Source organism: Paraburkholderia metrosideri (assembly GCF_904848625.1).
In the GTDB taxonomy this organism is placed as follows: Bacteria; Pseudomonadota; Gammaproteobacteria; order Burkholderiales; family Burkholderiaceae; genus Paraburkholderia; species Paraburkholderia metrosideri.
In genome coordinates this window covers 1-57,671 of sequence record NZ_CAJHCP010000008.1, presented here as the reverse complement: position 1 = coordinate 57,671, position 57,671 = coordinate 1, and the positions used below count along the sequence as shown (strand labels likewise).

General features: G+C 61.8%; 51 protein-coding genes (1 of these 51 running past the window's edge). 22 read left to right on the top strand and 29 right to left on the bottom strand.

Annotated features, from left to right (window positions below):
• From ispE to LMG28727_RS18635, 3 genes are all read right to left on the bottom strand, one after another.
• Positions 1-66: the 5' portion of a 4-(cytidine 5'-diphospho)-2-C-methyl-D-erythritol kinase gene (ispE, locus tag LMG28727_RS18645; RefSeq protein ID WP_201643790.1), read on the bottom strand. Its footprint begins 816 nt before the window's first position; only the first 66 of its 882 coding nucleotides appear in the window; its start codon is at positions 64-66; its stop codon lies beyond the left edge, outside the window.
• A gap of 64 nt (positions 67-130) precedes the next feature.
• Positions 131-763, bottom strand: a complete 633-nt coding sequence (lolB, locus tag LMG28727_RS18640; protein ID WP_201643789.1) for a lipoprotein insertase outer membrane protein LolB — start codon at positions 761-763, stop codon at positions 131-133.
• On the bottom strand, positions 763-2,604 hold the full coding sequence (locus tag LMG28727_RS18635) for a tetratricopeptide repeat protein (protein ID WP_201643788.1): 1,842 nt from the start codon (positions 2,602-2,604) through the stop codon (positions 763-765). Before LMG28727_RS18635 ends, lolB begins: the two co-directional genes overlap by 1 nt.
• An 87-nt stretch (positions 2,605-2,691) precedes the next feature.
• Between LMG28727_RS18635 and mutM the strand changes: the two genes are divergently transcribed.
• Together mutM and mutY are read left to right on the top strand one after the other, a co-directional pair.
• Positions 2,692-3,522: a bifunctional DNA-formamidopyrimidine glycosylase/DNA-(apurinic or apyrimidinic site) lyase gene (gene mutM / locus LMG28727_RS18630; protein ID WP_201643787.1), complete on the top strand. Its 831-nt coding sequence runs from the start codon at positions 2,692-2,694 to the stop codon at positions 3,520-3,522.
• A 10-nt stretch (positions 3,523-3,532) separates the two neighbouring features.
• Positions 3,533-4,672, top strand: coding sequence for an A/G-specific adenine glycosylase (gene mutY, locus LMG28727_RS18625; protein ID WP_201643786.1), 1,140 nt, complete (start codon positions 3,533-3,535; stop codon positions 4,670-4,672).
• Positions 4,673-4,729: 57 nt separating this feature from the next.
• Here the strand turns inward: mutY and LMG28727_RS18620 are convergent, their stop codons facing one another.
• The 11 genes from LMG28727_RS18620 to kdsD all read right to left on the bottom strand — a co-directional run bounded on the left by LMG28727_RS18620 (position 4,730) and on the right by kdsD (position 14,162).
• Positions 4,730-5,365, bottom strand: a complete 636-nt coding sequence (locus LMG28727_RS18620; protein WP_201643785.1) for an LON peptidase substrate-binding domain-containing protein — start codon at positions 5,363-5,365, stop codon at positions 4,730-4,732.
• A 39-nt stretch (positions 5,366-5,404) separates the two neighbouring features.
• Positions 5,405-6,298 carry an RNase adapter RapZ gene (rapZ, locus tag LMG28727_RS18615; protein WP_201643784.1) on the bottom strand — a complete coding sequence of 298 codons (894 nt, stop codon included), beginning with the start codon at positions 6,296-6,298 and terminating at the stop codon, positions 5,405-5,407.
• Positions 6,299-6,395: 97 nt separating this feature from the next.
• Positions 6,396-7,364, bottom strand: a complete 969-nt coding sequence (gene hprK / locus LMG28727_RS18610; protein ID WP_074762928.1) for an HPr(Ser) kinase/phosphatase — start codon at positions 7,362-7,364, stop codon at positions 6,396-6,398.
• A 142-nt stretch (positions 7,365-7,506) separates the two neighbouring features.
• A complete protein-coding gene (gene ptsN, locus LMG28727_RS18605) occupies positions 7,507-8,022 on the bottom strand; it encodes a PTS IIA-like nitrogen regulatory protein PtsN (RefSeq protein WP_074762929.1) in 516 nt (171 codons plus the stop codon).
• Positions 8,023-8,297: 275 nt separating this feature from the next.
• Positions 8,298-8,654, bottom strand: coding sequence for a ribosome hibernation-promoting factor, HPF/YfiA family (hpf, locus tag LMG28727_RS18600; protein ID WP_042328814.1), 357 nt, complete (start codon positions 8,652-8,654; stop codon positions 8,298-8,300).
• Positions 8,655-8,824: 170 nt separating this feature from the next.
• The gene (locus tag LMG28727_RS18595; RefSeq protein ID WP_201643783.1) at positions 8,825-10,342 is read right to left on the bottom strand and encodes an RNA polymerase factor sigma-54; all 1,518 of its coding nucleotides are present in this window, start codon (positions 10,340-10,342) and stop codon (positions 8,825-8,827) included.
• 197 nt (positions 10,343-10,539) lie between these two features.
• The gene (lptB, locus tag LMG28727_RS18590; protein WP_201643782.1) at positions 10,540-11,325 is read right to left on the bottom strand and encodes an LPS export ABC transporter ATP-binding protein; all 786 of its coding nucleotides are present in this window, start codon (positions 11,323-11,325) and stop codon (positions 10,540-10,542) included.
• On the bottom strand, positions 11,322-11,993 hold the full coding sequence (gene lptA / locus LMG28727_RS18585) for a lipopolysaccharide transport periplasmic protein LptA (RefSeq protein WP_201643781.1): 672 nt from the start codon (positions 11,991-11,993) through the stop codon (positions 11,322-11,324). The genes lptB and lptA overlap by 4 nt, the downstream gene beginning before the upstream one ends.
• Before the next feature lie 29 nt (positions 11,994-12,022).
• Positions 12,023-12,622, bottom strand: coding sequence for an LPS export ABC transporter periplasmic protein LptC (gene lptC, locus LMG28727_RS18580; protein ID WP_201643780.1), 600 nt, complete (start codon positions 12,620-12,622; stop codon positions 12,023-12,025).
• The gene (locus LMG28727_RS18575; protein WP_201643779.1) at positions 12,619-13,179 is read right to left on the bottom strand and encodes a KdsC family phosphatase; all 561 of its coding nucleotides are present in this window, start codon (positions 13,177-13,179) and stop codon (positions 12,619-12,621) included. Before LMG28727_RS18575 ends, lptC begins: the two co-directional genes overlap by 4 nt.
• Entirely contained in the window at positions 13,179-14,162 is a 984-nt protein-coding gene (gene kdsD / locus LMG28727_RS18570) for an arabinose 5-phosphate isomerase KdsD (RefSeq protein ID WP_201643778.1), read from the bottom strand. Before kdsD ends, LMG28727_RS18575 begins: the two co-directional genes overlap by 1 nt.
• 160 nt (positions 14,163-14,322) lie before the next feature.
• Here kdsD and LMG28727_RS18565 point away from each other — a divergent pair, with 160 nt between their 5' ends.
• From LMG28727_RS18565 to purU, 5 genes are all read left to right on the top strand, one after another.
• On the top strand, positions 14,323-16,326 hold the full coding sequence (locus LMG28727_RS18565; RefSeq protein ID WP_201644121.1) for a monovalent cation:proton antiporter family protein: 2,004 nt from the start codon (positions 14,323-14,325) through the stop codon (positions 16,324-16,326).
• 157 nt (positions 16,327-16,483) lie between these two features.
• Positions 16,484-17,050 (top strand): adenine phosphoribosyltransferase, encoded by a 567-nt coding sequence (locus LMG28727_RS18560; protein WP_201643777.1) that lies wholly within the window; start codon positions 16,484-16,486, stop codon positions 17,048-17,050.
• A 39-nt stretch (positions 17,051-17,089) separates the two neighbouring features.
• The gene (locus LMG28727_RS18555; RefSeq protein WP_201643776.1) at positions 17,090-17,704 is read left to right on the top strand and encodes a LysE family translocator; all 615 of its coding nucleotides are present in this window, start codon (positions 17,090-17,092) and stop codon (positions 17,702-17,704) included.
• A gap of 98 nt (positions 17,705-17,802) precedes the next feature.
• Positions 17,803-18,654 carry an NUDIX hydrolase gene (locus LMG28727_RS18550; protein ID WP_201643775.1) on the top strand — a complete coding sequence of 284 codons (852 nt, stop codon included), beginning with the start codon at positions 17,803-17,805 and terminating at the stop codon, positions 18,652-18,654.
• Positions 18,655-18,761: 107 nt separating this feature from the next.
• On the top strand, positions 18,762-19,631 hold the full coding sequence (purU, locus tag LMG28727_RS18545; RefSeq protein ID WP_201644120.1) for a formyltetrahydrofolate deformylase: 870 nt from the start codon (positions 18,762-18,764) through the stop codon (positions 19,629-19,631).
• 215 nt (positions 19,632-19,846) lie between these two features.
• Here the strand turns inward: purU and LMG28727_RS18540 are convergent, their stop codons facing one another.
• From LMG28727_RS18540 to uvrA, 3 genes are all read right to left on the bottom strand, one after another.
• Complete coding sequence (locus LMG28727_RS18540; RefSeq protein WP_201643774.1) at positions 19,847-21,073, bottom strand: PepSY-associated TM helix domain-containing protein; 1,227 nt, start codon at positions 21,071-21,073, stop codon at positions 19,847-19,849.
• A gap of 232 nt (positions 21,074-21,305) precedes the next feature.
• Entirely contained in the window at positions 21,306-22,391 is a 1,086-nt protein-coding gene (locus tag LMG28727_RS18535; protein ID WP_201643773.1) for an AI-2E family transporter, read from the bottom strand.
• A 34-nt stretch (positions 22,392-22,425) separates the two neighbouring features.
• Positions 22,426-25,299, bottom strand: coding sequence for an excinuclease ABC subunit UvrA (gene uvrA / locus LMG28727_RS18530; RefSeq protein ID WP_201643772.1), 2,874 nt, complete (start codon positions 25,297-25,299; stop codon positions 22,426-22,428).
• Between the two features lie 351 nt (positions 25,300-25,650).
• Between uvrA and LMG28727_RS18525 the strand changes: the two genes are divergently transcribed.
• Together LMG28727_RS18525 and LMG28727_RS18520 are read left to right on the top strand one after the other, a co-directional pair.
• Positions 25,651-26,844, top strand: a complete 1,194-nt coding sequence (locus LMG28727_RS18525; protein WP_201643771.1) for an MFS transporter — start codon at positions 25,651-25,653, stop codon at positions 26,842-26,844.
• Positions 26,845-27,022: 178 nt separating this feature from the next.
• Positions 27,023-27,562 (top strand): single-stranded DNA-binding protein, encoded by a 540-nt coding sequence (locus LMG28727_RS18520; protein ID WP_201643770.1) that lies wholly within the window; start codon positions 27,023-27,025, stop codon positions 27,560-27,562.
• A gap of 249 nt (positions 27,563-27,811) precedes the next feature.
• On the opposite strand, the gene LMG28727_RS18515 is transcribed toward LMG28727_RS18520, so the two are convergent.
• A complete protein-coding gene (locus LMG28727_RS18515; RefSeq protein ID WP_201644119.1) occupies positions 27,812-28,618 on the bottom strand; it encodes a bestrophin-like domain in 807 nt (268 codons plus the stop codon).
• A gap of 304 nt (positions 28,619-28,922) precedes the next feature.
• Between LMG28727_RS18515 and LMG28727_RS18510 the strand changes: the two genes are divergently transcribed.
• A complete protein-coding gene (locus LMG28727_RS18510) occupies positions 28,923-30,575 on the top strand; it encodes a methyl-accepting chemotaxis protein (protein ID WP_201643769.1) in 1,653 nt (550 codons plus the stop codon).
• A 119-nt stretch (positions 30,576-30,694) separates the two neighbouring features.
• Here LMG28727_RS18510 and LMG28727_RS18505 read toward each other — a convergent pair whose 3' ends face one another.
• The 7 genes from LMG28727_RS18505 to LMG28727_RS18475 all read right to left on the bottom strand — a co-directional run bounded on the left by LMG28727_RS18505 (position 30,695) and on the right by LMG28727_RS18475 (position 37,306).
• A complete protein-coding gene (locus tag LMG28727_RS18505; protein WP_201643768.1) occupies positions 30,695-31,504 on the bottom strand; it encodes a c-type cytochrome in 810 nt (269 codons plus the stop codon).
• Positions 31,501-33,126, bottom strand: a complete 1,626-nt coding sequence (locus tag LMG28727_RS18500; protein ID WP_201643767.1) for a b(o/a)3-type cytochrome-c oxidase subunit 1 — start codon at positions 33,124-33,126, stop codon at positions 31,501-31,503. Before LMG28727_RS18500 ends, LMG28727_RS18505 begins: the two co-directional genes overlap by 4 nt.
• Complete coding sequence (locus LMG28727_RS18495; RefSeq protein ID WP_074762950.1) at positions 33,113-33,685, bottom strand: cupredoxin domain-containing protein; 573 nt, start codon at positions 33,683-33,685, stop codon at positions 33,113-33,115. Before LMG28727_RS18495 ends, LMG28727_RS18500 begins: the two co-directional genes overlap by 14 nt.
• A 2-nt stretch (positions 33,686-33,687) precedes the next feature.
• Positions 33,688-33,861: a hypothetical protein gene (locus tag LMG28727_RS18490; protein WP_201643766.1), complete on the bottom strand. Its 174-nt coding sequence runs from the start codon at positions 33,859-33,861 to the stop codon at positions 33,688-33,690.
• A 55-nt stretch (positions 33,862-33,916) separates the two neighbouring features.
• On the bottom strand, positions 33,917-35,230 hold the full coding sequence (locus tag LMG28727_RS18485; RefSeq protein WP_201643765.1) for a c-type cytochrome: 1,314 nt from the start codon (positions 35,228-35,230) through the stop codon (positions 33,917-33,919).
• On the bottom strand, positions 35,227-35,943 hold the full coding sequence (locus tag LMG28727_RS18480) for a c-type cytochrome (RefSeq protein WP_201643764.1): 717 nt from the start codon (positions 35,941-35,943) through the stop codon (positions 35,227-35,229). The genes LMG28727_RS18485 and LMG28727_RS18480 overlap by 4 nt, the downstream gene beginning before the upstream one ends.
• 475 nt (positions 35,944-36,418) lie before the next feature.
• Complete coding sequence (locus LMG28727_RS18475) at positions 36,419-37,306, bottom strand: LysR family transcriptional regulator (RefSeq protein WP_201643763.1); 888 nt, start codon at positions 37,304-37,306, stop codon at positions 36,419-36,421.
• Positions 37,307-37,404: 98 nt separating this feature from the next.
• Between LMG28727_RS18475 and LMG28727_RS18470 the strand changes: the two genes are divergently transcribed.
• The 7 genes from LMG28727_RS18470 (at position 37,405) to LMG28727_RS18440 (ending at position 48,263) form a co-directional block, all read left to right on the top strand.
• Positions 37,405-38,739 (top strand): MFS transporter, encoded by a 1,335-nt coding sequence (locus LMG28727_RS18470; RefSeq protein ID WP_201643762.1) that lies wholly within the window; start codon positions 37,405-37,407, stop codon positions 38,737-38,739.
• Between the two features lie 376 nt (positions 38,740-39,115).
• Complete coding sequence (locus tag LMG28727_RS18465) at positions 39,116-39,805, top strand: response regulator transcription factor (RefSeq protein ID WP_201644118.1); 690 nt, start codon at positions 39,116-39,118, stop codon at positions 39,803-39,805.
• 104 nt (positions 39,806-39,909) lie between these two features.
• A complete protein-coding gene (locus LMG28727_RS18460; protein ID WP_201644117.1) occupies positions 39,910-40,554 on the top strand; it encodes a response regulator transcription factor in 645 nt (214 codons plus the stop codon).
• Between the two features lie 244 nt (positions 40,555-40,798).
• The gene (gene aqpZ / locus LMG28727_RS18455; RefSeq protein WP_201643761.1) at positions 40,799-41,545 is read left to right on the top strand and encodes an aquaporin Z; all 747 of its coding nucleotides are present in this window, start codon (positions 40,799-40,801) and stop codon (positions 41,543-41,545) included.
• A gap of 27 nt (positions 41,546-41,572) precedes the next feature.
• A complete protein-coding gene (locus tag LMG28727_RS18450) occupies positions 41,573-46,054 on the top strand; it encodes a transporter substrate-binding domain-containing protein (RefSeq protein WP_201643760.1) in 4,482 nt (1,493 codons plus the stop codon).
• Between the two features lie 688 nt (positions 46,055-46,742).
• A complete protein-coding gene (locus tag LMG28727_RS18445) occupies positions 46,743-47,177 on the top strand; it encodes a CHRD domain-containing protein (protein ID WP_201643759.1) in 435 nt (144 codons plus the stop codon).
• A 117-nt stretch (positions 47,178-47,294) separates the two neighbouring features.
• Positions 47,295-48,263 (top strand): alpha/beta hydrolase, encoded by a 969-nt coding sequence (locus LMG28727_RS18440; protein WP_201643758.1) that lies wholly within the window; start codon positions 47,295-47,297, stop codon positions 48,261-48,263.
• On the opposite strand, the gene LMG28727_RS18435 is transcribed toward LMG28727_RS18440, so the two are convergent.
• Entirely contained in the window at positions 48,233-49,072 is an 840-nt protein-coding gene (locus LMG28727_RS18435) for an EcsC family protein (protein ID WP_201643757.1), read from the bottom strand. The genes LMG28727_RS18440 and LMG28727_RS18435 overlap by 31 nt on opposite strands.
• Positions 49,073-49,211: 139 nt before the next feature.
• Here LMG28727_RS18435 and LMG28727_RS18430 point away from each other — a divergent pair, with 139 nt between their 5' ends.
• Positions 49,212-50,807, top strand: a complete 1,596-nt coding sequence (locus tag LMG28727_RS18430; protein WP_201643756.1) for an MDR family MFS transporter — start codon at positions 49,212-49,214, stop codon at positions 50,805-50,807.
• A gap of 30 nt (positions 50,808-50,837) precedes the next feature.
• A complete protein-coding gene (locus tag LMG28727_RS18425; RefSeq protein WP_201643755.1) occupies positions 50,838-51,296 on the top strand; it encodes a MarR family winged helix-turn-helix transcriptional regulator in 459 nt (152 codons plus the stop codon).
• A 139-nt stretch (positions 51,297-51,435) separates the two neighbouring features.
• On the opposite strand, the gene LMG28727_RS18420 is transcribed toward LMG28727_RS18425, so the two are convergent.
• A complete protein-coding gene (locus LMG28727_RS18420; RefSeq protein ID WP_201643754.1) occupies positions 51,436-52,713 on the bottom strand; it encodes an amino acid deaminase in 1,278 nt (425 codons plus the stop codon).
• 158 nt (positions 52,714-52,871) lie between these two features.
• Here LMG28727_RS18420 and LMG28727_RS18415 point away from each other — a divergent pair, with 158 nt between their 5' ends.
• The 3 genes from LMG28727_RS18415 (at position 52,872) to LMG28727_RS18405 (ending at position 55,710) form a co-directional block, all read left to right on the top strand.
• Positions 52,872-53,762 (top strand): MurR/RpiR family transcriptional regulator, encoded by an 891-nt coding sequence (locus tag LMG28727_RS18415; RefSeq protein WP_201643753.1) that lies wholly within the window; start codon positions 52,872-52,874, stop codon positions 53,760-53,762.
• A 3-nt stretch (positions 53,763-53,765) separates the two neighbouring features.
• Positions 53,766-55,247: an N-acyl-D-amino-acid deacylase family protein gene (locus LMG28727_RS18410; protein WP_201643752.1), complete on the top strand. Its 1,482-nt coding sequence runs from the start codon at positions 53,766-53,768 to the stop codon at positions 55,245-55,247.
• 76 nt (positions 55,248-55,323) lie between these two features.
• Positions 55,324-55,710 carry a RidA family protein gene (locus tag LMG28727_RS18405; protein WP_064265547.1) on the top strand — a complete coding sequence of 129 codons (387 nt, stop codon included), beginning with the start codon at positions 55,324-55,326 and terminating at the stop codon, positions 55,708-55,710.
• Between the two features lie 54 nt (positions 55,711-55,764).
• Here LMG28727_RS18405 and queF read toward each other — a convergent pair whose 3' ends face one another.
• Together queF and LMG28727_RS18395 are read right to left on the bottom strand one after the other, a co-directional pair.
• The gene (queF, locus tag LMG28727_RS18400) at positions 55,765-56,589 is read right to left on the bottom strand and encodes an NADPH-dependent 7-cyano-7-deazaguanine reductase QueF (RefSeq protein ID WP_201643751.1); all 825 of its coding nucleotides are present in this window, start codon (positions 56,587-56,589) and stop codon (positions 55,765-55,767) included.
• Positions 56,586-57,488, bottom strand: a complete 903-nt coding sequence (locus LMG28727_RS18395; protein ID WP_201643750.1) for a 5'-nucleotidase — start codon at positions 57,486-57,488, stop codon at positions 56,586-56,588. Before LMG28727_RS18395 ends, queF begins: the two co-directional genes overlap by 4 nt.
• Between the last annotated feature and the right edge of the window lie 183 nt (positions 57,489-57,671).

Genomic DNA, 57,671 nt, shown 5'->3' with positions numbered 1-57,671 from the left:
GTGCAGGAAGAGGTTGATTTTCGCTGGCGCGAGGCAATCGCGCAGCGAGTCGGTCGTTTCAATCATGAGTCGAGGCTACATGCGCCGGGTGGCGTCGAAGAAGCGGCACGGTTGCGCCAATGAACGTAGGTTACTGATCCAGCACGAGCTTGATATCGAGCGGCGGCTCGGCGCGGCTCAGATTCAGACGCTTCACGCCAGTGGCGGGTGCGTCGGCGTAGGCAAGGTAGTCGATGGTCCAGCCGTCCTGCGTGATCTGCTTCAGACGCGACGGCTGGTCCGGGTCATTCTCGGTCTTCGCGCGCGACGTAGGCGCCGGCGAAGGCTGCAGCCAGTAACGCAGCCCTTCGACCGGCAGCGCGAAACCGAGGGTGTTCTGCATCAGCGTGGAGACGTTATCCGCGGTGAACGGTTGACGGTTCGGCAATTCCAGTGTGGCCGAAGCGGGCGATGAAGTGACAATCGCCAAGGTCTGGCCAAGCGGGTTGCGCAACTGGATGGTGACGGTGTCGCCCGTTTCCTGCCACGAGAAATTGCCGTAAACATTGCGCTGCGTGCCGTACTTATCGTTGTACTGGATCGAAAAACGGCCCTGATAAGAACGGCTGGTTTGCGCCGTGACCGAGGTCGCCGCATTCGACGTGGACGGTCCTTGAGGTTTCACCGACGCACAACCGGCCAGCGCCACGACTGCTGCCGCCACGAAGCCGAGTGCCGCACCGCGCGGCGCCCGGGGAAAGGAAATCAAACGGGAAAGATGCATCAAAGATCGTTCACCTGAAGACGTTGCAACGTTTTAACCAGCGTGTCGTTATCCGGTTCGAGCTTGCGCGCCTCGCGGAAAGCCGCACGTGCCTGATCCTGATCGCCGCTCTTCCACAGTACTTCGCCGAGGTGCGCGCCGATTTCGGCGTTCGGCTGCATGTCGTACGCCTTGCGCAGCAGCTTGATCGCGTCCGTCGTGTCGCCCATCCGGTATTTGACCCAGCCGACGCTGTCCATGATGAATGCGTCGTTAGGTGCGAGCGACGATGCCTTCTCGACCAGTTTGTCCGCTTCCGGCAGGCGTTGGTTGCGGTCTGCGAGCGAGTAGCCCAACGCGTTGTACGCCTGCGGATTGTCCGGCTGCGTCTGGATCAGCTTGCGCAACTGCGCTTCCATGACGTCGTAATGGCCGTTCTTTTCCGCGGCCATCGCGTAGTCGTACGCGAGATCGGGGTCGTCGGGGAATGCTGCCGTGGCTTGCTGCAGGCGCGCCTCCGCTTCCGGGTAACGCTTCGCGTCGAACAGGATCGCCGCGTCGGTGCGGGCGACCAGCGCCAGGTCGCGCGCGTCGGGCGTTTGCAATTCGGCGAGCAGCTTGCGCGCGTCGTCGGTCTTGCCCTGTTTGGCGAGCAGTTGCGCGCGCGTGATCTGTGCCGGCACGTATTGCTGGCTCGATGGTGCGATCTTGTTCAGCCAGTCGCTCGCCGCCGCTTCGTTCTTCTGTTCGAGCGACAACTGCGCAAGATAGATGTACGCCTGACCCGCATCGGCGCCCGGCGTTTTCTCAGCCTGCTGCGCGTATTGCGTCAGATAAGTCTGCGCGGTGTTGAAATCCTTCTGCTGAATCTTGATCAGCGCGAGCGCCATCAACGGTGTGAGGTCGTTCGCGTTGGCCTTGTGCATGATCTCGAACTGCTTCTGCGCGTCGTCCAGACGGTCGCTGGCGAGATACATCTGCGCCAGCGCAAGACGCGCGTCGTGCGATTTCGGGTTCTGCTGCACGTACTTTTCGAGTGACGCGATGCCTTCCTTGCGCTCTTCCGGGCCCATCTGCGACAGCGTGAGCGCCGCCGGCAGGTAGTCGGGCTTCAGCGTAAGCGCCTGTTCGAGCGACTTGCGCGCGCCCGGTGCGTCGTCGGAAAGAATCTGCTGACGGGCGATAGCCAATTGCGCTTCCGGCCGGTCCATGTCGTTTTTCAGCAGATCTTGCAGCACGTGCAGCCCACCAATCCGGTTCGGACCGCGCGACAGCAGAATCTGCAACGCGAGGATCGCGCTGCCACGATTGTCAGCGGGTACTCGCGCGAGTTCGCGGGCAAGGATCGGCTCTGCGTCGTCAGGCTTGCCGGACAACACGAGCAGCGACGCGTCGAGTTGCGCGGCGCGCTCCGAACTCGGCGCATACTGCTGCCACAATTGCGCGGCGGTCAACGCGTCGGACGGGCTTTGCGCAGCCAGCGCGATTTCGGTGGCACGCTGAGCCATGCGCGGATCGTGCGTGTCGCGCGCAAGGGCGAGGTAAGTTTGATAGGCGGGCGCCGGCTGGTCGCGTTGCAAAGCAACTTCGGCGGCGAGCACCTGGAATACGATCTGGCTCGACAACGGCACGTCGGGCAGGGATTTCTGATCTTCCGCCGAAGCCGGCCCCAGCGGGTCGGGCAACGTGACCGTGGTGTCGTCCGAGTCGGGTGACGGGTCCTGCGCGTGCGCGGGTACGGCAGCCAGCGCCCAGACAGCAAGCGCTGCTGCACCGAGCAGGCGGCGAGCGGACACGGCGTGCGGTACGCGGGATGCGCTAGCCGGGCGCTTCGAAAACAGCTTCACGAAGGACAAGTTCATGGAAATCCGTTCAATGTTTCGGACGATTGTAACGCGCTCGCTACAATAAGCGCACCACCACTCACGCAAGTTGCAGACCAGTCAGACATGCCAGAGTTGCCAGAAGTTGAGGTTACCCGAAGGGGAATCGAACCGTATGTGTCCGGGCGCAAGGTAGAACGCGTCGATGTGCGTACGCCCGCGTTGCGTTGGCCGATTCCGACCGACCTTGCGAACACCTTGCGCGGCCACGTGGTGCGTAAAGTGGAGCGGCGCGGCAAGTATCTGCTGTTCGAGCTCGACGCTGGCTGGTTCATTGTGCATCTTGGCATGACTGGAACGCTGCGAGTGCTACGTCACGTTCCGCATCCGCCAGCGGCGGCAAAACACGATCACGTCGACTGGATCTTCGACGACTTCATTTTGCGCTACCGCGATCCCCGGCGCTTTGGCGCGGTGTTGTGGCATCCGCGGGAAGCTGGCGACATCCTTGAGCATCCGCTGCTCGCGGGACTCGGCGTCGAACCGTTCTCGCCCGCTTTTTCCGGCGCGTTGATGCATCGGCTTACACGTGGACGCAAGGTATCGGTGAAACAGGCGTTGCTGGCCGGTGAGATCGTCGTGGGCGTGGGCAATATTTATGCGTCGGAGAGCCTGTTTCGCGCGGGTATCCGACCGACCACCGCAGCCGGCCGTGTCTCACTGGTGCGCTACGATCTGCTGGCGGACGCCGTGCGGGTGACGCTTGCCGCCGCGATCGAGAAGGGCGGCAGCACGCTGCGCGATTTCGTGGGCAGCGATGGCGAGAGCGGTTACTTCCAGCTCGACTATTTCGTCTATGATCGCGCGGGGCTGCCGTGCCGCGTGTGTGAAACGCCGATCAAACAGATCGTGCAGGGGCAGCGTTCCACGTATTTCTGTCCCACCTGTCAGCGCTAGAAAATCCTCAATGCCTTCTCGCTTAACACCGCGTGCATCTTCGCGTTCCGGTTCGTCCGCCGGGTCGGAGATGCCAGTTTTTCCCGCCATGCCCGATTTTTCCGCGCGACTGATTGCGTGGCAGCGCATGCATGGCCGTCACGATTTGCCGTGGCAGAACACACGCGACCCGTATCGCATCTGGCTGTCGGAGATCATGCTTCAGCAGACGCAGGTGTCGACGGTGATTCCGTACTACGCAAAATTTCTCGCGCGTTTTCCCGATGTCGCCGCGCTCGCCGCCGCGCCCTCCGATGACGTCATGGCGCTGTGGGCCGGCCTCGGGTACTACACCCGGGCTCGCAACCTGCACCGCTGCGCGCAGGTCGTGGTCGAACAGCATGGCGGCGCGTTTCCTGCATCGGTTGAAGAACTTGCGGAGTTGCCGGGCATTGGCCGGTCTACTGCGGCCGCCATCGCGTCGTTCGCGTTCGGCGCGCGTGCAACGATTCTCGACGGCAACGTGAAGCGGGTGCTCGCGCGCGTGTTCGGAGTCGAAGGGTTTCCGGGCGAAAAGAAAGTTGAAAACGCGATGTGGACGCTCGCGGAATCGCTGCTGCCGTCGAATGCATCGGACGACGAAGTCAGTTCCTATACGCAAGGTTTGATGGACCTGGGCGCAACGTTGTGCGTGCGCGGCAAGCCGGACTGTCTGCGTTGCCCGTTCGCGCCGGATTGCGTGGCCAATGTCACGGGACGCCAGCGCGTATTGCCGACATCGCGTCCGAAGAAACTTGTGCCGACCCGTCGTACATGGATGCTGGTGCTGCGCGACGGCAACGCGGTAATGCTGGAAAAGCGCCCGCCGTCAGGCATCTGGGGCGGCTTGTGGAGCCTGCCCGAAGCGACCGACGAAGCCTCGCTCGCCGAGCGCGCGCGCAGTTTCGGCGGCGACGGTGTGATCGCGGCGCTTGCTCCGTTCACCCACGTGTTCACGCATTTCAAGCTGGATATCGAGCCACGGCTCGCAGAACTGGATGCCGGCGTTGGCGGGTTGGCTGCATTGGGCGACGCGGACACAGCATGGGTCGGGCTTGGCGATCTGGACTCGTTCGGCGTGCCCGCGCCAGTCCGCAAGCTACTGGACAGTTTGCAGGGTTCGTTGATCTGACGAATCTGCCGAAGATGACGAATCGGCTTTAAATCCGGCCCGCGCGTATCGCCGGATTCAAAGCAGTTGATGCTGCTGCATATAGTGATGAACCACGTCGATCCGCGCGCCGGCGTCCAGTAGCTCCATCAGCTTCTGTCTGGCGCGCAATGCAATCGGCAGCACTTCGGCCAGCCGGTTCGATACCCACGACGGATCCTCAAGCCTGAACGGCTCCGCGAATGGCAAGCTGTCAGGGTCCCGTTCGCGGATCGTCGCGATGATCCGCTCAAGCACCTCCGCACACGCACCGAATTTTGCCAGCAGCTCATTGCCTTCGAGCGGTGCGTCCTCACCAAGCGGCTCCGCCATCCCGACCAGCAAACCGCTACTTTCCACGCGATGCGACAGCAGCCGGAAACGCTTCGTGCCTCGGGCGCGAATCAGCAGCATGCCGAACGCTTCGACATCGCACTCTTCGATTTCAGCCAGACAACCGATCGCTTCGGGTACCGAAGGCTCCTCTTCGCGCGCCACTTCCGCGCCGCTTTTCAGCATGCAGACACCAAACGGTGTCTTTTCACGCAGACATTCGCGCGCCATGTCGAGATAGCGTGCTTCGAAGATTTTCAGTGGCAGGAGCCCATCGGGGAATAGCACCGTATGCAGCGGGAACAGCGGCACATCAGCAAGCACAGTAGAAGTAGAAGACATGGCGCAACGCTTCGAGTTGAGGCCGCGCAATGCGGCCGGTTAAGCCACTAACTTCGATGATTCGTCGGCGTCAACCGGCGCATCGCGGTGCCGCACAATCACATTTGCCGATGCTGCGAGACGCGCGGCAAGCGTCTCCGCTATGAACACAGAACGATGCTGGCCACCCGTGCAACCGATCGCGACGGTCAGGTAACTGCGGTTGTCGTCGCGAAAATGCGGCAACCATTTGGCGAGAAAATTCTCGATGTCGTCGATCATTTCATGCACGACCGGCAACGCATCGAGAAAATCCATCACCGGTTTGTCGAGGCCTGTGAGTGGCCGCAATTCATGATCGTAGTACGGGTTGGGCAGCGTGCGTACATCGAAAACGAAATCGGCATCGAGCGGCACGCCACGTTTGAATCCGAACGATTCGAACATCAGCACGAGCCCCGCATCTTCCTGCTCGATGAAGCGTTTGACCCACGCGCGCAACACGTTCGCGCGCAGATTACTGGTGTCGATCTGATGGCCGAATTCGGCGAGGCCCGCGACGAGTTCGCGTTCACGCTCGATGGCTTCCGCGAGCGACGTAAGCAGGCCGACATCCGCGTCGTGCGCAGTGGAGCCGGACAATGGATGACGGCGGCGTGTTTCGGAGAAACGTTGAATCAGCGACTGCGTGCTCGCGCTCAGGAAGAGCACCCGCACGTCGTGGGAGCGCGACAGGTCGCGGATCATCGCGGGCATTTCGTCGAGCGATGCGCTGGATCGTGCGTCGATCGCGACCGCCAGACGTTCCTGCTTGTCTTCGGCGAGGTAGGTGGCGAGTTGCGGCAGAAAACGCGGCGGCAGATTGTCGACGCAGTAATAGCCTGCGTCTTCAAGCGCGTTCAGGGCAACTGACTTGCCGGAGCCGGATATACCGGTGATCAGGATTATGCGCATGGCGTCGTCGAAACAGTACGTTTCATCATAGCATCTGGTCCCCGTGCACGTCCCTGCGGGCAGAGCTTCGCCGCAGGCGTTTCACGGGGTAGCGAACTCAGATCAGTTTGCCGGGAAACTGGCTGTCGGGGTCTTGCATCGCAAGGCGCTGGCGATCCATGAAATCGCGCAGTGTATCGATGCCGCGCAGTTGCAGGATCGTATTGCGCACGGCCGCTTCAACCAGCACTGCGAGGTTGCGGCCCGCGGCCACCTGAATCGTGACCTTGCTGATGGGCAGGCCGAGCACGTCGACGGTCTGGCTTTCCAGCGGCAACCGCTGGAATTCGCCGTCAGGACGGCGTACCAGTTGCACGATCAGCTTCAGCTTCATTTTGCGACGAACGGCCGTTTCACCGAAAATCGTCTTGATGTCGAGCAGGCCCAGACCACGCACTTCGAGCAGGTTTTGCAGCAGCGGCGGGCAGCGTCCTTCGACGAAGTCGGGACCGAGGCGCACGAAATCCACTGCGTCGTCGGCCACGAGACCGTGACCGCGGCTGATCAACTCGAGACCCAACTCGCTTTTGCCGAGGCCCGAGTCGCCGGTGAGCAGCACACCCATGCCGAGGATGTCGAGAAACACACCGTGCAGCGTGGCGCGCGGCGCGAGAATGCGCGACATGTAAAGACGCAGGCTGTCGATCACCGCTGCCGCGGACATTGGCGTGGTGAACAGCGGGGTGGACGAGCGCGTGCAACGCAGCACCAGTTCCGGCGGCGCCGCGACGCCGCCCGCCACTACCAGGAACGGTGGTTCCAGCGCGATCAGTTCGGCCATGTGGCGCGAGCGGTCGTCGTCGGCCTGGCGTGTGTAGTAGTCGATTTCGGCGTCGCCGAGCACCTGGATCCGGTTGGGGTGGATCAGATTCAAGTGGCCGACAAGGTCGGCGCTCGACGTGGCATTGGCGACCGATTCCGAAGAAAAGCCGCGCTCCCAGCCTTCATGCCCCGTCAGCCAGCTGAGTTTCAGCATGGCGGCGTTGTCGTCGAAAATGCTCTGGGCGTTGATGCTGGACGTATCCATGAGTCAGTGACTCCAGTGTGGGCCGCTTGCCGGACAAAGACGCGGCCGCGCTAACGCGCGCCGCGTATCTTGTCAGGCGACACCCGCATGCGGACGGACATCGCGCATGCGAAGAATCGGCGTGCGGATAACCGCCGATGCATCAAGGTTGCCACTGAGTAAGCAGGCGATGCAATGCTTCGCGGTCTTCTTCCGTGTGCAGGCGCTCGCGGGCATCGCGATCGGACAGCAACTGGGCGATTTCCGAAAGAATTTCGAGGTGCTGCTGAGTGGCCTGTTCAGGCACGAGCAGGAAGATCAGCAGCGAGACGGGCTGGCCGTCGGGCGACTCGAAGGGGATGGGTTCGGCAAGACGGACGAACGCGGCGAGCGGCTGCTTCAAGCCTTTGATCCGGCCATGCGGAATCGCGACGCCTTCGCCGAGCCCCGTCGATCCGAGGCGCTCGCGCGCGAACAGATTGTCAGTGACCGTGCTACGGGCGATGCCGTTCTGGTTCTCGAAGATCAGGCCCGCTTGCTCGAACACGCGTTTCTTGCTGGTGACCGATAGTCCGACGACGACGTTCTCGAGGGGAAGAAATTTGGCTAAACGATTCATGTTGACAGGCGAAAACGTGGCCTGGGTTCTCCTCGCTGGGGCGTTTGAGTGGCGTTCCATTCGTTCGATGCTCGCGACGACGTACGGGGGAGTCTGAAAGCGCCTGACTCCGGCAGACCGACTTCCGTATGAGCTAGCCTGACCCCGATGGTAACCGGAACATTATAGAACAGGGTAGCTACGGATGGTGCGGCGCGCCATGTATGCTTGATGGGTTTTTAACGGTTTAGTCCAAAAGACTCGCTGCCGCGCAGCAAAGGCGTCCAGAAACGAAAAACCGCCCGATTTCGGGCGGTTTGGCAAGTGCGGAAAATGAGGTAAACCCTCTAATTTTCCTATTGCGGCGGCACGTCGAGTTGCGGTGCCGGTTGGTACTTGATCGCATCGTGCTGATGGCCTTGCAGGCGATCTTTATGGCGTATCACTTGCCGGTCGAGCTTGTCGATCATCAGATCGATCGCAGCGTAGAGATCGCTGTCACAGCTCTCGACGAAAATGTCCTTGCCCTTCAGATGGAGGTTGATTTCAACCTTTTGACGCTTGTCCTTTTCCTTGTGGTTGTCGACCGAGAGGACCACACTGCCGTCGATTACCTGATCGAAATGTCTTAGCACCCTATCCAGTTTGGTGATCACGTATTCGCGCAACGCAGGCGTTACTTCGAGGTGGTGTCCACTGATCTGCAGATTCATAGTGCTTCTCCAAGCTAGTGGCCGCTTGATCCGCACGATGACAGGTGTCCGGTCGATCTGTCGGCTTGCCTGAGTCGCCCCCCGGTGACTGACTTCTGGCAGGTCGCATCGGCCAGCCTGTCCGCCAACTGCGGAGCGGCCGGTAAATGCCCGCCACGGAAGGCGACGGGCTATAGAGACTTGCGCAGGTTGACTGCCGGGATCTTGAGAGCTTCGCGATACTTCGCCACGGTACGCCGTGCGACCACGAAGCCCTGTTCCGCCAGCAGTTCGGCTATGCGACTGTCTGAGAGAGGCGATTTCGGGTTTTCCGCTCCTATCAGTTGCTTGATGAGCGCGCGAATGGCCGTGGAAGACGCCGCGCCGCCCGTGTCAGTCGAAACGTGTGAGCCGAAGAAGTACTTAAACTCCAGCGTCCCAAAAGGGGTCAGCATATATTTGCCGGTTGTCACACGCGAGACAGTTGACTCGTGTAGGCCCAGCGTATCAGCAATTTCTCGCAAAACCAAGGGGCGCATGGCAATTTCGCCGTGCACGAAAAAGCTCTTCTGACGCTCCACAATGGCCTGTGCGACCCGCAGGATCGTCTCGAAACGCTGCTGGATATTCTTGATCAGCCAGCGGGCTTCCTGCAGTTGTTGGCGCAACGAACCACTGCCCGGATCGCCCCGGTTATTGCGCAGAATGTTCGCGTACAGATGGTTGATGCGCAGCTTCGGCACCACCTCGGGATTCAGTTCGGCCTGCCAGCCTTGGGCTGTTTTGCGCACCATGATGTCGGGTACGACGTAGTCCGCTTCGGCTTTGCCGTAAGCGGCGCCAGGGAATGGCTCAAGTGAACGGATCAAAACGTGCGCGTCGCGCAGGTCGTCGTCGTTCGCCTTCAGGTGTTTGCGCAGACGCGTGAAATCGCGGGCCGCAAGCAGTTCCAGATAGTGCGCGACGATGTCGAGCGCCAGCGTTCGCGTGGGTGACGTATCGAGCCGCAACAGTTGCAGCTTAAGACACTCCGACGCAGAACGAGCGCCCACTCCAGCCGGATCGAAGCTATGCAGCAGCGCTAGCGCAGCGTTCAGTTCGTCGACATCGACTTCCAGCTCTTCGGGCAGATCGGCCAGCACTTCATCGAGCGTGGCAGCGAGATAGCCATCATCGTCGAGCGATTCGATCAGGAAAGTGATGAGCGCCCGGTCGCGTTGGCCCGCCTGAGTGACGCGCAATTGCGCCATCAGGTGATCGCGCAGCGAGGTGCTCGATTCGTGAATTTGCAACGGCGGCATGTCGTCGTCGTCGGACGCGTTACCGGAGCGGCCGTAGTCGTCGAGATTCCACTGCGACGCGTCGCCGTTACTATCGCCGGAAAGGCCGTTGTATTCGTCGACGCCCTGCGGCTCGCCGTTCTCGGCGCGCTCGTTGCTGCTGGTGGACGATGACGAGCCGTTGCCGCCCATCTGGTCGGACGGCGAGGAAGAGTTGGGTGCCTGCGCGATCAGCGAGCCGTCGGCCGCCACGCGCAACGGGCTCGCAATCCAGTCGTCCTCATTTTCGAGGAGCGGATTCTGCGAGATCGCCATTGCGACTTCCTGCTGCAATTCGAGCGTAGACAGCTGAAGCAGCCGGATGGACTGCTGCAGTTGCGGGGTCAACGCAAGATGCTGCGATAGGCGGAGTTGTAGGCTGGCTTTCATGGCAAATTGAGATTCATTGTAAAGAGTTTGCCACGACCGCGATACATTGCGGCACTCGCAATTACGCGTGCGCCCGTTTCGGCGCCACCGGGCGCAGAATGGCCCAGGTCAAAAATGCTGATGTGCGGTTGCCGCAAAAAAAGTTGCGGCAAGGGTTCGCGGAGGCGCCCTCACGCCGCCCGCAATCCCTTGTGTGCTTACATGCGGAAGTGCTCGCCCAGGTAGACGCGCCGTACGCTTTCGTTTTCGATGATTTCGTTCGGCGCGCCGGCGGCCAGCACGCTGCCGTCGCTGATGATGTACGCGTGATCGCAGATGCCAAGCGTTTCGCGCACGTTATGGTCGGTGATTAGCACGCCGATATTGCGCTGCTTCAGAAACTTGACGATCTTCTGGATTTCCAGCACCGCGATCGGGTCGACGCCCGCGAACGGTTCGTCGAGCAGAATAAAGCTCGGGTTGGTGGCCAGCGCGCGCGCAATTTCAACCCGGCGACGCTCGCCGCCCGACAGCGACAGCGCCGGATTCTCGCGCAAATGCGCGATCTGCAGTTCGTCGAGCAGCGCTTCCGTGCGGCTCGTGATGGTGTCTTTGCTGAGCCGCTTGCCGTTCTCTTCGTGCTGCAATTCCAGCACCGCGCGAATATTTTCTTCGACGCTGAGCTTGCGGAACACCGACGCTTCCTGCGGCAGATACGACAGGCCGAGCGAAGCGCGCTTGTGGATAGGCAGCAGGCTGATCGATTTGCCGTCGAGGTCGATTTCGCCAGCGTCGAGCGGCACGAGGCCGACGATCATGTAGAACGAAGTCGTCTTGCCGGCGCCGTTCGGGCCGAGCAGACCCACCACTTCGCCGCTTTTCACGTCGAGCGATACGTCTTTGACGACCGTGCGCGAACCGTAGCGCTTCTTCAGATTGCGTACGACCAGCGAGCTGCTGGTGCCGGCCGGTTTGCGATTGGGGAGGGACGCGGAGGAGCTCACTGAGTCGGTGCTCCCTGAATCGTGGTGGACGGCACGAGCGTGGCCGACGCACCGGTCAGCGGTGCGGCGCCGCCATTGCGCGGCGACAGCATGGCGCGTACGCGGCCGGTCGGGTTGCCCGGGCCGGCAACGTCCTTACCTGCCTTCGCGGTATAGAAGTCGTTCTGGCCGTCATACGTGACGACGCTGCCGTGCACCTGATCTATCACCGTTGACAGACCCTGCAGGCGTCGGACCGTGGCGTTGGTGGTGAGCGTGGTCAGATCCTGCTTGCCGTCGTAGTCGATACGAACGGCCGTGCCTTCGATGTATTCGTCGAGACCTTCGCGTTTCTGGCGGAAATACGACAGATTGCCGCCGGTGGACGTGCCGGTCGCGTACTGATAACCCTGCGGGTCTTGCGTCACTTCGACCCGATCGGCCTTGATCACGATCGTGCCTTTGGTGGCGACCACGTGACCGGTGAAGATGTTGACCTGCTTGAGGTCGTCGTAAGTCATGTTGTCCGCTTCGATGTTCAGCGGTTTGTCCTTATCGGCGCGGTCGGCGTGCGCGAGCGGCGCGAAGCCGGCTAGCGGCAACGCGACGAGCAGCGCAGCGAGTCCGGCGCGGCACGCGGACAGGGTACGCGAGCGGCCGGTATCAAAACGGGGGAACGATTCGTTCATGCAGTCACGCCTGGAATGGATTACCCGGGTTACTTGGGCGAGCTGCCGCCGGCTTCGGACGCGGCAATCGCGCCTCTTACGTTGCCGAACAGCTGCATCACCCGGGTGACGTTGTTGTAGTTCATGCCGCTGGCAGTCATCACCGACATGCCGCGCTGAAGTTTAACCGGCTTTTCAGTCTCGATCACATCGTCGTTGACCAGCACCCTAAAATGCTGCGAATCAGCTTGCATCTGCGGATCGCCGTCACCGGGTGCACGCACGATGCGGGCGTTGTCGTACAGATCGACGATCGACGCGTCGGCGTTCACCTTGCCGGTGTCGCCGGTCGCGGTGACGATCGGCTTGCCGGGCTGGAACGCACGCATGGCCGGTTTGACCAGATCGCTCAGCTCGTCGTCTTCATAGTGAATCAGCGACTGGGCGGTCAGCCGGTATTGAGTCGAGCCCGATTGATCGAGTTCGGAAACCGAGAAATTGTCCGCGAAATAGTCCGGCGTGTGTTCTTTCGGGCGTACCACGTCTTCGTTCTGTCGTGGCAGGGTTGCTTGCAGCAGCCACCACGTGATACCGGCCAGCGCAGCCATCGCGACCAGCGGAATCAGGGAAGTCAGGCGAAACTGGTTCATCCGACGAGGCCTCGCTGTTCACCGCTGCAGGCCGCCGCAAGCAGCGCTTCATATTTGTGCTGCGCGCGCAACAGCGTGTCGACGACTTCGCGCGCCGCGCCGTGGCCGCCGCGCGCCTCGCTGACCCAATGAGCGCGCGCGATTACTTCAGGATGCGAGTTGGCGGGCGCTGCGGCGAAGCCGACCTTCAGCATCACCGCGAGATCGACCCAGTCGTCGCCCATGTAGCCGCATTCTTCCGCGCTCAGTCCAGTTTGCTGCAAAAGGTCCGCAAACGCCTGAGGTTTGTCCTGAATCCCCTGATAAACGTGCGTGACGTTCATCTCCTTCGCCCGCGCCGCGACGATGCCCGACTTGCGCCCCGTGATGATCGCGGTGTCGATGCCGGCCTGGCGCAGCAGCTTCATGCCGTGGCCGTCCATTGAGTGGAAGCCCTTCATCGTGTCGCCTTCCGCCGTGAACAGCAGACCGCCGTCGGTCAGCACGCCGTCGACGTCGAAAATCATCAGCTTCACGCGGCTTGCGCGTTCGGTTGCGGTAGCAGGGGCGATGGCCATCAGATCACCTTCTTCGAGAACAGGTCGTGCATGTTGAGGGCGCCGATCAGCTTGCCCGCTTCGTCGACGACCAGCATCTGATTGATGCGGTGGCGCTCCATCAACTCAACGGCTTCGACTGCGAGCTGGTCGGGACCGATGGTGCGTGGCCCGGGTGTCATCACCGAAGCAATCGACAACTGGCGGAAATCGCCGTCGCGTTCGAGCACGCGGCGCAAATCGCCGTCGGTGAAGATGCCGGTTACGCGGTCTTCGTGATCGACGATCGCGGTCATGCCCATGCGCTTGGCGGTCAACTGGAACAGCGCGTCGCGCACGGTAGCGTTGGGCGTGACCTTCGGCACCTGGTCACCGGTGCGCATCACGTCGCGCACATAAGTAAGCAGACGCCGCCCGAGCGCGCCACCCGGATGCGAGCGCGCAAAGTCGTCCCGTCCGAAACCGCGTGCGTCGAGCACCGCGACCGCGAGTGCGTCACCGAGCGCGAGCGCTGCGGTGGTGCTGGCGGTGGGCGCGAGATTCATCGGACAGGCTTCTTTCGACACTGCAGAATTCAGATGCACGTCGGCCAGTTGTGCGAGACTCGACGACGGGCGTCCCGTCATTGCAATCAGCTTCGCGCCGATCCGCTTGATGAGCGGCAGGATCGCCACGAGTTCTTCGGTTTCACCGGAATTGGACAGTGCAAGGAACACGTCGTCTGACGTGACCATGCCGAGGTCGCCATGGCTAGCTTCCGCCGGATGCACGAAGAACGCCGGCGTACCGGTGCTGGCCAGCGTGGCCGCGAGCTTGCGGGCCACATGGCCGGATTTGCCGATGCCGGAGACGACCACGCGCCCACGGCAACCCAGGATGAAGTCGATCGCCCCGACGAAACCATCGTCGAGTTGATCGCGAAGCGCGCGCACGGCGTCCGCTTCGATGTCCAGCACGTCACGAGCGAGCGCGAGTGCCCGGTCGCCATTGATTTTCGCTATCATTCGCGGAGTATAGCAAAGGCGCCTGTTCGCCGCGCCGGGCCTGCTGTGCCAAGCCGCTGCCTTTATCGGCCTATTTACTGGCCCCTCAACCTTGTCGCACGGCGTTTTCGTGCGCGGTTCCGCTGACGAACGAGGACGCTTTACCCATGCGTTTGTGCCGATGATCTCCCCGCTCGAAATGACGCTATTCCTGCTGCTGGCATCGGTGGCAGGGGTGGTGATATTTCGCTTTCTGAATCTTCCGCCGATGCTTGGCTATCTGTCTGTCGGCATCGTCGTCGGACCGCATGCGTTCGGTCTGATTCCGGATTCGGTCGGGGCACAGAACCTCGCCGAGTTCGGCGTCGTGTTCCTGATGTTCTCGATCGGGCTGGAGTTTTCGCTCGCCAAGCTGCGGTCCATGCGCCGGCTCGTGTTCGGCCTCGGCTTGCTGCAGGTAATCGGCACTATCGCGGTCGCGGTGACGCTCGGCTTCGCGCTGGAGCGCTGGGTGCATATCACGTGGCAGGCGAGCGTAGCGTTGGGCGGCGCGCTGGCGATGTCGTCGACGGCGATTGTCAGCAAGATGCTGGCGGAGCGGCTCGAAATCGAAACGGAGCACGGGCGCAATATCTTCGGCGTGCTGTTGTTCCAGGATCTCGCGGTGGTGCCGTTGCTGATTATCATCGCGGCGCTGGGCGGCCGGTCGGACGATCTGGTCAGCGCGCTCGGCGTGGCCGCGATCAAGATCGTCGTCGCCCTCGCGCTGCTGCTGATTGTCGGCCAACGCTTCATGACGCGCTGGTTCAACGTGGTCGCGCGACGCCGGTCGCAGGAATTGTTCATTCTTAATCTGTTGCTGGTGACGCTCGGCGCCGCGTTCATCACGGATAAATTCGGCCTGTCGCTGGCGCTCGGCGCGTTTATCGCCGGGATGTTGATCGCCGAGACGCCGTACCGGCATCAGGTGGAAGAGGACATCAAGCCGTTTCGCGACGTGCTGCTGGGGCTCTTCTTCGTCACGACCGGCATGCTGCTCAATCCGCGTGTGATCCTGGAACATCCGCTGATCGTGCTGGGCTTCCTGATCGGGCCGATTGTGTTGAAGGCGGTGATGATCACGGGCCTGTCGCGTCTGTTCGGCGCGTCGCCGGGCGTCGCGATGCGCACCGGTATCGGCCTCGCGCAAGCGGGCGAGTTCGGCTTCGTGCTGCTGAACCTGATTCTCGACCGGCATCTGGTCGACGCCACGCTGCTGCAGGCGATTCTCGCGGCGATGCTGCTGTCCATGCTCGCCGCGCCGTTCCTGATCCAGAACGCGGACCGGATCGTGCTACGGCTGTCTTCAACTGAATGGATGATGCAGTCGTTGCAGATGACGCGTATCGCCACGCAAAGCCTGAAGCAGAGCGGTCACGTGATCATTTGCGGCTACGGCCGTGCCGGGCAGAATCTGGCGCGCATGCTGGAACACGAAGGCTTGTCGTACGTCGCGCTGGATCTCGACCCCGACCGCGTCGCGGCGGCGGCGGCGGCGGGTGAGTCGGTCGTGTTCGGCGATGCCGGGCGGCGCGAGTCGTTGCTCGCCGCCGGTATCCACCGCGCGGCGACGATCGCGATTACCTACGCGAATACACCGTCGGCATTACGCGTGCTGCACAACATCCACGAACTGGAGCCGACGCTGCCGGTGATCGTGCGTACCGTCGACGATTCCGATCTGGAGAAGCTGCTGGCCGCCGGCGCGACCGAAGTGATTCCGGAAATCGTCGAAGGTAGCCTGATGCTGGCCTCGCACACGCTCGTGGTAATGGGCGTGCCGATGCGGCGCGTGGTGCGGCGGGTCGAGGAAATGCGCGACGAGCGCTATGCGCTGTTGCGCGGTTATTTCCGTGGCGCCGACGACGTGGACGACGACGACGGTCACGAACAGGTGCGGCTACAATCGGTCCCGGTCGACGAAAATGCGGACGCGGTGGGCCGCACACTGGCCGACCTCGGCCTGTTCGAGCTGGGTGTGGAAGTGACGGCGATCCGCCGGCACGGCATTCGCGGCGTCGAGCCGGACCCCTCCACCAAGCTGCGCGCAAGCGACATCGTGGTGCTGCGCGGTCTGCCCGAACAACTCGCGGAAGCCGAGGAACGGCTGTCGAAACATCGTCGTGCAGGCGCCGCCGCTGCGTGATTCATGCAGGCAGATTGACGCGTCGGGCAACGGGCGACGGGCAGCCGGCGCCCGGCAACCGGGGTAAGCGCCCCGCGGCGGCGCTGCGCACGCAGACCGCTGCTGATTCAGTTTTTCATCGTTTCATCGGACCTGTCCAGGTCCATCCGGAGACATCATGTCCAACGCGCTCGTGAGCGCGCCGCTCGATGCGGCCGACTACATCAAAAGCCACATACGCACGGTGCCTGACTGGCCGCAGCCGGGTGTGCAATTCCGCGATATCACGCCGCTGCTGCAGGAGGCGAAGTCGCTGCGTGTGCTGACCGACCTGTTCGTGCAGCGCTATTTCGACGCGAAGCTCGACTACGTGGCCGGGCTCGATGCGCGCGGTTTCATCATCGGGCCGATTCTCGCGCACGAGCTGAACATCGGCTTCATTCCGATCCGCAAGGCGGGCAAGCTGCCGTACAAGCGGCTGTCGCAATCGTACGAACTCGAATACGGCACCGCGACCGTCGAAATTCACGAGGATGCGTGCAAGCCGGGCGACCGCGTGCTCATCATCGACGATCTGATCGCGACCGGCGGCACGATGATGGCCGGCAAGATTCTGCTCGAGCGGCTCGGCGCAGTGGTGGTGGAAGGCGCGGCGATTGTCGATCTGCCCGAGCTTGGCGGCTCGAAGCTGCTGCGCGACGGCGGGCTCGAGCTTTACACGGCGACCTCTTTCGAAGGTCATTGAGCCCGGCGCTTCCGGCTTCACATCAAGAAGGTAAGGACGATGCCCAACTTCCTGCTGTTTCTCGCTACATCGATTGCGATCACGGTCGCGCCTGGCCCGGACAACCTGCAAGTGCTCGCGCGCGGTATCTCGCAGGGGCGCGCGGCGGGACTCGTCGCGGCACTTGGCTTTGCTGCGGGCATCACGTTTCACACGACGCTCGCCGCGCTCGGCGTCGCCGCGTTGCTGCGCTCGTCGCCGCTCGCGTTTGAAGCCATCAAGCTGGCCGGCGCCGCGTATCTGATCTGGATCGGCATCAAGGCGCTGCGCAGTCAGGGGCTTGCAACCGCGCATGAACGCGCACCACAACCGCTGATGTCCGTGTTCCGCCAAAGCGTGCTCGGCAATCTGATGAACCCGAAGGTAACGTTGTTCTTCGTCGTGTTCCTGCCGCAGTTCGTACAACCGCATGGCGCGCAAAGCGTCACCGTGCAGATGCTCGAACTCGGCGTGTTGTTCATGTTGCAGACGGTGGTGGTGTTTTCGCTGTTCGGCGTGTGCGCGGGGATGATCGGCGGCTGGCTCAAGCGTCGGCCGCGCGTGGGCGTATGGCTCGACCGGCTCGCTGGGGCGACGTTTATTGCGATTGGCATTCGCGTCGCGCTGCGTGACTGACGTGATGGATGTAGTCGAGCGGGTTGGTTCGATGCGCGCGACTTAAGCCAGCACCACCGCAGAAGCCAGCGCCACCGCAGACAGTTCGGAGTTTTCAGATGACTTTGCCTTGCATCACCGCCGCGCGCCGCTTCGACGCCGCGCTCCATCGACCGTTCCGGATCGGTGCCGAACAGGTCGGCTGGATCCGTTCGAGCGATGTGCCGCTGCTCACGCGCTGGCCCGATGTGTTCGATATCGGCAGCGCGGGTGTGACGCTCGCCGCCGGGTTCAATACCGTCGATTTACGCAGCGCGGCGCTCGGTTCGGTGATCGGCGCGCTCGCCGCCGAAGGCCGCATTCCAGGCTGGCGTAACGAGACCTACGCGATCCGCAACGCGTTCGACGCAGCGCCGCTCGCGTATATCGAGCGCGCGGCGTCGCGCTTCTTCGGGACGATGACCTACGCGGTGCATCTGAACGGCGTCGTAGAATACGCGGAGGGCGGGGCGCCGCAATTGTGGATCGCGCGCCGCAGCGACACCAAGGCCACCGACCCCGGCATGCTCGACAATGTCGTCGCGGGCGGGATCGGCTGGGGCTTCGGCGTCGAGGCGACGATCATCAAGGAATGCTGGGAAGAAGCCGGTATTCCCGAAGAAATTGCCGCGCGCGCCGTCGCGGGCCGTACCGCGCATGTGTTGCAATCGCTGCCGGAAGGCACGCAGGCCGAGCAGATTTTCATCTACGACCTCGCGCTGCCGACCGATTTTTCGCCGCGCAATCAGGACGGCGAAGTGGGCGAGCACCGGCTCGCGCGTATCGACGAAGTGGCACGCTGGATCGAGGATGGTGCGATGACGGTGGACGCAAGTCTTGCTACGCTGGATTGCCTGCTGCGCCGTCGCTGGATCGATGAAGACGCGTGCGCGGGAATCGATGCGTTGTTCGTGCCGCCGGCGTTTGAATGAGTATTGGCGCAGGCGCTGAAGCAGCCGCTCACCGTAAAACGAAACACGCTGCATCGAGCAGTACAGACTGAACAAACCACGCAATGAAGAAGGGAGTCACCCAGGTCATGTCGACCGATCACAGCTTTATTCTCAAACTGTCGTGCGCCGACCGGCCCGGCATCGTGCACGCCGTGTCGGGCTTTCTGTTCGAGCGTGGCAGCAATATTCTCGACTCCGCGCAGTTCGGCGACAGCGGTACCGGCGAATTCTTCATGCGCGTGCATTTTCAGCAGGTGGGCGGCGATCCGGGGCTGGAGGCGCTGCGCGTGTCGTTCGCGACGCTGGCCGAGCAGTTCGGCATGCGCTGGGAGTTGCACGACGCGTCGGTCAAGCCGCGCGTGGTGATCATGGTGTCGAAGATTGGACATTGCCTGAACGACCTGCTGTTCCGTTTCCGCACTGGCCAACTCGGTATCGAGATCGCAGCGATCATCTCGAATCACAAAGAGTTCTACCAGCTCGCCGCCAGCTACGACATTCCGTTCCATCACTTCCCGCTGCTGGGCGGCACGCCCGACGCGAAGGCCGCGCAGGAAGCGCGCGTGCTCGAAGTGATCGACGAACATCAGGCGGACCTGGTGGTGCTCGCGCGCTACATGCAGATTCTGTCGCCGAAGCTGTGTGAAGCACTCGCGGGCCGTGCAATCAACATTCACCACTCCTTCCTGCCGAGCTTCAAGGGCGCGAAGCCGTACTACCAGGCGTTCGACCGTGGCGTGAAGCTGATCGGCGCGACGGCTCACTACGTGACGACCGATCTCGACGAAGGCCCGATCATCGAGCAGGAAGTGGAGCGGGTCGACCACAGCATGACGCCGGAGCAATTGACCGCGATTGGCCGCGACGTCGAATGTGTGACGCTGGCGCGCGCGGTGAAATGGCACGTCGAGCATCGCGTCGTGTTGAACGGCAGCAAGACGGTGGTGTTCCGCTAGGCGTTTTTGTTTCGACGCCGCGTTGATGGCCAGCGCGGTGGACTGATGGAATGCACGGTGAAGCTGCGTGAAAAGGCGGGAAGCCTGGACCTGGCGGGCGGTTAATTCTGATCCGTGCTTCCTTCGCTGCCGGGTTGCGCCCACCCATGTCGGCGCAACCTGCTTATACGACTGGCAGAGTCGCCGGAAAACGCCGTGAGTTCCGGCGACGGTTCCTACGGCCGCGCCGCCGACCGACCTGCGTCCCGCGCAACATTGGCGTTTTGCGCCGAGCGGCGACGCGCATTCATCTTCTTCAGCCAGATCAGCAAGCCCGTCGCGCTAAGCACGGCGACCGCGATACCCAGCGCGCTAACCAGAATCCTTCCGCCGAGACCGAGGATGCGTCCCGAATGCAGGGGGAATTGCACCTGCATGAACACATCGCCAGCCGAACCTGTGCCGGGAATCGACTTGCCGAGCAGCTTGCCGGTGGCTGAGTCCCAATACATCCACGGATTGCCGAGGCCCATATCGCCGTGATCGTTGCCCGGCGAGTAGAAGCCGACGCCGTACGCGTGGATGAATGGCACGTAATAGAGTCCGCCCGGCGGCACCCGCAGATTCTGCGCACGGCCGGCCTGTTCGGCCAGTTCCACGATGCGTTCGCGGCTCAGTACCTGATCGCCGGGTTGCGGAGCACGCAGGATTTCAGGGTTGTTAAGCGGGTCTGGCGTGAGCGTGGAGAGCTTTGACACGATGGGGCGTACCACCGGCGCGGCAAGATTCATCGAGATCGAGGTCAGCGCAACGATCATCAGCAGCCCCCAGATCCACACGCCGCCTGAGCGGTGCAAATCGAACGTCATCGCGTAGCCGCCACGCTTCAGACGGAACGCGAACGACTTGCGCCACGCCTTGAAGCTCGGAAACGACAGCCACAGCGCAATCACGCTATCGAACAGCCAGATGATGCCGACGATCCCCATCAGCCACGTGCCGATGTCGATGCCGCCGGTGAACGGCAGTTGCAGCGTGTAATGCAGCTTGTAGATGAACGGCAGCAGGTTCAGGCGTGACAGCGAGACGGCGCCCCACAGGCGGCGTCCCTGGATGTCGCCTGTGACGGGATTGACGGCAAGCTGGTCGAAATCGAGCGCGTAGGGTTGCTGGGTTGCGGGGTCGATGCGCGGCTGCACGATCATCTGCAACGTGTGGCCGGGTTCGATCGCGAGCGGCAGATAGGTCACCTGAAGACGCGGATCGGCCGCTTCGACGTGACGCGCGAGTTCCAGCGCCGATTGCGTCGGGCCGGCGGTACGGGCGTTGAAGAACGACGGATTCAGCGCCGCGTCGAGTTCGTGGTCCCACGCGATGATCGCGCCGGTGAGACCGGCGACGAACAGAAACAACGCGGTTAAGACGCCGAACCATCGGTGCAGGCGGACGAACTGGCGTCTCATGTGCGGGCCGGCAGCACAGGGCGGAAAAACGGATGGGATGTCACGACGCAGGCTTTTTGTAAACGGGAATTATTCGCATCTTAGGGGCTTGTGCGAACTCCTGCAAGTTTCCCGCCACGAGGCCGAAGACAAAAAGAAGAGGGGACGCTGAAGCGTTGTCCTGGATGACAAGCGATAGGCAATCGGGACGGCGCAGACGTCGCCGTCCCGATTGCCTATGAGTATTTGGGGGTCACACCAACCGCAAATAGATCAGTTCGCGTTTGATATAGGCGTAGAAAATCGGTGCTGCGACGACGCCAGGAATGCCGAACGCGGCTTCCATCACGAGCATTGCGATCAGCAATTCCCACGCACGCGCCTCGATTTGTCCGCCGACAATGCGCGCATTCAGGAAGTATTCGAGCTTGTGAATCAGGATCAGGAACACGAGCGACATCACCGCCGCCGGAAAACTCACCGACAGCGCGACCGCGACGATGATCGTGTTCGACATCAGATTGCCGATCACCGGCAGCAGGCCGAGGATGAACGTGACCAGCACCAGTGTTTTCGACAGCGGCAGCCGGTCGTGAAAGATCGGCAGAACCACCAGCAGGAAGATGGCGGTGAAGACCGCATTGATCGCGGAAATTTTGACCTGGGCGAACACGATGCGGCGGAACGCATCGGCGAAGCGGCTCACGCGCGTGACAAAGGCCGTGGACAGCGGCAGCCGGTGCATCTGCTTCTGCGCGCCGACCGCGATGATCGCGCCGATGATCATGCCGATCAGAACATGCGTGAACCCGCGCGCCGCCGTCGTGCCGCTTTGCTGCAGCATGTTGGCGTGCGTGTGCATCAGCTCTTCGGCTTTCGCCTTCATCTGCTCGGTATCGACGGGCAGCGAGTTGGCGATGAACTGGGGAATCCGGCCGCGCGCCTCGTGGATCAGCTGCATGGCCTGGTCGAGCAGCGCCTGCACGCTCGGTACGTCGTTCTCGAAGTGCTCGATGATGCCGAGCGTGAGACCCGTCAGCGCCCCCACGATCACCGCCGACAAAATCACCACCGCGAGCCAGCGTGCCCGCTTGCTCGACATGTGACGCTCGATGCGCGGCGCGATCGTGTGGACGAGCTGGAACACCAGCAGCCCGGCGAGCAATGCGCCAAGCAGCTTCAGTTCAATCACCCCCCACATGCCGACCAACATCAGAACGTAACTGCCGATTTCGACTGCCGACAACTTCGGCAGGCTCATGTCGCTAGTCAGCCTGACCGGGCGTGGGCGTAGGTCTTGCACCTGCCCGTCGTCGCGCGCCTGATTCCGCTTGGCCATGGCTTATTCCGTCTCCAACCCGTGATGTGCAGCGTTACTTTTTACTGGCAGCCCGTTTCAGCAGCGGCGCCAGATACTTGCCGGTAAAACTTGCTTTCGACTTCGCCACCTGTTCCGGCGTTCCCTGGGCGATGATCTGCCCGCCGCCCGCGCCACCTTCCGGACCCAGGTCGATGACCCAGTCGGCTGTTTTGATTACATCGAGATTATGCTCGATGATCACGACAGTATTACCTTGATCGCTCAAGCGGTGAATCACTTCCAGCAGCAGCGCGATATCGTGAAAGTGCAGACCGGTGGTCGGCTCGTCGAGGATGTATAGCGTGCGACCCGTGTCACGCTTGCTCAGTTCCAGCGAGAGTTTGACGCGTTGCGCCTCGCCGCCCGACAGCGTGGTCGCCGACTGGCCCAGGCGGATATAGCCCAGACCCACGTCCAGCAAGGTTTTCAGCTTGCGCGCGACAACCGGAACCGGCTTGAAAAACTCGTGCGCGGCCTCGACCGTCATGTCGAGCACTTCGCTGATGTTCTTGCCTTTGTATTGGACGTCCAGCGTTTCGCGGTTGTAGCGCTTGCCGTGACAGACGTCGCAAGGAACGTACACGTCCGGCAAAAAGTGCATTTCGACCTTCAGCACGCCGTCGCCCTGGCAAGATTCGCAGCGGCCGCCCTTCACGTTGAACGAGAACCGGCCCGGGTCGTAGCCGCGTTCCTTGGCGGCGGGAACGCCCGCGAACAGTTCGCGAATCGGGGTGAAAAGGCCGGTGTACGTGGCCGGGTTGGAGCGCGGCGTACGGCCGATCGGCGACTGGTCGACGTTGATCACCTTGTCGAAGTGCTCAAGCCCTTCGATCGATTCATACGGCGCCGGCTCGGTCGCCGAGCCGTACAGGTGATGCGCGACCGCGTGATACAGCGTGTCGTTGATCAGCGTCGACTTGCCCGAGCCGGACACGCCGGTCACGCAAGTGAGCAACCCAACCGGCAGGTCGAGCGATACGTGCTTCAGATTGTTGCCATACGCCTCGATGATGCGCAGACGACGTTCGTCGGGCGCCTTGCGCGCGTCGGGGTATTCGATATTGCGCGCGCCGGACATGTATTGCCCGGTCATCGATGCCGGGTTCGCCTGCACCTGCTTCGGCGTGCCCTCGGCGATCACCATGCCGCCATGCTCGCCCGCGCCCGGACCCATGTCGACCACGTAGTCGGCCATGCGGATCATGTCCTCGTCGTGCTCGACGACGATCACCGAGTTGCCCAGGTCGCGCAGATGCTTGAGCGTTGCGATCAGCCGGTCGTTGTCGCGCTGATGCAGACCGATCGACGGTTCGTCGAGCACGTACATCACGCCGGTCAGGCCCGAGCCGATCTGCGACGCGAGCCGGATGCGTTGCGCTTCGCCGCCCGACAGCGTTTCCGCGCTGCGTTCGAGCGACAGGTAATCGAGCCCGACGTTATTCAGGAACATCAGACGCGCGACGATTTCCGTGACCACCTTATCGGCGATCTCGCGCTTCGAGCCTTCGAGACGCAGCGTCTGGAAATAGCCGAGCGCGTCGCGCAACGGCCAGCCGCTGATTTCGAAGATGCCGCGCGCGTCTTCATCCGCGCCAATCCGCACGAAACGCGCTTCGCGGCGCAGCCGGGTGCCGGCGCAAGCCGGGCACGCCTGGTTGTTCTGATACTTGGCGAGTTCTTCGCGCACCGCGACCGAATCGGTCTCGCGATAACGCCGCTCCAGATTCGGGATGATCCCTTCGAACACATGCTCGCGCACCGAAGTGCGGCCGCGTTCGTTGATGTACGAGAACGGGATCTCCTGCTTGCCCGAACCGAACAGCAGGATCTTGCGGACCTTCTCGGGCAGGTCTTCGACGGCCGTGTCGATATCGAACTCGTAGAACGCCGCAAGACTTTGCAGCATCTGGAAGTAGAACTGGTTGCGCCGGTCCCAGCCCTTCACCGCACCCGCCGCGAGCGACAGTGACGGATGTGCGACCACCCGCTTCGGATCGAAGAACGTGATCTGGCCGAGGCCGTCGCATTCCGGGCAGGCGCCCATCGGGTTGTTGAACGAGAAGAGCCGCGGCTCCAGTTCCTGCAGTGAATACGAGCAGATCGGGCACGCGAACTTCGAGCTGAACAGCTTCTCCTTGTCCGTGTCCATTTCGAGCGCGATCGCGCGGCCGTCGGCGAGACGCAGTGCCGTTTCAAACGATTCGGCCAGCCGCTGCTTCATGTCCGGCCGCACTTTCAGACGGTCGATCACGACGTCGATCGTGTGCTTGTCGTTCTTCTTCAGCTTCGGCAGCGAGTCGACTTCATAAATCTTCGCGACGCCTTCATTGGCGGTGCCGCCGCCCGAACGCACGCGAAAGCGGATGAAACCCTGCGCCTGCATTTCCTCGAACAGTTCGACGTGCTCGCCTTTGCGATCCGCCACGACCGGTGCGAGGATCATCAGCCGGGTCTCTTCGGGCAACGCGAGCGCCGCGTCGACCATCTGCGACACGCTTTGCGCTTCGAGCGGAATCTCGTGATCGGGGCAGTACGGCGTGCCGACACGTGCGAATAATAGTCGCAGGTAGTCGTGAATTTCGGTGACGGTGCCGACCGTGGAGCGCGGGTTATGCGACGTCGCTTTCTGTTCGATCGAGATAGCCGGCGACAGACCTTCGATCAGATCGACGTCCGGCTTTTCCATCAGTTGCAGGAACTGGCGCGCATAGGCGGAAAGGCTTTCGACGTAGCGCCGCTGCCCTTCCGCGTAGAGCGTGTCGAACGCGAGCGACGATTTTCCCGAGCCGGAAAGGCCCGTAATGACGACGAGCTTGTGACGGGGTAAATCGAGGTTGACGTTCTTCAGGTTGTGGGTGCGAGCCCCACGAATACGGATTTGTTCCACGGATTTATTCCATGAACTGGCGGAAAGAGGAAGGGGCTAAACCTGCTACTATAACGACTTTTCGAGACCGCCGTTACGGCTTCCTGACAGCTGGAATCAGGCGTACAGCAAGCTGTAAGGCAGCGGTTCAGCGCCGCGGAAAGAGGTCTAACTGGGGCCATTTTCCGCGAGTACAAGGCACCGCGACGCACCGCAAGGCGCAAGTGGGAAGGCGGCAGGGCCGCTGGCTTCCATGCCGCGCCGATCGCATTCCGCCGTCACGTCATCGTTGTGGTCAGCCGCCCGGTTGGGGCCGTCCAGCGGGTTGACCGTCCGCAGTGCACCGCCCAGCTCATTCAAAGAACGTTCCCGATGTCCAATCCGTCCGCCACTTCCACACGCATGAGCGCGCCTGAAATGCGCGCGACCGTGTCGCTTGCCGCGATCTTCGCGCTGCGCATGCTCGGTCTGTTCATGATCATGCCGGTGTTCTCGATCTACGCGAAATCCATTCCGGGCGGCGACAACGTGCTGCTGGTCGGTATCGCACTCGGCGCGTACGGCGTGACGCAGTCCATGCTCTATATTTTTTACGGCTGGGTGTCCGACAAGATCGGCCGCAAGCCGGTCATTGCGACGGGCCTGCTGATCTTCGCGATTGGCAGTTTCGTCGCGGCGGGCGCGCACGACATGACGTGGATCATCGTCGGCCGGGTGATTCAGGGGATGGGCGCGGTGTCCTCCGCAGTGATCGCCTTTATCGCCGACCTGACCGCCGAAGAGCATCGCACCAAGGCAATGGCGATGGTCGGCGGCAGTATCGGCGTGTCGTTCGCGGTGGCGATCGTCGGTGCGCCGATCGTGTTCCAGTGGGTCGGCATGAGCGGCCTGTTCACGCTGGTCGGCATCTTCTCGATTCTGGCGATCGGCCTCGTGCTGTGGGTCGTGCCCGATGCGCCGAAGCCCGTGCACATACGCGCGCCGTTCAGGGAAGTGCTGCATAACGTCGAACTGCTGCGTTTGAACTTTGGCGTGCTCGTGCTGCACGCGACACAAACTGCGTTGTTCCTCGTCGTGCCACGCATTCTCGAAGCCGGCGGTTTGCCGGTCGCGTCGCACTGGAAGGTGTATTTGCCGGTCATGGGCCTGTCGTTCGTGATGATGGTGCCGGCGATCATCGCCGCGGAAAAGCGCGGCAAAATGAAAATCGTGCTGCTGTCCGCGATCGGTCTTATCCTGATCGGACAGTTGTTATTGGGCGTCGCTCCGCATACGATTCTGAGTGTCGCGGCGATCCTTTTTGTGTACTTTCTCGGCTTCAATATTCTTGAGGCATCGCAGCCTTCGCTGGTGTCGAAGCTGGCTCCCGGAACCCGCAAGGGTGCGGCCGCCGGCGTCTACAACACCACGCAGTCGATCGGTCTTGCGCTGGGCGGAATGATCGGCGGATGGCTGCTTAAGGTGGATGGTCAGAGCGCCGTGTTTTTCACGTGTTCGGGGCTCGTCTTTTGCTGGCTTATAATCGCCGCAAAGATGAAGCAGCCGCCGCGCAGGGCGGGTACGTAACACGCGACGATTCGCGACCACTTGCGTAGCGCTCGCGGCGCATTCGGGGTACTTCCCGACATCACCCAGAACTCACCCGGCGGCGGGCAGAGGCGCTGTTCCCGGCTCGGCTCGCCAGCCGTGAGACGCGAACCGCGCATTGCCGCGCCGCCCGCAACGGAATCAACAGGAGAAACTCATGGCATCCGTGAATAAGGTCATTCTCGTCGGCAATCTCGGCGCCGATCCGGAAGTCCGTTATCTTCCGAGCGGCGACGCAGTGGCGAACATCCGCCTTGCGACGACTGACCGGTACAAGGACAAAGCGTCCGGCGAAATGAAGGAAGCGACCGAATGGCACCGCGTGTCGTTCTTCGGCCGCCTCGCGGAAATCGTTTCCGAATATCTGAAGAAAGGTTCGTCGGTCTACCTGGAAGGGCGCATCCGTACCCGGAAGTGGCAGGCGCAAGACGGCACCGACCGTTACTCGACCGAAATCGTCGCTGAGCAGATGCAAATGCTGGGTGGCCGTGGCGGCGCGATGGGCGGTGGCGGCGACGAAGGCGGTTATAGCCGTGGCGAGCCGTCGGAGCGTAGCGGCGGCGGTGGTGGCGGTGGTCGCACGATGTCGGGTGGCGGCGCGCCGCGCGGCGGCAATGCTGGCGGCGGCGGTGCAAGCCGTCCGAGCGCGCCGGCTGGCGGCGGCTTCGACGAGATGGACGACGACATTCCGTTCTAAGGTCTCGCCACCATAGAATGTAAAGACCAACCCCGCCTGTGTGCGGGGTTTTTCTTTTGCTCGCGCGTCGGCCGTGGCGACGATTACCTTTATCGTCGCGGCGCGCCCCGATTCCAGCAAGCACCCGGGGTCGTCGGACTGGCGAATGCGCAGGCGCAGTTTGCCGACCGGCTTGCCACGACGCAGATCACGAACTTCGGCAGCCGCGTCGAGCCACTGCGCGACACTCGCAACGCAAGCCTCAGCGCGTCAGAACTCCCGCTGCAAATGCGTCAACGCATCCCGCATCGACGCACTGGAAACCACGATGGGCCCGGTGAACGGCGTATCCAGATCCACAATCACATAAATTGCCGAGGCGATCGACACAGCGCCCAGTGAGATCGTCACCAGCGCCAGCGCATTGCGCGGCGTAATCAGCCCAAAGCTCAGAAAGATCACGCACAGCCAGAACGCCAACGTCCGGAAAAACGGCTGTGAGATCGAGCTGTGCGCCTCTTCCAGAATCTTCCAACGTGCATCCACGACACGCCGGTATTGCGTCAACGCGTCGTCGAGCGCGCGATGTTGCAGCATATCGCGCGCGTGCACCTGGCGTAGCTCCGTGCCGACCGCGGTCAGCATGTCGCCCAGCCGGAAATTCTCCAGGTTCTGCGCACCGGCTGGTGGTCCGATGTTTTTTGGGTAATCGCCGGCAGGTGCCGGCTCGCCCGGCCAGGTCGAGGCGATGGCCGCCGCCGTGTACTGACGCAACAGACGCCTGGCTTCGTCGGTTTCGCTGCCAAATGCGCGCAACGTCGTGTCGAATTCGATCAGATCGGCGGAATACGTACGCAAGTCGTTCGACGCGGTATCGAAACTGGATTTAGCGGACGCCGTCATCAAGCCGAGCACCAGCGCGGCAAATGTCACCAGCATGCCGATCACCAACTGGATCAGTTGCACGGTTTCATGCGCCTTGTGCTCTTCGGGCAGGAGCGGGCGCACCCACACGCCCACGCCAGTGGAGAGCAGTAACAGCGCGAAAACCAGTAGAGCCGAACCGACTTCCAACATGGACATGCTCCAAAAACCTGTGCTTCGACACTGTCCATCAACGGAAGCTGGACGGAAACCCGGGTAGTCCCGCAAAGCGGCGATCTGCGTGAGCGGTCGTCCACGTTTGCCCAGATATTGATCTGCGACAACGATCTGCCTTACCAACCATAAAGTTTCCTGTAATCCAGCCGTAGTTCCTCAATGTGGTGGTCGCTTAAATTTTAGACACAAGTTGCGGACCGGGCCGAAGGGTTTGGGCGCAGCACGCATGGCCGAGGCTATTGCTGATGTGCGGTCAGGCAGCCCAATGGAGACGTGCCCGATGTTGAGAAATCTGTCGATTCGAACCTGCCTTACCCTGATGATCCTGTTTTTCGGCGTCGCGCTGCTGCTTGGCGCTGCGGCGGGATTGCTGTCGCTGCGTTCGAGCAACGCGTCGCTGCAGCAGATGTACACGGTGGACACCCCCGCCGTCGCCGATCTCGAAGGAAGTTCTGGACAGCTGCTGCGCCTGCGGCTCGCGCTGGCGACCTATGCGTCGCTGGTCGAGTTGAACGATCAGGACGGCGCAAGTGCCGTGCTCAAGCGTTTCGACGTGTACCAGAAAGCCTCCGACGATCGACTTGCCCACTACGTGAGCCGCGCCAGCGCGGATGCGGATGAACAGCGTCTGATCAAGGACATGCAGGACAAGCGCGACACCTTCCTTCGCGACGGCGTCGCGCCGGCGCTCGCCGCGCTCAAGTCCGGTGACAACAACGCGTTCCAGCAATTGCAGGCGCACAAGCTGCCGTCGCTCTATAGCGCGTACGAGAAGGCGATGCTCACGCTCGAACAGTTGCAACTCGATCACGGCGCACAGCGCTATCAGGACGCGCAGGACCTGTTCTTCGCGATCAGCGTGGCGGTGGCGATCGGCATGGTGGTGTCGCTGCTGGGTTCGTGGATCGGCCGCGCGGTGCTGATGCGCGCCATCGTCAGTCCGGTCGATGCGACCATCGCGCAATTCCAGCGCATTGCCAACGGCGACCTGACGAGCCAGATCACGGTGAGCAGCAGTAACGAAATGGGCCGTCTCGCAGCCGCGTTGCGCACTATGCAGGATTCGTTGATCGCGACGGTGAGTGCGGTGCGCCAAGGCACCGAATCGATCGATACCGGCGTGAGCGAGATCGCAGCGGGTAACACGGATCTGTCGCAACGCACGGAAGAGCAGGCTGCATCGCTTGAAGAGACTGCGGCGAGCATCGAACAACTGACGTCGACGGTCAAACAGACCGCGGAAAACGCGAAGCAGGCGAGCTCGCTGGCACAGGGCGCGTCGAGTCTGGCGGCGCAGGGCGGCGAGTTGACCGAGCAGGTGGTCGGCACGATGCACGGCATCGTCGGCGACTCGCGGCGGATGGCCGACATCATCGGCGTGATCGAAGGGATCGCCTTCCAGACCAATATCCTGGCGCTCAACGCAGCGGTCGAGGCGGCGCGTGCAGGCGAGCAGGGCCGCGGTTTCGCGGTGGTCGCCAGCGAAGTGCGTTCGCTCGCGCAGCGCAGCGCGGCAGCGGCCAAGGAGATCAAGAGCTTGATCGATGCCTCGACCGCGCGAGTGCAGGCCGGCTCGCAACTGGTCGAGCGTTCGGGGTCGACCATGACCGAAATCGTCGAAGCGATTGCGCGCGTGAGTTCGATCATGGGCGAGATCGCGGCAGCCGCGCTCGAGCAGAGTACCGGTATCGATCAGGTCAATCTCGCTGTCGCGCAAATGGACGAAGTGACCCAGCAGAATGCCGCGCTAGTCGAGCAGGCGGCTGCGGCGGCGGGTTCGCTGGAAGATCAGGCACGCCGGTTGTCCGCGGCAGTGGCGGTGTTTCGGGTGGGTAATGGTGGCTCCGGGTTCGCTCCACGGTCCGGCGAACGGCGTAGCGGCGCGGCCGCTGAGCCGACGATGAACGACCGGGGTGAGTTCGCTACCGCCTGAAGTAACCAGTAAAAAAGATGGCGCGAACGCTTGCGCGCAGGTCCTTGTGGCGTTTGCCGTCATCGGTTATCGGCAATGACGATAACCGCCGCGGGGAAGCGCAGGGGCGCGGCCCCACGCTACGGCATCGCCGCATAATACTTCGCCAGACCATCAATCTCCTCCGGCGTTAATTGCCGCGCCACGTTGCGCATCTGCTCATTGATATCGTTGTGCCGCGCGCCGGTAGCAAACGCATGCATCTGCGCGGCGAGATAAACCGAAGACTGCCGACCTAACCATGGCGCCGCGCCCTTGCGATCGAGTTGTCCATGACACGCGGCGCACGGCGCGATATTGCGCTCCGGGTCGCCCTGCATCGCGAGCTTCACCGCGTTGGCATCGGGCTCCTCGCCGCGCGGCAGAACTTCCGCCGCGGGGGCTCTCGCCAGCGACGAGTAATACGCTGCGAGATCCTGCAAATCCTCATTGCTGCGCGCCGCGATGATCGCCTGCATCACCGCGTTTTGCCGCAGGCCGCTCTGGTAATCGCGCAACTCTTTATAGACGACATCGGGATATTGTCCCGCCAACGCGGGCGCTGTCACCTGAGTCGTGCCGAGCACGCCGTGACACATCGAGCAATTCTGCGTTGCAATGGTCGCACCGCGCCCGATCGAATCTGCCGTGGGATGCACCCACGGCGAAGGCGGCAACACGACCACGTCGCTCGGTACGGGCGCGTTCGCTCTCGCGCCGTTGTACCAGCTCGACGGCACGCCTGCGGCGCCGCAGATCGTCGCCCATAAGCCGCGATCGCCGAACGCGCTGCTCGCCGACGGCAGCCAGATAAAGCCGATCAGGATCCCCACGATGGCAATCGCAATCGTGCCGCCCACGCTCCACGTGAACCACGGGTTACGCAAGCTGAAGACGCGTTCGTCACTCATCGCTGCGCTCCGATAATGACGGCCGGCACCGAGGTTTGCGGCAGTCTGAGCAACTGCACGATCGGCACGCTGTAGTTGACGACGGTGAGGCCGATCATCAGCGCGACCCACAAGCCGAAGCTGTTGAGCGCGGCCGGTACGTGGTCCACCGGATGCGCGGCGGTGGCAAAGCGGAACTCCTGTGGCTGGATCGCCGGTCCGAATTGCGACTTCGCGAGGATGACAGTGAACAGCACACCGGACACCACCAGAATCAAGCCGCCGACCGCCGACATGCCCACCCAGAAGCCCTGATCCTGCATGCCCGACATGTTGTAGTCGTAGTAAGCCATGCGACGCGGCGCGCCGAGCAGGCCCACGTAATGCCACGGCAACGTCACGACCATCATGCCGATGAACCACAGCCACAATTGCGTGCGCACCAGCTTCACCGAAATGATCGCGCGTCCGGTGAGTTGCGGCCACAGTTCGTACGCAATCGCGAAGTACATGATGACGATTGCGCCGCCGAAGATCAGGTGGAAGTGTCCGGTTACCCACTGGGTGTTGTGCACCGTCGAATTCAACTGATAGCTCATGTTGATGAGCCCGCCCGCGCCGCCAAAGCCGAGCATCACGAATGAAAATGCGATCACCAGCATCATCGGGTTCTGCCACGGTAACGCGGTGAGCCAGCCGAACGCGCCTTTGCCGCCGCGCAATCGGCCGGCGATTTCGACGGAAGCGCAGATCGTGAATACCGTCAGCAATGTCGGAACCGAGACCATGCCTGTGAACACCGCATGCAGGAACTTGAAGCCGGAGCCGACCTGCGGATCGGCGAACAGATGGTGAATGCCGATCGGCATCGCGAACACGAGGAACAGGATGAACGACACGCGCGCCATCGAATCGCTATAAAGCCTTCCGCCGATCGCGCGCGGCACCAGTGTGTAATACGCGATATACGCCGGGATCAGCCAGAAATAGACGATGGCGTGCAATGTCCACGAGAACAGGATGCGTGAGAGACCGGCGTCGATGGTATGCGTCAGGCCGAACGCGACCGGCAGGATCTGGAACAGAATCTCCAGCGCTGCCCCCACCGCGGTCCACGCCCATAGATACGCGCCCGCTACGTTCGCGAACATCGCGAGCGGCACGGGCTTGCCGGGGTTCGAGCGCTTCCAGACGCGCAGATTCACATGCATCAGCGCGACCCAGATCCACGAGCCGACTACCACCAGTACCACGCCGAGGTAGTAGAACGGACTACCGATCATCGGCGGATAGAAGGTGTAGAGCACGGAGGCTTTGCCGAGCGCGACCGGCACCATCGCCATCACCGCGCCGACCAGCAGCAGATAAAACGCGGCCCACGCCCATTTGAGACCGACCAGCCGCTGCGCGAGCGCCAGCTCGACGATCGCATAGCCGAAGCCCATCGACACCAGCGTCGGCATCACATACGCCATCACCGAGCCGTGCGCGGTCACCGAGCGGTAGTACAACTCGGGATCGCCGATCCACGGCACCAACGGACTGCGCACCAGCATCTGCCACGCGCCGAGAAACAGCGCGATCAGAAACGCGATGAAGGCGAGCCAGAAATGCGCGAGAACGAGTCGCTTAGCGTGGAACACAGCTCAGCCTCCGTGATTGTCGGGCCATCGCGAAGAAGGTGGCTTTGTCGATCACCTTCACGTGCGCCCACATCGTCTGATGGCCGAAGCCGCAGAACTCGTGACACGGCATGTTGTGATCGGCGGGATGGTCGAACTGCGTGTTCAGCGTCGCGACATAGCCGGGCACGACCATCGTGTTGATGTTCGTATCGGTGACGAGCAGGCCGTGCACGACGTCGGCGCTGGTGGTGCGGATCGTGATCGGCGTATCGGCGGGAACCAGCAGGCATTGCGGCGTGAACGAGTACTGCTGCGCGATGAAGCGCACCATCACCGAGCCATCTGGCTGCACCGCGCTGCCAAGATTGTCTTCGACGAATTCGCCGGACAGTTGCAGTCGCGACGGGTCGATCGTTTCGACGCGCGACGGCGGCATCATCGCCCAATGCAAGCCGGAAAACACGATCACGGCGAGCATCAGCACGATTAGCCCGACCGCAAAAATCGCCCAGCGCCGCTCGGCGCGTAATGCGACCGAGTGGCCGCTATCCGGTTGATGATTCGATTCGGTCGACATGGTCAGTGGATAACGCCGCGTGGCAAAAACGCGAAGAAGTAGAAGGCGAACCAGATCGCCATGACGATCAGGGTTGCGACACCAGCGACGGCAATCGCGCCATGCGGACCGGCCGCGACGACGCGTTCCACTTCGTCATCGGTGGGCGGCGCGCTGGGGGTGTCGTTTGCTTGCATCTCGTGGGTTCTCCCGTGCAGCGGTTCTTCAATACGCGCCGCTCGAATACGTGACTCAGTGCAGCGGCGCGTTGCGTAGTTCGTTGACCTGGCGCGCGGTCACAGGCTGACCATGATTGCCCCACGCGGTGCGGATATAGGTGACCACCGCAGCTGCTTCGGTGTCGTTCAGTTCCTGACCGAACGGCGGCATCCCATACGGTTCGGGATTGCGCATCGTGCCGGGCGGAAAGCCGCCGTTCAACACGATCCGGATCGGATTGACCGCCGAGTCCATTTCAATCGACTGATTGCCCGCGAGCGGCGGGTAATGCTGCAACTGTCCCTCGCCCTTTGCGCCGTGACATATCGCGCATTTGTCCGCGTAAATCTTTTCGCCGAGCGCGAACACGTTGGTGTTGGTCGGAGCAGTCGGACCTGATTTGCGGCCGCTTTTGTCGGGCAGGCTTTTCAGATAAACGGCCATTGCGCGGATATCGTCGTCGCTCAGATATTGCAGGCTGTGATACGTGACTTCGGCCATCGGGCCATACACCGCGCCGCGATCCGAAATGCCGGCCTGCAACAGGTCGACGATGTCTTTGATGCTCCAGTCGCCGAGACCGCCGTCCTTGTCGGACGTGAGCGACGGCGCGTACCAGTTCTGCACCGGAATCAGACCGCCCGCGAACTGATCGCGCTGCGACGAGCCGCCGAGCATGTTGATTTTCGTGTGGCACATCGTGCAGTGCCCCAGCCCTTCGACCAGATACGCGCCACGATTCCATTCGACCGATTTGGTCGGATCAGGCTTGAATTCGCCCTCACGAAAATACAACGTGCGCCAGCCGTATAGCAACTCGCGCTGGTTGTACGGAAAACGCAGCGTGTGCTTGCGGTTAGGCTCGCGTACGGGCTCGACGGTCTTCAGGAAGGCGAAGATCGCGTCCGAGTCTTCGCGCGTGACTTTCGTGTATTGCGCGATCGGCATCGCGGGATAGATCAGCTCGCCATTGGGCTTGCGGCCCGTGCGCATCATCTTGAAGAACGCTTCCTGGCTCCATGTGCCGATGCCGTACTGCGCGTCAGGCGTGATGTTCGGCGAATACAGCGTGCCGAACGGCGTTTCCATCGCGAGACCGCCTGCGAACAGTCTGCCGCGCGGCGCGGTATGGCAGGCTATGCAGTCGCCGGCGCGCGCCAGATACTCGCCGCGTTTGACGATCTCGGGCCGGGTGTCGGTATCGGCGCCCGCCGCTGCGATGGGTGTGGCGGGGGCGGGTTCGGCTGCGTGGCTCTGCGCAATGAGCGGCGCAGACAGCGCATGCAGAAGCATCGCGGCGCCACTCAGCAGCAAACCGGCCGTCAGCAGGCGAAGTGTCGGCTTCATTGCGGTTGACTCCCGCAAGCTAGAGGCAGCGGCCCGGCGGCCGACGCTGCGGGGCGCGGATCGGCCGGACGCGGCTGACGGGCGAGCCAGCTCGATACGGCGGTGATGTCCTTGTCGCTCAGCTTGATCGCGATCGTGTGCATGCAGTCCGGCGCGAGCGCGTGACGCGTTCCCGAGCGCCACGTGCCCATCTGTCCGGCGATATAGCTCGCGTGCAAGCCCAGCAGCCCCGGTATGCCCGGCTGCGTGCCGGTCATACGACTCCCATGACAGGCGATGCACGCCGGTATCTTGCGCGCCGGATCGCCGTGCGTGACGAGCCGCTCGCCGGCAGCGAGCGTGGCGGCCGGGACATCGGTGTGATCGGCGTCGGGATACGGTGGTTGCAGATCGGCGAAATACTGGCTGATCTTGCGCAGGTAGTCGTCGGGCAGGAACGCGAGCAGATAGCCCATTGGCGGATAAGTGCGGCCGCCGTCACGAAACGCAGTGAGCTGATTGAACAGATAGTCAGCGGGTTTGCCGGCGATACGCGGAAAGTAGTCGTTGTTCAGCCCCTGGCCTTGCACGCCATGACACGAGGTGCACGCACGAATACGCTCGTCCATCGCCGAGGGCATCGCGACGGGCGCACTCGCCGCCGCAAACGCTGCGCCGCTCCACATGACGTAAAGCACGAGCAAAACCGAAGATCCGATAGTTCTACGATGCACGCCGGGCCTCGTTGGGGAACGTTCTTCTTTATCGATTTGATTCTCATGCATTCGCTCGCGGATTCACGCCAGGAATCTAACGGACGATGTATGTCGGGCTGCCGGTCTTTTATAGCGACTGCATAACAGCAAATCAGAGCGGACTTATTCTGGATCGCGAAGTATTAATGCGTACGCTGTCACGGCAATGGGTCGAAACGGCTCGTTATACGACTCGGGATACGGCGATGCAATTGCATTTTTCAAACACAATGATCTGCCTGAATGCGCCAGTGGGCGGCGGTTTTCGGGCTGCGAGGATAACGCTTGAAACGCGTCTGTAACGTTCTGCAGCGTGTGTCAGGTTGCAGGAATTTATCCGGGACGTCAATAGCAAAACAACGCTCGGCCAATGACGCGCCGGAACAATCATAGGTGGCGATGAGTGTGCGTTCAACTGTTCATCACGCAAGAATTGACCTGGATCATAGTGTGCTCACGCAAACAGGTTCATTAACGCGGTTCGCGCATTGCTGACGAGTTCGCTTTCGCCGATCCGCCCGGGCAGCAGATGAAACTCGACCGAGGGTAATGCAGGCAATCCGATACTCGACGGACATGCCACCACGCCACCGCCCAGCGACGATTCGTTCAGGCAGGAAATGCCGAGGCCGGCCTGCAATGCCAGCTGCAACCCGGCGACGCCGGAAGCGGAATGTGACACGACATACGGCACTTTGTGTTCGTCGAGCAACTTCACGACGAAGCGTTGCAACTGGCAGCTCGACGGTAACAAAACTAGCGGATAGGGCGTGGCAGGGCGCGATGGGGTATCGGCGCCGCTGACCCATAGCAGTTTCTCGCGCCGCACGACGGTGCCCGGCACCCCGGGGCGTCGGTTTGCACCGCGCGGACTGACGGTGCCGAGTCGCAACGAGAGGCCGATATCGAACGACGCATCGTCTTGCGTGCTGCTGTCGATCACCGCGCTGGGCATCACGGTGACGTGCAGTTTCAGACGCGGATGCTGTTCAGAAAACGTTTTCAGAATGCGCGCGATGTCGTGCGGCCGGTAATAGTCGGTGATCGCGATACGCAACTCGCCGTCGAGCGAACGCCCGTGCAGGTCTTCGAACGCGGCTTCGCTCATCGCGAGGATGCGCCGCGCATGGTCGAGCAGGCGGCTGCCGGCAGGCGTCGCGCAGACCCCCTGCTTGCTGCGCACGAACAGCGGCTGACCGGCGCGATCCTCGAGCTTTTTCAATTGCTCGCTGACCGATGATTGCGACAGGAAAACGCGCTCGGCGCCCGCAGACACACTGCCCGAGTCGGCGACGGCGACGAAGGTGCGCAGCTGTGTAAGGTCAAATCCGCGTTGATTCATGATTCGGTATATCCGATGAGTATCATCTGAAATTCCGGCTTTTCCGATGGAAGGCCCAGCCGTAGGATACCTCCAGATTCTTCGCAATGGGGTGTGTCATGGGAAATGGATTAGCAGCGGAAGCGGAAGCGGCAGCGACGGTGGCGCAAGGGCGCCCGGCCGCTCATCGGTGGAAGGTGTTGGGAGTCGGCTTTGCCGCAAACGCGAGTTTTTCGGCCGCATTTTCTGGAATTCCGACGACGGCGGTCTTTCTGCGCTCGGGCTACCACCTGAACAACGGTGGTTTGGGCCTGGTGCTTGGCATGCTCGGACTGGGCATTTCAGTCAGCGAGTTGCCTTGGGGGCTGCTGACTGACCGCTGGGGTGATCGGCGCGTGTTGCTGCTCGGGTTGCTGTCGACCGCTGCCGCGCTTGCGGGCCTCGCGGTGTTCGTGGTGCCGAGCGGCGCGCATGTGCCCAGCGTAACGGTGCTCGCGCTGGGCTTGCTGCTGGTGGGATTGCTCGGCGGCAGTGTCAACGGATCGAGCGGGCGGGCGGTGATGGCGTGGTTCCGGGAGGGCGAGCGCGGCTTTGCAATGAGCATCCGGCAGACTGCGGTGCCGGCGGGTGGCGGACTGGGGGCGCTGGTGTTGCCGGTGCTGGCGTCGCGATTCGGCTTTGCGAGCGCGTATAGCGTGCTGGCGCTTGCGTGCGCCATCACAGCAGCGTTCGCATGGCGCTGGCTACACGAACCGTCGTATATCGATGCAGGCAACGCAGCCCGGCCGCAGGCGGACGGTGGCACGGCGGCTTCATCTGCGCTGTCGAAAAAGGTCTCGCCGTTGCGTGACGTGAACATCTGGCGCGTGGCGCTCGCCGCTGGCGCACTGTGCGTGCCGCAACTGGCCGTGTTGACCTTCGGGACTGTGTTTCTGCACGACTTCAGCCGGGCTGGGGTGCTGGCGATCAGTGTGACGATGGCCGCCGTGCAAACGGGCGCCGCGGTTGCACGAGTCTGGAGCGGCAGGTGGACTGACCGGCGCGGCAATCGCCGGGCTTATATGCGTGCGTGCAGTCTGCTGACGGCGGTGCTGTTCGCAGTCCTGGCTCTCGTGACCGGCATTGCGGGCCATCACCTCGCGATGACGACGCTGCTGGCGGTGCTGATCGTGCTGGGCGGCGTAAGCGCGTCGGCATGGCACGGCGTCGCTTTCACCGAACTCGCGACGCTGGCGGGGACGAGCCGGGCGGGCACGGCGCTGGCAATCGGCAATACCTGTGTATTTCTGACGTTGTTCCTGACGCCATTGGCGATTCCGCTGGTGTTGTCGATTGGATCGTGGCCGATGGTCTGGGCGGCGGCGAGTGCCTGTGCATTGATCGCGTTGCCGATATTTCCACGTGCGATTCGGGTGCGCAAAGTGCAAACGTCGCGAACCTGCGATGCAAACTGACACGTAACAAAGAACCGGTTCTGTTTCGTGGTTGCCTGCGCCAGATCTCTGCGGGATTCAGGCGCAGGTCCCGCACAGGTTTGTCTCGGAGATTGCGGCCGCGCCTGGCAGGCATCGCCGTGCGGTTACTCGGAAAAAACGCAAGGCCAGGACGGGACCTGAAGTCAGCACTGACGCAGGTCTTTTTTATCGTGTCTGCGCACACGCGCTTTTTTTTAATTTAAATCGCAAGGCTAAATAATTAGTCGTTCTGAATTGTTTGGACCCTGTTTCGGATCGATCCGATATTTATCGACTTGAAAATATCTGAATATGGTGTCAGAGCCTATCGTGCCGGAGGGCCGGGCAAGAAGCCAGGCAGGGAGAAAACATAATGATGAACGACACCATTGAGACAGGCAAACCCGTTCGGGCAATCATCGCTGACGACCATCCATTGGTTCTGCTCGCGATCGACAATCTGATGAGCGGCTATCCGGACATACAGGTGGTCGGCCGGGCCGCCGACACCGTTGACCTCTTCACGGAGATTGATTGCACCCCCTGCGACCTGGTGCTCATGGACCTTTACATGCCAGGTCCGTCAGAGAGCACCGGGTTCGACATCATCAGGCAGTTCAAGACGCGCTATCCAAACGTGGCGCTCGTCATTCTCACTATGGAAACGGAAGCGACTACGTTGCAACGAGTCATTTCTCTCGGTGTCGACGGATTGGTGAGCAAGCGTGACCGGATCGATCTGATCCACGTGGCAATCATTATGGCAATGGCGCGCGAATGCTATATCGGCCCCGCGGTTCGCGCACAGCTTGCCGACGCCAGCGTGACCAAACGACTCGACTTTGTCCACGCCATCTTGTCGCGCCGCGAATTGGAGGTGTTCACACAATATGCATCGGGGTTAGGCGTCAGTGAAATCGCCGGGCGTTTGGGGCGCAGCGTCAAGACGATCAGCGCGCAGAAATGCGCGGCCATGCGTAAGTTGTCGTTGCAAAGCGACGCAGAGTTGTTCCGCTTCGCTGCCGAGTACGGTGTGGGGCCCAAGGGGCTTGCCCAAACCCGCTGACGATCCGGCGACGTGCCGCGCGACGGCGCGTCGAATAGAAAAGTATTGTCATGCCCGGGGAAGCACGTCGAGTGCTGGGCACGACAGTCGACAAGACAACAAAGATGACAAATAAGATATGCGTCGTCGTGGCCGACGATCACCACTGCGTTCGTGCCGGCGTCCGGTACTTGTTGCAGAACAGCCCGAATATCGAAATCGTCGGTGAGGCCGCCGACACAGTTGGTTTAGCGGAACTGCTGGACACCCACGCCTGCGACATTGTCATTTCGGATATCGGCATGCCGGGAATCGACGGCGCGAGCAACTCAGTGTCGTTTCTGCGTCGCGTGTTGCGCGGCGGCCCGCGGCCACGCGTCATCGTGCTGACGATGATCCACCATCCGCATATGCTCGCCGGGCTTCTACATATAGGGGTGAGTGGAATCGTCAATAAACGTGACACGGCCACGGCTTTGATCGACGCGATCGAGGCCGTGGCTGCCGGGCGCGTCCATCTGTCGGAGCAGGCCCGTATCGCAATCGAATCCGCTGAGCCGGCGCCGCAGCTTCGTGCCGGCGTGTTGAGCGCGCGTGAGTGGGAGGTGTTCCAACTCTATGTGCAAGGTATGGCAGTCAACAGGATCGCGGCGCGTTTGCAACGCAGCGGCAAGACCATCAGTACGCAAAAGCGCAGTGCGATGCGAAAGCTCGGATTGGAAACGGACTCTGAATTGATCGATTACGCACAGCAAATCGGACTTGCCTGACAGAGATCAAGCGGTGCTGTGTCCGACAATGTCGCTGGAAACGTTGGGATTTAAGAGTTTTCTGATTGGTATGCGTCGGTTCTCCTTCGATAATTCTGAGTTCACTGAGGCCGTACTGCTCGCTCGCCTAGGGGCAAAAGTTGGTTTGTCATCCTGATCGATAGAGCACCAGGAGAATTCAAGGTAATTGACTTGGTGCAATCGTGCGGTGCCGTCTGCCTCGTACATAGACATGGGAGGGGCGATGGTCGCATTAGGTAAGCGGTTGTGGGTCGAAGGGGTCGGAACTGCGTGGATCGTGTTCATCGGGTGCGGCAGTTCCGTGCTGGACACCCGTGCGGCTCTGCAAGGTTACGGTGGTCTGGAGATGTCCATAGCGTTCGGCCTCGCATTCATCACGGCCAGTTATGCGTTCGGCAAAACGTCGGGCGCGCATTTCAATCCTGCTGTCACCGTCGGCTTTACTGTCGCTCAACGTTTTCCTGTTAAGGACCTGCTGCCCTACATCGTCGCCCAAACGCTCGGTGCGATTGCGGCGGCGGCGCTACTCGTCTACATCGCGAGTGGGCGCCCGGGATTTGAGTTAGGCGCGAGCGAATTCGCAGCTAACGGTTTTGGTGCTCATTCTCCTGCCGACTATCAACTGCATTCGGCGCTAGTCGTCGAATTCGTACTGTCTTTCGCGTTTGTCATGGCGAGTCTGTCGATTGCAGGCCGTGCAAAGATGGCCTCGCTGGGTCCGCTGGTCGTCGGTACGTGCTTGACGCTCGTCTATCTGGTATCGATTCCCGTTACCAACGGGTCGATCAATCCCGCCCGTTCCACGGCTCAGGCGCTGTTCGTCGGCAATTGGGCGCTGGATCAACTGTGGCTGTTCTGGGCTGCACCGCTGTCGGGCGGCGTCGCTGCCGGCGTTCTATTTTCCTTCCTTAAAGAAAGCGCCGACCCGGCGCGCGTTGCTCTGGCCGACGGTCAGGGTGACGTCGCTTGAGGGGGACAGGTGACAAGCGTCCGGTTCATGCGTCGTTTTCTCCAGCGTATCGCTGCGACGCCCGCGCTCTGGCGCAAGGTGGCGTGCCTTCTCGCGTTGCCCTTGTTGCTGGCCGTGCAAATGACCTCGATTGCGCAGACACTCGGGGTCCGGTCTCGCCCTCCAGTCACTCGCACTTTTCCTGACAAGTTGACGGTAGGTGTACTCGCGGGCGGATGGATGCCGTTCGACGCGTTGCAGGACGGTCGACTGACCGGCGTCAGCGGCGATTATTTGCGCGCGCTGGTTGGACAAAACGTCGTTATCGAAACCAGGACGTTCTCGGACATGCCACAGCTTTTTGCTGCTGTCTGCGCAGGCAATGTCGACATCGTGATGAGCCTCGCCCGCACACCCGAGCGCGAACGTTGCATCAACTTCACCGCGCCATATTTCCGCTCATCGGTCTCGGCAGTCGTGCGCCGGAACAGCGATCAGTACGACGGCCCGGCCAGGCTGGCCGGAGCGCGCATTGCCGTCGAGCGGGGCTTTGCACTGGAACATTCGGTCCGCGACGGCTTTCCGCGCGCAGAGGTCGATGCGTTCGTCTCCACGCGCGCGGCCCTTGCCGCGGTAGCGCGCGGCGACGCCGATGCCTATCTCGGTTTTACGCCAGTCGTCCAATACGAATTGGCTACCGAGGAATTCCGGGATCTGCGCGTCGCTTTCGAAGAACCGGGTCAAATCTCCGATTTGCGGTTTGGCGTGCCACGCAGCCACACTTTGCTACGCGATCAGTTGAATCGGGCACTGACGTCGATGAATCCTGCCGACAGCGCCGCGATTCGCGTACGCTGGCTGTCCGCCAATTTCAATTCTGAACCGGAGACAGTCGCGCCCAGCTTAGTACTGTCACCGCAGGAAAAGGCGTGGCTTCGTTCGTTGCCCCCGTTACAGGTGGGCTTCGACAGCAACTGGCCGCCGTTCAGCTATGTCGACGACGCCGGACGTCCCGCTGGTATTACCGCCGACTATCTGGCGTATCTGAGTCGAACCCTCGGCGTCGTGTTCAATCGCGCGCGCACATCCGACTGGAGTTCCACGATCGACGCCTTCCAGCGCGGCGACCTCGCGATCCTTTCCACGGCGTCCAGCAACGGCCCGCATCTGAAGAACGCGGAACATACCCAGGCCTACGAAAGCTATCCGATGGTGATCGTCGGGCGTGACGGTGAACCGGCCGCGCGTTCGTTCAACGACTTCTCGTCGCGCCGGGTCGTCGTCCCGTCACACGTCGCTGGTTCCCTTCCGCTTGCGCTAGATGCCATCCCCGCCGAGCACATCGTTGTCGCCCCCAGCCTCGATGACGCGCTGAGAATGGTCAAGACCGGCGAAGCAGACGTGATGGTGGGCAACGTGGCCGCGGTCGACGTTCTCCTTAAGAAGCGTTATGGCCGTGTACTCAAGATTCTGGGCACGATCGGCGAGTCCGATTCGCTCGACTTCACGGTGCGCGCGGACCTGGGCCAGCTTGCCGGACTGATCGACCGCGCGTTGCAGGCCATGCCGGCGTCGGAGAAACGGCGTATCCGGCAAAAGTGGGTGACCGGGTCCGCGCCTGACGCAGGAATCTGGAGCGTAACGGCGGTGCGCCTGCTACCGGTGCTGATCGGTATCGGCGTCGCGTTGCTGGTTACGTTGCGCGCCTATTTGTTGCTGCAGCGGGAAGTCCGGCTTCGCAAGCAAACCGAACGCGAGCTTGCGCTGCAGCTCAACTTCCAGGAAACCATGATGAAGACCGTGCCTTATCCGCTCGTGGCAAAGGGGCTGGATGGACGTTACATGGCAATCAACCGCGCTTATGAAGAGGCGTGCGGGTTGAGCCGCGAGGATGTGATCGGGCGTACCACGATGGACGTGCAGACTTGGGGCGACGTCAATAGCCGCATTCTCGACGACATGACGCGCGACATACTGAAAGGCGGGGACATCGCGCAGGTGGAGTTGCAGTTCGAGACTCGGGAGGGCGAGTTGCGGCACGGCCTGTTCTGGACCAGCGTGTGCAATGGCAGCGACGGACAGCCGGTGTGCGTTCTCGGAACCATGGTCGACATCACCAAGATCCGGCGTACCGAAATGCTCGCGAGCGAGACCGAGCGGCGTCTGTTCGATGTGACGCGCTCACTGCCGGCCGTGGTGTTCCAGATGCGACGCACGTCGACTGGCGTGTATTCGTTTCCGTATATAGGTGGCGACACGCGGCATCTGTTAGGAAGCAGCGAGATCCCGCCCGTATCGCTCGACAAACAAATACTGCCGACCAGCGGCGCAGTGGTCGATTTCGATCGCGTGTCGGAGCAGGACCGACCGTTCGTGCTGGCCGAACTGGAACGTTCGGCTAACGACGAAACACCGGTGCACATGGAGTTTCGTCTCAAAAGCGCGCAGCAACTCAAATGGGTGCGCGCTGAACTGGTTCCTCGTCGCGAAACGGATGGCAGCGTCGTATGGAGCGGCTACTGGATCGACGCGAGCGTGGAACGGGCCCGCTCCGAGGAACTCGCGCGGGCGCGCGACGTGGCCGAAGCGGCGTCACGTGCGAAAGACGATTTTTTCGCCATGATGAGCCACGAAATCAGAACGCCGATGAACGGCGTGCTGGGTCTCGTCGAGGTGCTGGAGCGCACGCCGCTGAATACCGATCAAGGTGAAATGCTGGGGATGATCCACGAGTCGGCAGGCGCGTTGTTGCAGATTCTCGACGACCTGCTCGATTACTCGAAAATCGAAGCGGGCCGGCTGACGCTCGAAGCCGAGCCGATCGACATCCGCGAACTGGTTGATAACGCAGTGGGCTTGCTGGCTGGCCGTGCCCACGAGAAAGGTTTGAAGGTGCGTGTGGGTATTGCGTCGGAAGTCGCGGCGGTATTGCGTGGCGACAGCGTCCGTCTGCGGCAGATTCTGTTCAATCTGCTGGGCAATGCAATCAAGTTCACGCCGCAGGGCGAAGTCGAAGTGGGTGTGTCGGTCGTCACTCAGGACGAGGACACCCAGACCATCGAAATGAGTGTGGAAGATACCGGCATCGGTATCGCCCCGGACGTTCAGGCAAGTCTGTTCGACCCATTCGTGCAGGCGGAGTCGTCCACGACACGACGCTTTGGCGGCACGGGCCTCGGCTTGACGATCTGTCGCAAGTTGATCGATCTGATGAGCGGCACGCTCACGCTACGCAGCGAAGTGGGTAAGGGCACCCGCATGATCGTGCGGCTCACCATGCCAATCGAAGCGCAGCATTACTACGTCAACGGTTTGCGCGGAAAGCGTGGAGTCGTGCTGACGAGCGACCCTCACATCGGCCAGGCGCTGGTGAACTTCGGTCAGGCGCTTGGGCTCGAGTTGTGCAGCCTGATGCCGGATTCCGCAGAATGGCACGATCGCGCGACGTGGCCAGCAATCGATTTGCTGTTCGTCAGTGACAACGTGACGTTGCCGGCGCACCTTGGCCCAGGCACACGCTTGATCAGCCTGACTGAGAAGCCGAAGCCGACTGGTTACCGTATTCTCGACAACACGGTACGCGTCAGCATCAATCCGATTTCATGGCGCGGCCTCGGTGCCGCGTGCGCCGCCGCCATGACCGGGTTGCCTACGGGGTCGCCGCGCCTGGCGAGTCTGTCGCGCACGCCCGAAGGTGTGACGACGCCGCCGGACCGTGAACAGGCGATCGCCAACGGCCGGCTGATTCTTGTTGCTGAAGATCATCCGGTCAATCAGGAACTGATCCGCCATCAACTGGCGTTGCTCGGTTTTGCATGCGACGTGGCGAATGACGGCGTCGAAGCATTGGCAGCGCTGGAGCACACGAGCTACGGCTGTCTGATCACGGATTGCCATATGCCGAATATGTCCGGCTATGAGCTCACGCGTCGAATTCGCGAAGGAGAGCAAGGCGGGGCGCGTCGCCTGCCGATTTTAGGCATCACGGCGAACACCGCACCTGAGGACCTGAATCTCTGCCGCGAAGCGGGAATGGACGACTGCCTTATCAAGCCGACCAGGCTCGCCACCTTGCGCGATTACCTGAGCCGCTGGTTCGGCACCGACAGCGCCTGGCAGATCGCTCCTGCGGAAATGGTCGCCGTTCCCGCGGTCGTCAAACCGGTTACTCGCGGCGACGCCGAGCCATTTGTGCCCGTCGATCTTAGCCATATGACGCAACTGTGGGGGAGCGAATCGACCGTCAAGGCATTGCTGGATTCGTTTGTGTTTTCCGTGCGTGAAGATATTCAGGCGTTGTCGCCATTGCTCGAAATTGTCGAAGTTGAACGTTTGCGCGAATGGCTTCATCGAGTGGCGGGGGCGGCGAGTGTGCTGCAGTATCCGCCGCTGCTCAACGTGATCGACGAATATCGTCGTGATATCGCCATCAGGTCTGTGGAGCAGGTGCGTAGCGACGGGCTGGCGTTGATCCGCAAATGCAATGCGATGCTGGACGGTATCGAACGGCAGGCAGCATTGCTCGCGTAGTGTTTTGCACAGCGGGGAGGGCGGCAAACTGGTCTCGTTGCGCAAAAGCCCGCGCGAGACAGTCGCCAACTCTCCGCTTAGTACGCTGATGAAGGCAGGTGCGAACCTTCTCAGAGCATGCGTGAAACAGACAGGCGAAAAAAAACGCGGCCGAAGCCGCGTTAAAGATTTGGAGACTTCCTTCGATGAAGGAGTCACTTCTCGCAGTCGGAAGCATACCCGGGATAGATCGGTTGATTCACTGCAAAATTCGCAATTAACTGTTTGAAGAAATCGATTAAAACGACGAGGTGACGTCACTTGTCCGCGTCATATTTTGCAGGTCAGTCAACGGGTTTGGTTTAGTTTGGAGTCTTTAAATCAGAATGATCTCCATAGACGGGGGCGTTTGGATATGCGCTCGTAGGCCCCTTCTCCTGAAATCCTGAAACCAATTCCGGTCGTGTCATAAACGCTTCCACGTAGCGTGCCTATGAAGGACCACTACGGACAACTATAAATCCAGCGCTTTCCCGACCAGACCTCCGCCAAAGAAATCACGGTCACCGGCGCCGCACCGCGACGCGTTCCAACTTCCTTCGTATCCAGTCCCACCCGAACATCTCGCAGACTTTTGCACTAGTATGTGGAAGCTTCGCGCGCGGCCGAACTGTCGGTGCGGCGGTGCATCAAAAGTCCGGAGAAGACCATGTTGACGCTGCGAAAACTGAATCTGGCTGTGGTGTTGTGGGCGTTGGCGTCAGGTGTCGCCTTCGCGGATACCGTAGCCCTGAAGGCAGATCTCGAACCTTCCAGCGAAGTGCCGCCTCGTGTCAGCCACGGGCACGGCATGCTGAACGCCACGTTCGATACGTCGACGAAATCGCTGCAATGGACCATCACCTACGAAGGGTTGAGCAGCCCGACCACCGCTGCTCACTTCCACGGCCCCGCCCCCGTAGGCCAGAACGCGAAGATCCAGGTGCCGATCGACAAGAGCGCACTCGCGAGTCCGATCAAGGGATCGGCGGCACTTACCGAACAGCAGGTCACCGATCTGATGGCCGGGCAGTGGTACTTCAACGTGCACACATCTCAGAACCCGATGGGCGAAATCCGCGGCCAGGTTTTGCCGGCGAACTGAACACCGGGAGAGCCGGATCTGGCCACCCGGGCATTTTCAAGATTAGAACCCGCCGTCCACTGACATAGCGTCGAACGCACGTACCATAACGGGATACCACATAAGGAGCGTGTCCCGATGAGCTGGCAAAGTGCACTCGCATGCTGGTATTTGCGTAGGCAGTTTCGACCGGAAACGCTCAAGCCGGGCATCAATGTCGAGCGGGCGCGTGCGTTGACGGCCAAGCGCGTCTGGTCGCCGCGCGTGCCGCGCGACTGGCGTTTGCGCGAGCTGTATGGCGCAAGTGACGCACCTCTGCGCGGCGAGTGGCTCGAACCCGCCGGTAGCGCGACGGCGTCCAGCGCCGGCCCGACGGTGCTGTACTGCCACGGCGGCGGCTACTACTTCTGTTCACCGCGTACGCATCGCTCGATTGTGTTCGGACTCGCGACGCGCGCCAACGCGGCGATCTTTTCTCTCGAATACCGGCTCGCGCCCGAGCATCGTTTCCCGGCTGCGCTCGACGATGCCACCGCCGCGTACCGCCAACTGCTCGCCGACGGTATCGCACCTGAGTCGATTGTGATTGCCGGCGATTCAGCTGGCGGCGGGCTTGCGCTTGCCACGTTGGTCGCCTTGAAACACGCGGGTGATCCGTTGCCGGCCGGCGGCCTGCTGTTCTCGCCCTGGACCGATCTCGCCACGACGGGCGCCAGCCTGCGCACCAACGACAGCGCCGACCCCATGTTTTGCGGCGCCGCGATCCAGCGTGCCGCGCAGGTTTATCTCGGTGACGCATCACCCATCGACCCGTACGCTTCGCCGCTCTACGCCGATCTCCAAGGCCTGCCGCCACTTTTTCTGATGGCGGGCAGCACGGAAGTCTTGCTCGACGACTCGCAACGTGTCGCCGATAAAGCGCGTGCGGCGGGTGTCGAATGCGAGCTCGAGGTCTGGGAGAAGATGCCACACGTCTGGCCGATGTTCGCGCCGTTCATCCCCGAGGCGAACCGTGCGCTCGATCACGCGGCCACCTTCGTGCAACGCGCGACCAGCCGCGCCACGCACGCCGCCGCTCAACCGTCGAGCGTGACGTCCAGCGTCTGATATGCCGCTTCGACCGTCGGCTGTCCGTATTGCCGCTCCAGCCGCCGCACGGTGAAATGACCGTGCGCGACCTGCTGGAAGTGGTCGATGAAAACCGTATTGACCATTGCGCCGAGCACCGCACCGATCGCCGGAATCGATTTGGCGGCGATCTGTTCGCTCACCTGGACGGAAAAGCGCGCCGCAATCGCGTTCAGAAGCCGCAGCAACGCAGCCGAGCCGTGTGCGCTGAAGCCTTTGGTCGCGATTTCCGACGAAGCTTTCGACACCGCCTGCGCAAGCGCCCCGCGCATGATGAAGTAGCCGAGGTCGGCGTCGTCGTCTTCGCTCGACGTGCCGCCCATGCCGAGCACCGTCAGACATTGCAGCTGCGTTTCGATCGACGTCAGATCCTCACCCTCGCTACGCGCGATATCGCAGATCGAACGAAACATCAGCGTGGTCGTCACCGGCAGTTCGACGGGCAACGCGAACAGCCCGAAGGCGCCGCCGGCCGCGCCGGTGGTCGCGACGGCGAACTTGTGCAACAGGTTGCTCGGCCGGTCGGGTACGATCAGCGGCGCAGCGTCGCGACGGCCCAGCGTGCGCAGCGCGATTGACAGGCATTTGCGCAGCGCCACTTCCGTCGCATCGGTGATCTTTTCATTGGCGAATGCCGGAATGCGCGACAGCAGCTTCTCAATCGGCGCGCCGACAATACTCGCCAGCTTCATCGTGAGTGCGGGGCTTTCAAGTTGATGTTTCGCGCGTTTTAGCGCTTTCAGGTCTTCGTCGGATAACGGCGATGTTGCGAGCGAACTCGATTGCATGGGCCTCCCTGGCGTCATGTCGTGTGCTTTCTTCAGTCGATTGCCACCTCGGTGAACCGGCGGCACGTCCCGCTTAGAGCATTACCGCATGGTATGATTCCCGATCATTTGACGGGTCAACTGTTGCTCTATCAAAAAAATGGCTGTCCATACCGCTGCTCACCACTCGAGTGGGCAAGTTTTACCGTTCCGTGAGTCCTTGCTGGCGATGCTCGGCATTTCCTTCGTCACGATGCTGGTCGCGCTCGACCAGACCGTGGTCGGCACTGCGCTGCCCACCATCGTGTCCGAACTCAAGGGTTTCGAACTTTACGCGTGGGTCGCCACGTCGTATCTGCTGACCTCCGTCATCACTGTGCCGATTTTCGGCCGACTCGGCGATTACTACGGGCGCAAGCCGTTTGTGATCGCGTCGATCGTGGTGTTCACGGCGGCGTCGGTGTTGTGCGGCGTCGCCAACAACATGCTGTTTCTGGTGCTCGCGCGTGGCCTGCAGGGCATCGGCGGCGGGATGCTGGTCGGCACCGCGTTCGCGTGCATTCCTGATCTCTTCCCCGACTCGGTTGTGCGTCTGCGTTGGCAGGTGCTGATGAGTTCGGCGTTCGGGATCGCCAATGCCGTGGGGCCGTCGCTTGGCGGTTTCCTCACCCAGTATTACGGCTGGCGCTCGGTGTTCTACGTGAATCTGCCGGTGGGCCTGCTGTCGCTGTTTTTCGTGTGGCGTTTCCTGCCGCATCTGCGGCATGTCGAGCACGAGGGCAAGATGCGGCTCGACTGGCCTGGCGCCGTGCTGATCGCGATCGCGCTCGGCTCGCTGCAATTATTCGTCGAAATGCTGCCGAAGCATGGCTCGACCCTTATCGCATTCGCGCTGCTTGGCTTGAGCGTCGCGTCGGCCTACGCGCTATGGCAGTGGGAAAAGCGTTGCCCGACCGCGATTCTTCCCGTCGATATGTTCCGCAATCGCAGCCTCTCGGCGCTGTTCCTGCTCGCCGTGCTCGGCGGCTTCACGATGTTCTCGATGCTGTTCTACGCACCGTTGCTGTTCCAGGGCGGCTTCGGCATGTCGCCGAAGGAGGCGGGCATCGTCATCACGCCGCTGGTCGTGTTCATCACGGTTGGCAGCATTGCTAACGGGCGCATCGTGTCGCGCGTGCGCAATCCGAATCTGATGCTGTATATCGGCTTTGCGCTGACTGCGCTGTCGTGCCTCGGGATCGTCGTCGCCACGCGCTCCATGTCGGAATGGGTGCTGATGTCGTTCATGGTGCTCGGCGGCCTCGGGCTCGGTTTCGTGATGCCCAATCTGACCATCTTCGCGCAGCAGACTGCGGGCCGCGAGCACCTCGGCATTGCCACCGCGCTGCTGCAGTCGCTGCGGATGATCGGCGGCATGATCGGCACGGCGCTCACCGGCACACTGATCAGCCACATGTACGCGAGCGGTGTGCGCAGCGCGCTGGAAAGCGCCAACGCATCGCACTGGTTCAGCGAACTCGGCGATCCGCAAATCCTGATCAATCAAAGCGCGCAAACCACGCTGGTCGACCAGTTGACGCATGCGGGTCATAACGGCGCGATGCTGCTGGAAAGCGCGCGCGAATCGCTGGTGGCCGCGATTCATCTGGGTCTCGCGATGGCGGCGATCATCGCGGTGGTGTCGGTATGGCAAAGCCGCCGCGTGCCGCCGATCAAGCTGCATCGCAAGCTCGAGCCCGTGATTCACGCAGACTGATTTTCAGACTTACCGTTTGACAGACACATCATGGAACAACAGGACCGCGTCGCCGTCATGCAGCAATTCGGCAGGACTTATCGGGCATTCATGTCGGCATTCGAGGCCTATGTGGGCCATCCGTTGCCGCGCTGGCGCATTCTGCTGGTTTTGCACGAACAGGCGGGCGAGGAGATGTCGCAAAAGCGTCTGGTCGAGCGTTTGCGTGTCGATCCGGGCGCGCTCACGCGGCAACTCAAGACGCTGGAAGGATTGGGCTGGATCGCGCGAAGCATGGATCTGCGCGATAACCGCGTGACCAACGTGCGTCTGACGGAAGCGGGGCAGTCGGCGACTGAAGCGAGTTTGCCGCGTCGCAACGCGTTCTTGCACGACACGATGACCGCGTTGCCGGACGATGCGCTAGGTGCGTTGTCGGGCGCGCTGAAGATGCTCGAGGTGAGAATCGGGGAAGTAGCGGCTACCGCGGGTGCCCGGGACGGTGTATAGCAACGCGTCGACCGTTGCGGCGGCCGGTTGGATTTGAACAGCGGTCGATCTCGTAGAACCGCGAAACTCGCATTCGCGCAACGCAGGTCTGCAAGACGAACGGCGCACCCTGTTGCCCAAAGTGCGCAGTCGGCGAGAATCAGAAGAACGTTTCGATCACTTCCGTGACCCGGTACGCCGGATCGACCACCAGCAACTGACGCCACTTATCGAACGTCAGGCACGGATGCGAGATGTCGAACGCGATCATGTCGCCCACTTTGAGATCGGCGCCTGCGGGAATTCGCAGATACGCATGCTGGTCCATCAAGCCGAAAATCTCCCAGCCTTCGCTCGCCGCGATATCGCGCGGTGCTTCGTTACCCGGACGATAGTGACGCGCCGGTTCCGGCATGCCGGCGTCGAAAGCGGAATCGCGTTTGCCGAGGCCGATGATCGCGCGATCCGGCTCGGGAATCGACTGCACATACGCCCACAATTGCAGCGCCGGCAGCAGACCTTCGCCCATTTTCTTCGCGACCGGATTGCGCGCGAAAATATCGGTCTGCGCCTTGCGATAAACACCGACGTCGTGCGTCAGATAGCAGCCGGGCCGCAACACGATCTCGACCTTGCCGGTCTCCGACGCCTTCACGAATTCTTCCGCGACCACGTCGTACCACGCCGACCCCGCGCCGGACAACACCGCCGGAGTGCGCGCGAAACGACCTTGCTCGACGAGATCGCGCGTAATTGCGACTGCGCTCTGCAGGAACTCGCGCACCTCGTGCTCTTCCTTCAATACACCTTCATACAACTCGACACCGGCGAGCTTCAGGATGTCCGGATAACGGTCGATCGCTTCGAGCACCGCATTGCGCTGTGCTTCGTCGCGTACCCCTGTTCGGCCGCCAGGCACACCGAGTTCGAGCAGCACTTGCAGCGGTTTCTTCACCGACGTGAAAAACTCGCCCAACTGTTCAACGCCGTCAACCGAATCGACCAGGCAGAAGAATTCGAAGTCATGGTCGCTGAGCAACTCGGCGATCATCATCATGTTGTGACGGCCGACCAACTGGTTAGCCATCAGGATTCGCGACACGCCGCCGTGATACGCCGCCCGCACCTGATGCGCGGTGGCCAGCGTAATACCCCAAGCGCCGGTTTCGAGCTGACGGCGAAACAGTTGCGGCGCCATGGTGGTCTTGCCATGCGGCGCGAGCTTGACGCCGTATTCGGCGACGAATGCCTGCATCCACTTCAGGTTGTGCTCCACCCGATCCGCATACAGAACGGCAGCCGGCAGGCTCACATCTTCGTTCAGCAGATTCCATTCAAGACGCGCGGCATCCGTGAGCTGGATGCTGGTGCCCGGAACCATGCCCAAGCCCTTGCTATAAGGATCAATCGTTGCGCCCTGATAGTTTGTAACTTTCATGTCTCCAAGCTCCATCGTCCGGTTAAATTGAATCAGATTTGACTTTACCATGTTACCGAAAGTACGATGGTTGATGAAATGTTATTTAGTACCACGCCCTGGTGCAACAGTCGTCGCGCGGCTCTTTGTCAGCCCCGCATGACACCCCACAGTCTGCAATGAACTCAACCGCCGAACCGCTGGCTTTCGACATCGTCGCGCGCATCGCCGAATGCGCGCCGGAACTGCGCTCGGCCGAACGCAAGGTCGCCGCGCTGATTCTCGACGATCTCACCGGCGCATCGCGCGCGAGCATCAATGCGCTCGCGCAGCAGGCCGAAGTCAGCGTCGCGACCGTCACGCGCTTTGCGAAAGCCGTGGGCTGCCGCGATGTACGCGAGTTGAAACTGCGGCTCGCGCAGGCGGCTGCGGTCGGTCAGCGCTTCCTGCAACCGGGCGGCTCCAGCGACGCCCCGGAGCCGATCGCCACCCGCATATTCGACGAACTGCAAAACGCGCTCGCGCATAACCATCAATTGCTGCGTCAGGCGCCGCTAGGCGAAGCGGCCGCTGCATTGCGCGAAGCCCGAATGATCTACGTGTTCGGCATGGGCGGCGGCTCGACCGCGCTCGCCGATGAGATGCGCTTCCGTCTCGTGCGCCTCGGCCGGCCCGTCGCGACCTATCAGGATGGCTTGCTGCAACGCATGGTCGCGAGCACGGTGTCGCGTGAATGCGTGGTGATCGCGCTGTCCACCACCGGGCGCGTGCCCGAGATGGTCGAGAACTGCAAGATCGCGCGCAGCTACGGCGCGACCGTGATCGCGTTGACCGCGCCGGCATCGCCGCTCGCGCGTCTGGCCGATTGGGTGATCCCGATCGTCGCCTTCGAAACCGATTTCATTTACAAGCCATCGTCGTCGCGCTACGCGATGATGATGGCACTCGATGTGCTCGTCACCGAACTTGCCGTCAGTCAGGGTGACGAGAGCCGCGAATTGCTGCGCCGCATGAAGCACGCGCTCGACACTCACCGCGGCGGCGGCGATCGACAACCGTTAGGAGACTGATCCATGCATTCGCATCCCGAAGCCGCCGACACGCTGATCGTCGGCGCGCAACTGTACGACGGTACGGGCGCGCCGCCTGTCGAGCGCGACGTCGCGATCCGCGACGGCCGCATCGCCGCGATCGGCAACCTGTCGAACTGGCTCGCCGAAGAGGTGATCGAGGCCAATGGGCGCGCGTTGGCGCCAGGCTTTATCGACGTCCACACGCACGACGACACGCATGTGATCCGCTCGCCGCAAATGCTGCCGAAGATCACCCAAGGCGTGACGACGGTGATCGTCGGCAATTGCGGGATCAGCGCGTCACCGGTTTCGCTGAAGGGCGAGCCGCCTGATCCGATGAACCTGCTGGGCGAGCGCGACGCGTTTCAGTACCCCACGTTCGCAGCGTATGTCGATGCAGTGAATAAGGCGCGTCCGGCGGTGAATGTCGGCGCGTTGATCGGTCATACGGCGTTGCGCAACAACCAGATGGACCGGCTCGATCGCGCGGCCACGTCAACTGAAATCGACGGCATGCGTGCGCAGCTCGAAGAGGCATTGGCAAACGGCGCGCTGGGCTTGAGTTCGGGTTTGGCCTATGGCTCGGCGTTCGCTGCACCGACCGAAGAAGTGATGGCGCTCGCCGAACCGCTCGCCGCCGCCGGCGCGTTGTACACGACGCACATGCGCACCGAATTCGACGCAATTCTCGACGCAATGGACGAAGCGTTTCGCGTCGGGCGTCACGCGCATGTGCCGGTGGTGATCTCGCATCTGAAGTGCGCGGGTCCGTCGAACTGGGGGCGCAGCGAAGAAGTGCTGAAGTCGATCGAAGGCGCGCGTCGCTTGCAGCCGATCGGTTGCGACTGCTATCCGTACAACCGTAGTTCGTCCACGCTGGATCTGAAGCAGGTGACGGGCGATATCGACATCACGATTACGTGGTCCGAGCCGCATCCCGAGATGGCGGGCAAGCTCGTGAAGGAGATCGCGGCGGAGTGGGGCGTCACGCAGCAGGAAGCGGGCAAGCGTCTGCAGCCGGCGGGCGCGGTGTATCACAACATGTCCGAGGACGACGTGCGGCGCATTCTGTCGCATCCCGCGACGATGGTCGGTTCCGACGGCCTGCCGAACGATCCGCTGCCGCATCCGCGTTTGTGGGGCGCGTTTCCGCGCGTGCTCGGTCATTACGCGCGTGACGCCGGTTTGCTGCCGCTCGAAGAAGCGGTGCGCAAGATGACCGGTTTGTCGGCGCGTCGTTTTGGACTCGCGGAGCGCGGCGAAATCCACATTGGCTATCACGCCGATCTGGTGCTGTTCGACCCGGCCAAAGTGCGTGACGCAGCGACTTTCGAAAAGCCGCAGCAAGCCGCCGACGGCATTGACGCAGTGTGGGTGAACGGCGTGCTGTCGTATCGCGATGGCGAAGTAACGGGCGAGCGGGCCGGGCATTTTGTAGCGCGCGGCGCGGCGTCGAAGGGTGACGCGCACGGCGCGTTCTGATTTTATTTAACCGATTGATGATGGTGCGCGAAGCGATAGTGTCGAACGCGCGCCCAACTTTTTAAGGAGTATCAAGATGAAGCGATATGGCGTAGAAGGCGGAAAGGGCACGGGTGGTCAGCACATGCCGTTTGCACGTGCGGTTGAAGCGGACGGCTGGCTGTTCGTGTCAGGTCAGACGCCGATGGAAAACGGCGAAGTGATCAACGGCGGCATCGTCGAGCAATCGCACAAGGCGATCCAGAACGTGTTCGCGATTCTGAAGGAAGCCGGCTACGGTGCGGAGCACGTGGTCCGCTGCGGCGTGTGGCTGGATGATCCGCGCGATTTCGCATCGTTCAACAAGGTGTTTCGCGAGTACTTTGGCGAGAATCCGCCGGCGCGTGCTTGCGTGGTGTCGTCGATGGTGATCGACTGCCGCGTTGAAGTGGATTGCGTGGCTTATAAGAAGCCGGCGGCTTAAGGCTTTTGATTCGCCGCGAAGTCCATATCAGCCTCCGCGGCGAATCAGGCAGGGTTACTGTCGAGCCAGACGCATATTGTCCGGCATCGGCAGATTGTAGTTCGTGCGGAACGGGTTGATATCGAGTCCGCCGCGTCGCGTATAACGTGCATACACCGCGAGCTTCACCGGCTTGCAGACCTTCATCAGGTCGATAAAAATCCGCTCGACACATTGCTCGTGAAAACCCGTGTGATTCCGGTACGAGATGATGTAGCGCAGCAAGCCTGCATGATCGATTTGCGGACCGACGTAATGAATCTGCACGGTGCCCCAATCGGGCTGACCCGTCACCGGGCAATTCGACTTCAGCAAGTTGGAAAACAGCGTTTCCTCAACTGGCGATTCATCGTGCGCGGCGCTCAGCAGTGACGCGTCCGGGTGATAAACGTCGGTATCCAGATCCAGCCGGTCCAGCGACAAACCTTCGAATTCTTCCATCTTCAGCTTGCCGAATTCATACGGCGCGGCCAAATGAACGGAAACCGTCGCGCCGCACGACGCGGACACGTCGCGCTTGATGGTGTCGCGCACCGCATCCATCGACTCGAACGAGGTTTGCGCGAACGATCCCAGATAAAGCTTGAACGACTTCGACTCGACGATATTCGGCGAGTCGGCCGGCACGAAGAACGTGGCGACCGCGATTTGCGGTTTGCCGCGTGCATTCAGCCAGGACAACTCGTAAGCGTTCCAGATGTCCGTGCCGAAAAACGGCAACTGCGCGCCGATGCCGATCGCCTCTCGCGCGTTCTTCCGCGCGATCGGGAACAGCAGCGACGCGTCGTATTGTTCGGTGTAGGTGGAGGCCTTACCCAGCGGTGATTGTTCGGGTGTCATGATGCGTTCACGATGCCACTCAGCACGTGCCCCGTCGCCGTCACGACGCGGGCCGATTCGCAATGGCCAATTTGGTCGTCGAAGAAAAAGTCCGGCTCGAACTCGCGCAGAAATGCGCTCTTGTCGAGGCCGCCGAGGAACATCGCTTCGTCGATTTCGATGTTCCACGCCATTAACGTGCGGATCGCGCGCTCGTGTGCGGGCGCTGAACGGGCCGTAACCAATGCCGTACGAATATGCATGGGCGCGGCTTCGTCCGCGAGTTTTTGCAGCCGATGCAGCGCTTCGAGCAAAGGCTTCAAAGGGCCGTCCGCGAGCGGCAAATTTTTGTTGTGAATCTCGTGGCCGACGAATGCACGCAGGCCGTCTTTCTGGAATATGCGTTCGGCTTCGTCGGAAAACAGCACCGCGTCGCCGTCGAACGCAATCCGGATTTCGTCCGGATATTTACTCGCCATTTTCGCCGATTCGGGCAACACGCGTGCAGCCGGGAATCCGGCGGCCAGCGCGTCGCGCACATCCTGCTGATTCGCGGACAGAAACAGCGACGCGTTTAACGGCTTCAGATAGCCAAATGGCGCACGTCCGCGAGTGAACACGCCGCGTTCGATCGCGAGACCGTGTTCGCGGCACGAGTGAAACGCGCGCAGTCCGCTAATCGGATCGCTGCGCGACAGAATCACCACCTCGACGCGATGACCGCCCGTGTTCAACGCCAGCAGCTTGCGGATCAGAGGAAACGCGACGCCTGGTTTGGCGGGCACGGTCAGCCGGTCGCGCTGCAGCGCTTCGTACGCGCGCAGATCGCCTTCCTCGTACACGCGGTTCTCTTCCTCGAAGTCGAACAGCGCGCGCGACGAGATTGCCACTACCAGTTTGTCGACGAGCGAAAGAGCCATCTGTGCGTTTTGGTCCGGTCAGTTCAGTCAGTTCAGGCGGTTCGGTCGATTCGGATTGTTCAGGCGAGGAACAGGCGATAAACCGGGTTCTTGGTTTCTTCCCAATACGGATAGCCGAGCGTCGTGAGGAATTTTTCGAACCCATCGTTCTCGCTTGTCGGCACCTGAATACCGACGAGGATC

Coding starts and splice junctions, on each gene's coding strand:
- LMG28727_RS18540 (WP_201643774.1), bottom strand. CDS start 21,073: ATGAGACGCCAGTTCGTCCGCCTGCACCGATGGTTCGGCGTCTTAACC.
- LMG28727_RS18535 (WP_201643773.1), bottom strand. CDS start 22,391: ATGGCCAAGCGGAATCAGGCGCGCGACGACGGGCAGGTGCAAGACCTA.
- LMG28727_RS18450 (WP_201643760.1), top strand. CDS start 41,573: ATGCGTCGTTTTCTCCAGCGTATCGCTGCGACGCCCGCGCTCTGGCGC.
- LMG28727_RS18505 (WP_201643768.1), bottom strand. CDS start 31,504: ATGAGTGACGAACGCGTCTTCAGCTTGCGTAACCCGTGGTTCACGTGG.
- LMG28727_RS18445 (WP_201643759.1), top strand. CDS start 46,743: ATGTTGACGCTGCGAAAACTGAATCTGGCTGTGGTGTTGTGGGCGTTG.
- LMG28727_RS18490 (WP_201643766.1), bottom strand. CDS start 33,861: ATGCAAGCAAACGACACCCCCAGCGCGCCGCCCACCGATGACGAAGTG.
- LMG28727_RS18475 (WP_201643763.1), bottom strand. CDS start 37,306: ATGAATCAACGCGGATTTGACCTTACACAGCTGCGCACCTTCGTCGCC.
- LMG28727_RS18575 (WP_201643779.1), bottom strand. CDS start 13,179: ATGGCCATCGCCCCTGCTACCGCAACCGAACGCGCAAGCCGCGTGAAG.
- LMG28727_RS18440 (WP_201643758.1), top strand. CDS start 47,295: ATGAGCTGGCAAAGTGCACTCGCATGCTGGTATTTGCGTAGGCAGTTT.
- LMG28727_RS18395 (WP_201643750.1), bottom strand. CDS start 57,488: ATGGCTCTTTCGCTCGTCGACAAACTGGTAGTGGCAATCTCGTCGCGC.
- hpf (WP_042328814.1), bottom strand. CDS start 8,654: ATGAATCTGCAGATCAGTGGACACCACCTCGAAGTAACGCCTGCGTTG.
- LMG28727_RS18470 (WP_201643762.1), top strand. CDS start 37,405: ATGGGAAATGGATTAGCAGCGGAAGCGGAAGCGGCAGCGACGGTGGCG.
- LMG28727_RS18595 (WP_201643783.1), bottom strand. CDS start 10,342: ATGAAAGCCAGCCTACAACTCCGCCTATCGCAGCATCTTGCGTTGACC.
- rapZ (WP_201643784.1), bottom strand. CDS start 6,298: ATGCGCATAATCCTGATCACCGGTATATCCGGCTCCGGCAAGTCAGTT.
- LMG28727_RS18520 (WP_201643770.1), top strand. CDS start 27,023: ATGGCATCCGTGAATAAGGTCATTCTCGTCGGCAATCTCGGCGCCGAT.
- LMG28727_RS18510 (WP_201643769.1), top strand. CDS start 28,923: ATGTTGAGAAATCTGTCGATTCGAACCTGCCTTACCCTGATGATCCTG.
- LMG28727_RS18465 (WP_201644118.1), top strand. CDS start 39,116: ATGAACGACACCATTGAGACAGGCAAACCCGTTCGGGCAATCATCGCT.
- LMG28727_RS18515 (WP_201644119.1), bottom strand. CDS start 28,618: ATGTTGGAAGTCGGTTCGGCTCTACTGGTTTTCGCGCTGTTACTGCTC.
- LMG28727_RS18485 (WP_201643765.1), bottom strand. CDS start 35,230: ATGAAGCCGACACTTCGCCTGCTGACGGCCGGTTTGCTGCTGAGTGGC.
- LMG28727_RS18410 (WP_201643752.1), top strand. CDS start 53,766: ATGCATTCGCATCCCGAAGCCGCCGACACGCTGATCGTCGGCGCGCAA.
- lolB (WP_201643789.1), bottom strand. CDS start 763: ATGCATCTTTCCCGTTTGATTTCCTTTCCCCGGGCGCCGCGCGGTGCG.
- LMG28727_RS18415 (WP_201643753.1), top strand. CDS start 52,872: ATGAACTCAACCGCCGAACCGCTGGCTTTCGACATCGTCGCGCGCATC.
- purU (WP_201644120.1), top strand. CDS start 18,762: ATGTCGACCGATCACAGCTTTATTCTCAAACTGTCGTGCGCCGACCGG.
- LMG28727_RS18460 (WP_201644117.1), top strand. CDS start 39,910: ATGACAAATAAGATATGCGTCGTCGTGGCCGACGATCACCACTGCGTT.
- queF (WP_201643751.1), bottom strand. CDS start 56,589: ATGACACCCGAACAATCACCGCTGGGTAAGGCCTCCACCTACACCGAA.
- aqpZ (WP_201643761.1), top strand. CDS start 40,799: ATGGTCGCATTAGGTAAGCGGTTGTGGGTCGAAGGGGTCGGAACTGCG.
- LMG28727_RS18495 (WP_074762950.1), bottom strand. CDS start 33,685: ATGTCGACCGAATCGAATCATCAACCGGATAGCGGCCACTCGGTCGCA.
- LMG28727_RS18435 (WP_201643757.1), bottom strand. CDS start 49,072: ATGCAATCGAGTTCGCTCGCAACATCGCCGTTATCCGACGAAGACCTG.
- lptC (WP_201643780.1), bottom strand. CDS start 12,622: ATGAACCAGTTTCGCCTGACTTCCCTGATTCCGCTGGTCGCGATGGCT.
- LMG28727_RS18425 (WP_201643755.1), top strand. CDS start 50,838: ATGGAACAACAGGACCGCGTCGCCGTCATGCAGCAATTCGGCAGGACT.
- LMG28727_RS18430 (WP_201643756.1), top strand. CDS start 49,212: ATGGCTGTCCATACCGCTGCTCACCACTCGAGTGGGCAAGTTTTACCG.
- LMG28727_RS18620 (WP_201643785.1), bottom strand. CDS start 5,365: ATGTCTTCTACTTCTACTGTGCTTGCTGATGTGCCGCTGTTCCCGCTG.
- LMG28727_RS18635 (WP_201643788.1), bottom strand. CDS start 2,604: ATGAACTTGTCCTTCGTGAAGCTGTTTTCGAAGCGCCCGGCTAGCGCA.
- LMG28727_RS18405 (WP_064265547.1), top strand. CDS start 55,324: ATGAAGCGATATGGCGTAGAAGGCGGAAAGGGCACGGGTGGTCAGCAC.
- hprK (WP_074762928.1), bottom strand. CDS start 7,364: ATGGATACGTCCAGCATCAACGCCCAGAGCATTTTCGACGACAACGCC.
- LMG28727_RS18555 (WP_201643776.1), top strand. CDS start 17,090: ATGCCCAACTTCCTGCTGTTTCTCGCTACATCGATTGCGATCACGGTC.
- LMG28727_RS18420 (WP_201643754.1), bottom strand. CDS start 52,713: ATGAAAGTTACAAACTATCAGGGCGCAACGATTGATCCTTATAGCAAG.
- LMG28727_RS18565 (WP_201644121.1), top strand. CDS start 14,323: ATGATCTCCCCGCTCGAAATGACGCTATTCCTGCTGCTGGCATCGGTG.
- LMG28727_RS18560 (WP_201643777.1), top strand. CDS start 16,484: ATGTCCAACGCGCTCGTGAGCGCGCCGCTCGATGCGGCCGACTACATC.
- mutY (WP_201643786.1), top strand. CDS start 3,533: ATGCCTTCTCGCTTAACACCGCGTGCATCTTCGCGTTCCGGTTCGTCC.
- mutM (WP_201643787.1), top strand. CDS start 2,692: ATGCCAGAGTTGCCAGAAGTTGAGGTTACCCGAAGGGGAATCGAACCG.
- LMG28727_RS18525 (WP_201643771.1), top strand. CDS start 25,651: ATGTCCAATCCGTCCGCCACTTCCACACGCATGAGCGCGCCTGAAATG.
- kdsD (WP_201643778.1), bottom strand. CDS start 14,162: ATGATAGCGAAAATCAATGGCGACCGGGCACTCGCGCTCGCTCGTGAC.
- ptsN (WP_074762929.1), bottom strand. CDS start 8,022: ATGGAACGCCACTCAAACGCCCCAGCGAGGAGAACCCAGGCCACGTTT.
- LMG28727_RS18550 (WP_201643775.1), top strand. CDS start 17,803: ATGACTTTGCCTTGCATCACCGCCGCGCGCCGCTTCGACGCCGCGCTC.
- lptA (WP_201643781.1), bottom strand. CDS start 11,993: ATGAACGAATCGTTCCCCCGTTTTGATACCGGCCGCTCGCGTACCCTG.